Origin of the sequence: Nocardioides nanhaiensis (assembly GCF_039542785.1) — a bacterium.
In the GTDB taxonomy this organism is placed as follows: Bacteria; Actinomycetota; Actinomycetes; order Propionibacteriales; family Nocardioidaceae; genus Nocardioides; species Nocardioides nanhaiensis.
In genome coordinates, this window is the sequence record NZ_BAABIM010000001.1 from 1085694 (window position 1) to 1142651 (window position 56958).

At 73.3% G+C, this 56958-nt stretch carries 49 protein-coding genes (1 of these 49 cut by a window edge); 20 read left to right on the forward strand and 29 right to left on the reverse strand.

Annotation, left to right across the window (positions count from 1 at the left end; translation table 11 throughout):
* A protein-coding gene (locus ABD948_RS05250) for a GMC oxidoreductase (RefSeq protein WP_345263355.1) crosses the window boundary here: on the forward strand, window positions 1-1004 show its 3' portion. Its footprint begins 748 nt before the window's first position; 1004 of the gene's 1752 nt are visible here — the last part of the coding sequence; its start codon lies off the left edge, out of view; it ends in the stop codon at window positions 1002-1004.
* Window positions 1005-1466: 462 nt separating this feature from the next.
* The gene (gene guaA, locus ABD948_RS05255; protein WP_345263357.1) at window positions 1467-3032 is read left to right on the forward strand and encodes a glutamine-hydrolyzing GMP synthase; all 1566 of its coding nucleotides are present in this window, start codon (window positions 1467-1469) and stop codon (window positions 3030-3032) included.
* Window positions 3033-3038: 6 nt separating this feature from the next.
* Here the strand turns inward: guaA and ABD948_RS05260 are convergent, their stop codons facing one another.
* The gene (locus tag ABD948_RS05260) at window positions 3039-3374 is read right to left on the reverse strand and encodes a VOC family protein (protein WP_345263359.1); all 336 of its coding nucleotides are present in this window, start codon (window positions 3372-3374) and stop codon (window positions 3039-3041) included.
* A 78-nt stretch (window positions 3375-3452) separates the two neighbouring features.
* On the opposite strand from ABD948_RS05260, the gene ABD948_RS05265 reads away from it, so the two are divergent.
* A complete protein-coding gene (locus ABD948_RS05265; RefSeq protein WP_345263361.1) occupies window positions 3453-4040 on the forward strand; it encodes a 1-acyl-sn-glycerol-3-phosphate acyltransferase in 588 nt (195 codons plus the stop codon).
* Window positions 4041-4043: 3 nt separating this feature from the next.
* Here the strand turns inward: ABD948_RS05265 and ABD948_RS05270 are convergent, their stop codons facing one another.
* The gene (locus tag ABD948_RS05270) at window positions 4044-4433 is read right to left on the reverse strand and encodes a hypothetical protein (RefSeq protein ID WP_345263363.1); all 390 of its coding nucleotides are present in this window, start codon (window positions 4431-4433) and stop codon (window positions 4044-4046) included.
* Between the two features lie 88 nt (window positions 4434-4521).
* Here ABD948_RS05270 and ABD948_RS05275 point away from each other — a divergent pair, with 88 nt between their 5' ends.
* Window positions 4522-5475, forward strand: a complete 954-nt coding sequence (locus ABD948_RS05275; protein WP_345263365.1) for a calcium-binding protein — start codon at window positions 4522-4524, stop codon at window positions 5473-5475.
* Window positions 5476-5499: 24 nt separating this feature from the next.
* Here the strand turns inward: ABD948_RS05275 and ABD948_RS05280 are convergent, their stop codons facing one another.
* Window positions 5500-6360 carry a TIGR03619 family F420-dependent LLM class oxidoreductase gene (locus ABD948_RS05280; protein WP_345263367.1) on the reverse strand — a complete coding sequence of 287 codons (861 nt, stop codon included), beginning with the start codon at window positions 6358-6360 and terminating at the stop codon, window positions 5500-5502.
* A gap of 155 nt (window positions 6361-6515) precedes the next feature.
* Here ABD948_RS05280 and ABD948_RS05285 point away from each other — a divergent pair, with 155 nt between their 5' ends.
* Together ABD948_RS05285 and ABD948_RS05290 are read left to right on the forward strand one after the other, a co-directional pair.
* Window positions 6516-7808, forward strand: a complete 1293-nt coding sequence (locus tag ABD948_RS05285; RefSeq protein ID WP_345263368.1) for an endonuclease/exonuclease/phosphatase family protein — start codon at window positions 6516-6518, stop codon at window positions 7806-7808.
* Between the two features lie 13 nt (window positions 7809-7821).
* Window positions 7822-8325, forward strand: coding sequence for a GNAT family N-acetyltransferase (locus ABD948_RS05290; protein WP_345263370.1), 504 nt, complete (start codon window positions 7822-7824; stop codon window positions 8323-8325).
* A 6-nt stretch (window positions 8326-8331) separates the two neighbouring features.
* Here ABD948_RS05290 and ABD948_RS05295 read toward each other — a convergent pair whose 3' ends face one another.
* The 9 genes from ABD948_RS05295 to ABD948_RS05335 form a co-directional block, all read right to left on the reverse strand.
* Entirely contained in the window at window positions 8332-8805 is a 474-nt protein-coding gene (locus ABD948_RS05295) for a DUF5709 domain-containing protein (protein ID WP_345263372.1), read from the reverse strand.
* 49 nt (window positions 8806-8854) lie between these two features.
* Window positions 8855-11416, reverse strand: a complete 2562-nt coding sequence (locus ABD948_RS05300) for a bifunctional FO biosynthesis protein CofGH (protein WP_345263375.1) — start codon at window positions 11414-11416, stop codon at window positions 8855-8857.
* A 67-nt stretch (window positions 11417-11483) separates the two neighbouring features.
* Window positions 11484-12317, reverse strand: coding sequence for an ABC transporter ATP-binding protein (locus ABD948_RS05305; RefSeq protein WP_345263377.1), 834 nt, complete (start codon window positions 12315-12317; stop codon window positions 11484-11486).
* Window positions 12314-13387 (reverse strand): taurine ABC transporter substrate-binding protein, encoded by a 1074-nt coding sequence (locus ABD948_RS05310; protein WP_345263379.1) that lies wholly within the window; start codon window positions 13385-13387, stop codon window positions 12314-12316. The genes ABD948_RS05305 and ABD948_RS05310 overlap by 4 nt, the downstream gene beginning before the upstream one ends.
* Window positions 13388-13419: 32 nt before the next feature.
* Window positions 13420-14241: an ABC transporter permease gene (locus ABD948_RS05315; protein WP_345263381.1), complete on the reverse strand. Its 822-nt coding sequence runs from the start codon at window positions 14239-14241 to the stop codon at window positions 13420-13422.
* Between the two features lie 76 nt (window positions 14242-14317).
* Complete coding sequence (locus ABD948_RS05320; protein WP_345263383.1) at window positions 14318-16186, reverse strand: AMP-dependent synthetase/ligase; 1869 nt, start codon at window positions 16184-16186, stop codon at window positions 14318-14320.
* A gap of 190 nt (window positions 16187-16376) precedes the next feature.
* Window positions 16377-17525, reverse strand: coding sequence for an acyl-CoA dehydrogenase family protein (locus ABD948_RS05325; RefSeq protein ID WP_345263386.1), 1149 nt, complete (start codon window positions 17523-17525; stop codon window positions 16377-16379).
* 102 nt (window positions 17526-17627) lie between these two features.
* Window positions 17628-19697: an acyltransferase family protein gene (locus ABD948_RS05330; RefSeq protein WP_345263388.1), complete on the reverse strand. Its 2070-nt coding sequence runs from the start codon at window positions 19695-19697 to the stop codon at window positions 17628-17630.
* Window positions 19698-19912: 215 nt separating this feature from the next.
* On the reverse strand, window positions 19913-22057 hold the full coding sequence (locus ABD948_RS05335; protein ID WP_345263389.1) for an acyltransferase family protein: 2145 nt from the start codon (window positions 22055-22057) through the stop codon (window positions 19913-19915).
* Between the two features lie 129 nt (window positions 22058-22186).
* Here ABD948_RS05335 and npdG point away from each other — a divergent pair, with 129 nt between their 5' ends.
* On the forward strand, window positions 22187-22882 hold the full coding sequence (npdG, locus tag ABD948_RS05340) for an NADPH-dependent F420 reductase (protein WP_345263390.1): 696 nt from the start codon (window positions 22187-22189) through the stop codon (window positions 22880-22882).
* A 13-nt stretch (window positions 22883-22895) separates the two neighbouring features.
* Here the strand turns inward: npdG and ABD948_RS05345 are convergent, their stop codons facing one another.
* From ABD948_RS05345 to ABD948_RS05395, 11 genes are all read right to left on the reverse strand, one after another.
* Window positions 22896-24686 carry an ABC transporter ATP-binding protein gene (locus ABD948_RS05345; protein WP_345263392.1) on the reverse strand — a complete coding sequence of 597 codons (1791 nt, stop codon included), beginning with the start codon at window positions 24684-24686 and terminating at the stop codon, window positions 22896-22898.
* Entirely contained in the window at window positions 24683-26410 is a 1728-nt protein-coding gene (locus ABD948_RS05350) for an ABC transporter ATP-binding protein (protein WP_345263394.1), read from the reverse strand. Before ABD948_RS05350 ends, ABD948_RS05345 begins: the two co-directional genes overlap by 4 nt.
* A 299-nt stretch (window positions 26411-26709) precedes the next feature.
* Window positions 26710-28179, reverse strand: coding sequence for an HNH endonuclease signature motif containing protein (locus ABD948_RS05355; RefSeq protein WP_345263396.1), 1470 nt, complete (start codon window positions 28177-28179; stop codon window positions 26710-26712).
* Window positions 28180-28718: 539 nt separating this feature from the next.
* Window positions 28719-29606 (reverse strand): hypothetical protein, encoded by an 888-nt coding sequence (locus tag ABD948_RS05360; protein WP_345263398.1) that lies wholly within the window; start codon window positions 29604-29606, stop codon window positions 28719-28721.
* Entirely contained in the window at window positions 29603-30145 is a 543-nt protein-coding gene (locus ABD948_RS05365; RefSeq protein WP_345263400.1) for a YbaK/EbsC family protein, read from the reverse strand. The genes ABD948_RS05360 and ABD948_RS05365 overlap by 4 nt, the downstream gene beginning before the upstream one ends.
* Window positions 30142-30594 carry a type 1 glutamine amidotransferase family protein gene (locus ABD948_RS05370; protein ID WP_345263402.1) on the reverse strand — a complete coding sequence of 151 codons (453 nt, stop codon included), beginning with the start codon at window positions 30592-30594 and terminating at the stop codon, window positions 30142-30144. The genes ABD948_RS05365 and ABD948_RS05370 overlap by 4 nt, the downstream gene beginning before the upstream one ends.
* Complete coding sequence (locus ABD948_RS05375; protein WP_345263404.1) at window positions 30591-31310, reverse strand: hypothetical protein; 720 nt, start codon at window positions 31308-31310, stop codon at window positions 30591-30593. Before ABD948_RS05375 ends, ABD948_RS05370 begins: the two co-directional genes overlap by 4 nt.
* A gap of 90 nt (window positions 31311-31400) precedes the next feature.
* Window positions 31401-31721, reverse strand: a complete 321-nt coding sequence (locus ABD948_RS05380) for a hypothetical protein (RefSeq protein WP_345263406.1) — start codon at window positions 31719-31721, stop codon at window positions 31401-31403.
* Between the two features lie 42 nt (window positions 31722-31763).
* Complete coding sequence (locus tag ABD948_RS05385) at window positions 31764-32495, reverse strand: hypothetical protein (protein ID WP_345263408.1); 732 nt, start codon at window positions 32493-32495, stop codon at window positions 31764-31766.
* 122 nt (window positions 32496-32617) lie between these two features.
* Window positions 32618-32833, reverse strand: a complete 216-nt coding sequence (locus ABD948_RS05390; RefSeq protein WP_345263410.1) for a hypothetical protein — start codon at window positions 32831-32833, stop codon at window positions 32618-32620.
* Window positions 32830-34050 carry a PspC domain-containing protein gene (locus ABD948_RS05395; RefSeq protein WP_345263412.1) on the reverse strand — a complete coding sequence of 407 codons (1221 nt, stop codon included), beginning with the start codon at window positions 34048-34050 and terminating at the stop codon, window positions 32830-32832. Before ABD948_RS05395 ends, ABD948_RS05390 begins: the two co-directional genes overlap by 4 nt.
* A 143-nt stretch (window positions 34051-34193) precedes the next feature.
* On the opposite strand from ABD948_RS05395, the gene ABD948_RS05400 reads away from it, so the two are divergent.
* The 7 genes from ABD948_RS05400 to ABD948_RS05430 all read left to right on the forward strand — a co-directional run bounded on the left by ABD948_RS05400 (window position 34194) and on the right by ABD948_RS05430 (window position 43353).
* Window positions 34194-35477, forward strand: a complete 1284-nt coding sequence (locus ABD948_RS05400) for an ATP-binding protein (protein ID WP_345263414.1) — start codon at window positions 34194-34196, stop codon at window positions 35475-35477.
* Between the two features lie 59 nt (window positions 35478-35536).
* A complete protein-coding gene (locus ABD948_RS05405) occupies window positions 35537-36145 on the forward strand; it encodes a LuxR C-terminal-related transcriptional regulator (protein WP_345264469.1) in 609 nt (202 codons plus the stop codon).
* Window positions 36146-36244: 99 nt separating this feature from the next.
* Entirely contained in the window at window positions 36245-37240 is a 996-nt protein-coding gene (locus tag ABD948_RS05410; RefSeq protein ID WP_345263416.1) for an SMP-30/gluconolactonase/LRE family protein, read from the forward strand.
* 128 nt (window positions 37241-37368) lie between these two features.
* Entirely contained in the window at window positions 37369-38901 is a 1533-nt protein-coding gene (locus tag ABD948_RS05415; protein ID WP_345263418.1) for an aldehyde dehydrogenase family protein, read from the forward strand.
* Window positions 38898-40667 (forward strand): choline dehydrogenase, encoded by a 1770-nt coding sequence (betA, locus tag ABD948_RS05420; protein ID WP_345263420.1) that lies wholly within the window; start codon window positions 38898-38900, stop codon window positions 40665-40667. The genes ABD948_RS05415 and betA overlap by 4 nt, the downstream gene beginning before the upstream one ends.
* On the forward strand, window positions 40664-42727 hold the full coding sequence (betT, locus tag ABD948_RS05425) for a choline BCCT transporter BetT (RefSeq protein WP_345263422.1): 2064 nt from the start codon (window positions 40664-40666) through the stop codon (window positions 42725-42727). The genes betA and betT overlap by 4 nt, the downstream gene beginning before the upstream one ends.
* Window positions 42728-42939: 212 nt before the next feature.
* Complete coding sequence (locus ABD948_RS05430; protein ID WP_345263424.1) at window positions 42940-43353, forward strand: hypothetical protein; 414 nt, start codon at window positions 42940-42942, stop codon at window positions 43351-43353.
* Here the strand turns inward: ABD948_RS05430 and ABD948_RS05435 are convergent.
* Window positions 43343-44281 carry a TauD/TfdA dioxygenase family protein gene (locus ABD948_RS05435; RefSeq protein WP_345263426.1) on the reverse strand — a complete coding sequence of 313 codons (939 nt, stop codon included), beginning with the start codon at window positions 44279-44281 and terminating at the stop codon, window positions 43343-43345. The two genes, ABD948_RS05430 and ABD948_RS05435, sit on opposite strands and share 11 nt — an antisense overlap.
* Window positions 44282-44344: 63 nt before the next feature.
* Here ABD948_RS05435 and ABD948_RS05440 point away from each other — a divergent pair, with 63 nt between their 5' ends.
* The 3 genes from ABD948_RS05440 (at window position 44345) to pcrA (ending at window position 48252) form a co-directional block, all read left to right on the forward strand.
* A complete protein-coding gene (locus tag ABD948_RS05440) occupies window positions 44345-45256 on the forward strand; it encodes a M15 family metallopeptidase (protein WP_345263429.1) in 912 nt (303 codons plus the stop codon).
* Between the two features lie 66 nt (window positions 45257-45322).
* Entirely contained in the window at window positions 45323-45679 is a 357-nt protein-coding gene (locus tag ABD948_RS05445; RefSeq protein WP_345263431.1) for a hypothetical protein, read from the forward strand.
* Window positions 45680-45876: 197 nt separating this feature from the next.
* Window positions 45877-48252: a DNA helicase PcrA gene (pcrA, locus tag ABD948_RS05450; RefSeq protein WP_345264471.1), complete on the forward strand. Its 2376-nt coding sequence runs from the start codon at window positions 45877-45879 to the stop codon at window positions 48250-48252.
* Between the two features lie 309 nt (window positions 48253-48561).
* On the opposite strand, the gene ABD948_RS05455 is transcribed toward pcrA, so the two are convergent.
* Entirely contained in the window at window positions 48562-48948 is a 387-nt protein-coding gene (locus tag ABD948_RS05455) for a hypothetical protein (RefSeq protein WP_345263433.1), read from the reverse strand.
* Window positions 48949-49019: 71 nt separating this feature from the next.
* Complete coding sequence (locus ABD948_RS05460; RefSeq protein ID WP_345263435.1) at window positions 49020-50024, reverse strand: M23 family metallopeptidase; 1005 nt, start codon at window positions 50022-50024, stop codon at window positions 49020-49022.
* A 253-nt stretch (window positions 50025-50277) separates the two neighbouring features.
* Between ABD948_RS05460 and ABD948_RS05465 the strand changes: the two genes are divergently transcribed.
* The 3 genes from ABD948_RS05465 to sucD all read left to right on the forward strand — a co-directional run bounded on the left by ABD948_RS05465 (window position 50278) and on the right by sucD (window position 52834).
* Window positions 50278-50568 carry a hypothetical protein gene (locus ABD948_RS05465; RefSeq protein WP_345263437.1) on the forward strand — a complete coding sequence of 97 codons (291 nt, stop codon included), beginning with the start codon at window positions 50278-50280 and terminating at the stop codon, window positions 50566-50568.
* 180 nt (window positions 50569-50748) lie between these two features.
* Window positions 50749-51909, forward strand: a complete 1161-nt coding sequence (sucC, locus tag ABD948_RS05470) for an ADP-forming succinate--CoA ligase subunit beta (RefSeq protein ID WP_345263439.1) — start codon at window positions 50749-50751, stop codon at window positions 51907-51909.
* 31 nt (window positions 51910-51940) lie between these two features.
* Entirely contained in the window at window positions 51941-52834 is an 894-nt protein-coding gene (gene sucD, locus ABD948_RS05475; RefSeq protein ID WP_345263441.1) for a succinate--CoA ligase subunit alpha, read from the forward strand.
* A gap of 73 nt (window positions 52835-52907) precedes the next feature.
* Here the strand turns inward: sucD and ABD948_RS05480 are convergent, their stop codons facing one another.
* The 3 genes from ABD948_RS05480 to ABD948_RS05490 all read right to left on the reverse strand — a co-directional run bounded on the left by ABD948_RS05480 (window position 52908) and on the right by ABD948_RS05490 (window position 56882).
* A complete protein-coding gene (locus ABD948_RS05480; protein WP_345263443.1) occupies window positions 52908-54404 on the reverse strand; it encodes a hypothetical protein in 1497 nt (498 codons plus the stop codon).
* Window positions 54397-54909: an RNA polymerase sigma factor gene (locus tag ABD948_RS05485; protein WP_345263445.1), complete on the reverse strand. Its 513-nt coding sequence runs from the start codon at window positions 54907-54909 to the stop codon at window positions 54397-54399. Before ABD948_RS05485 ends, ABD948_RS05480 begins: the two co-directional genes overlap by 8 nt.
* Before the next feature lie 98 nt (window positions 54910-55007).
* Complete coding sequence (locus ABD948_RS05490; protein ID WP_345263447.1) at window positions 55008-56882, reverse strand: hypothetical protein; 1875 nt, start codon at window positions 56880-56882, stop codon at window positions 55008-55010.
* Window positions 56883-56958 lie beyond the last annotated feature (76 nt).

Genomic DNA, 56958 nt, shown 5'->3' on the forward strand with positions numbered 1-56958 from the left:
GCGGCTACGACCTCCACGTGCGCTGGACCAAGGCCAAGCGCCCCGGCAAGGGCAACACCCGGGTGCTCACCGCCCAGCAGGTGGTCTTCGCCGCCGCCTCGCTGGGCACCCAGAAGCTGCTGCACCAGATGAAGGGCGAGGGCCACCTGCCCCGCCTCTCCGACCGGCTGGGCTACCTCTCGCGCACCAACAGCGAGTCGATCCTGGGCGCCATCGCACCGGCCTCGGACCCCACGGACTACAGCCAGGGCGTGGCGATCACCTCCAGCTTCCACCCTGACGAGCACACCCACATCGAGCCCTGCCGCTACGGCAAGGGCTTCAACACCATGGCGATGCTCCAGACGGTGCTCACCGACGGCGACGGTGACGAGCCGCGCCCGCTCACGTGGGCCAAGGAGATGTGGAAGCAGCGCCGCAGCCTGCTCGACCTCTACGACCTCAAGCACTGGTCCGAGCGCACCGTGATCGCGCTGGTGATGCAGAGCCTCGACAACTCCATCACCACCTACAGCAAGCGCAACAAGCTCACCGGCCGTTGGCGGATGACGTCGCGGCAGGGCCACGGCGCCCCCAACCCGACCTGGATCCCCGTGGCCAACGAGGCGGTGCGGCGCATCGCCGGGATCCTCGGCGGCACGGCCGGCGGCAACATCGGCGAGCCCTTCAACATGCCGCTGACGGCGCACTTCATCGGCGGCTGCGCCATCGGCGAGTCGCCCGAGACGGGCGTCGTCGACCCCTACCAGCGCCTGTACGGCCACCCCGGCCTGCACGTGGCCGACGGGTCGGCGATCACCGCCAACCTCGGCGTCAACCCCTCGCTCACGATCACCGCGCAGGCCGAGCGGGCGATGGCACTGTGGCCCAACAAGGGCCAGGCCGACCCGCGCCCCGCGCTGGGCGAAGGCTACGAGCGCGTCGCGCCCGTGCCACCGGCGCGTCCCGCCGTCCCGGAGTCCGCCTTCGGCGCCCTGCGACTGCCGATCGTGGGGGTCTCCTGACGTCGACCCGGGCTGGTCTAGGCCGCGACGACTTCGTGCGGCCGATGCGTAACCCGGCCCACCACCCCTCGTTGAGAGGTTCGGATCCGGCACCATCATGCTCCCTCCCGAAGAGCCGGATCCGATAGTCCAAGCGCTGTCCTAGACAGAGGTGTGGACGATCAGGGCCCGGCCACCCTCCCTCCCCGGCCGGGCCCTGGTGCTTTTTTCGGGGTCCGTCGTCCGAGCCTGCGAGGACGACCACGCAGACCCCGAGGTTGAGGAGCGTCGGCCCGAGGCGGAGCGCAGCGACGCACCGGGCGACGCGTCTCGAAACCCGGTGAGCGACGCAGAGCACCAGCCGGACGCTGGTCGAGGTGCCGCGAGCGTCAGCGAGTGGCCACGAGACCCGGTGGGCGACGCAGAGCGGTGTGGACCGCCCTCCGGCGACCACGACGCGCCACCCCCGCTAGCATCACCGCCATGACGCAGGCGCCCGACCACGACCTCGTGCTCGTCGTCGACTTCGGCGCCCAGTACGCCCAGCTCATCGCCCGGAGGGTGCGCGAGGCGCGCGTCTACTCCGAGATCGTGCCGCACAGCATGCCCGTGGCCGAGATGCTGGCGCGGCAGCCGAAGGCGATCATCCTCTCGGGCGGGCCGTCGTCGGTCTACGCCGAGGGCGCCCCCGGCATCGACGCCGACATCTTCGACGCACAGGTGCCGGTGTTCGGCATGTGTTACGGCTTCCAGCTGATGGCGCAGCGACTCGGTGGCGAGGTAGCGCACACGGGCGCGCGCGAGTACGGCCGCACCGCCGTCAGCGTCACCGCGCCGGGCACGCTGCTGCACGACCTGCCGACTGCGCACACGGTGTGGATGTCGCACGGCGACTCGGTGGCGCAGGCGCCGGCCGGCTTCGACGTCCTGGCCTCCACCACCGTGACGCCGGTGGCGGCCTTCGAGTCGCTGGAGCGCCGGATGGCCGGCGTCCAGTGGCACCCCGAGGTGCTGCACACCGAGCACGGCCAGACCGTGCTGGAGCACTTCCTGCACGACATCGCCGGTTGCCGCCAGACCTGGACGATGCTCAACATCGTCGAGGAGCAGGTCGAGTCCATCCGCGAGCAGGTGGGGGAGGGGCGCGCCATCTGCGCGCTCTCCGGCGGCGTCGACTCGGCGGTGGCCGCCGCGATCGTGCAGCGCGCGATCGGCGACCGGCTCACCTGTGTCTACGTCGACCACGGGATGATGCGGCAGGGCGAGACCGAGCAGGTGCGGCGTGACTTCGAGGAGGTCTTCGACACCCTCGACGTCGTCGACGCCGCCGACCAGTTCCTCGACGCGCTCGCCGGGGTCACCGACCCCGAGCAGAAGCGCAAGATCATCGGCCGCGAGTTCATCCGCACCTTCGAGGCCGCCCAGGTGCGCGTCTTCGGGGATGCCCAGGAGGGCGAGACGGCGTTCCTGGTGCAGGGCACGCTCTACCCCGACGTCGTCGAGTCCGGTGGCGGGGCCGGCACCAGCAACATCAAGAGCCACCACAACGTGGGCGGCCTGCCCGAGGACCTCGACTTCGAGCTCATCGAGCCGCTGCGCACGCTGTTCAAGGACGAGGTGCGCGCCGTCGGCGAGCAGCTGGGTCTGCCCTCCACGATGGTCTGGCGCCAGCCGTTCCCCGGCCCGGGCCTCGGCATCCGGATCATCGGCGAGGTCACCCGCGACCGCCTCGACATCCTGCGCGCCGCCGACGCCATCGCCCGCGAGGAGATGACGACGGCGGGCTTGGACCGTGACATCTGGCAGATGCCGGTGGTGCTGCTGGCCGACGTGCGCTCGGTGGGCGTCCAGGGCGACGGCCGCACCTACGGCCACCCGGTCGTGCTGCGGCCGGTCACGAGCGAGGACGCGATGACCGCCGACTGGGCGCGGCTGCCCTACGAGGTGATGGAGAAGATCTCCACGCGCATCACCAACGAGGTGCCCGAGGTCAACCGGGTCGCCCTCGACATCACCAGCAAGCCGCCGGGCACCATCGAGTGGGAGTGAGCCGGGTCAGAGGCCCGTCAGCACCACACGGTTGCCGTCGGGGTCGGTGAGCTGCAGCGCGCGCCCGCTGGTGATGGGCGCGACACCCGGGTGCTCGAGTCCTGCCTCGGTGAGGCGTGCCGCGACGGCGTCGAGGTCGCTCTCCTGCAGCACCACCGACGAGCGGCCGGCGCGATCGGGCTCGAGCCAGACCTGGAGCCCGTAGCCCGACCCGAGGTGCCACTCGTGCAGCCCGGGCATCGGCTCGGCGTCCGGCCCTCGGCCGAGCAGGGCGGTGTACCAGGGCAGCGCCTGCTCGAGGTCGCTGACCGTCGACTGGGCGAGGACTCCGTGGATGCTCATGCGGGTGCCGACCTGCCGAGTGCCGCGGACTCATCGCTGGGTGCGGCTCGGATGCGGGCGGGCCACTAGGGTCGCCTCGTGCCCGGTCCCCGCCCGTTCCTCGTCCGCAAGAACCTCGCCCGCGTGCTGCTCAGGGCGGCGCGGTGGCGGACCGTGGGGGAGGTGCCGCCCTCGGCCGTCCTGGTCGGCGCGCCGCACACCTCCAACTGGGACTGGGTGCTCACGCTCCTGCTGGCCTGGGACAACGGCGTCACCATCCGGCTCCTGGTCAAGGAGTCGCTGTTCAAGGGCCCGCTGGGGTGGATCCTGCGCTCCACCGGCGCCGTCGCGCTCGACCGCGCGAACCCCGGCGCCACCATGCGCTCGCTGCTCGCCGAGGCCGACGGCAACGAGACCTTCCTGCTCGGGCTGGCCGCCGAGGGCACCCGCTCGAAGGGTGAGTACTGGAAGTCCGGCTTCTACCGGATCTCCCAGCAGACCGGCCTGCCGATCACCCTGGCCTTCCTCGACGCGCCCTCGCGCACCGTCGGCTGGGGGCCGACTTTCCACCCCAGCGGCGACGTGCGCGCCGACATGGACCGCGTCCGCGCCTTCTACGTCGGCGTCACCGGCATCAGGCCCGAGGGCACCACCGTGCCGCGGCTCAAGGAGGAGGGCACCGCCTAGGGCTCAGGCAGGTGCGCCCGACTCGCGCGAGCGCCGCGCCAGGTCGAGCGCCACGATGACCGCCGAGGCGCCAGCGGCGGCCACCGCCGTGCCACGGGGCACCGCGCGGGTGGCGAAGGCGTGCCAGAACACCACCTGGTCGAGCGCCTGGAGCGGCGCATAGGCCGCCAGGCCGTCCGGGTGGCCGCGCAGCGCCCGTGCGGTCAGGTACAGGTTGCGGGCAGCGAAGAGTCGCCACCCCATCCGTGCCGCGCCGGTGACCTCCTCGGCGGGAACGCCGAAGCCGCGCAGCAGCAGCGTGGGGGCCACGGCGGCCGCGACGCCGACCCCGCCCCCGATGGCGAGCATGGCGCGCGCGGTGGGGTCCTCGGGCAGCTGCAGGGAGGCGGTCACAGGCCGAGTCTGCCCCAGCCACCGTGCGGGACGTCCGGATCCGGGCGAACGCGTCGCGGTTGTCGGCGGGAGGGCGCACACTGAGGCCATGACCTCTCGTTCTCGGGCCGCGCAGCGCGCCCGTCTGCTCGTCGTCGCGCTCGCGACCCTGCTGGTGCTCGCTCCGCTGGCCGCCCACGCGGCCACCATCAACGGCACCAACGGCAACAACAAGCTCAACGGCACCGGTCGGGCCGACACGATCGACGGCAAGGGCGGCAACGACCGGCTGGCCGGCAAGGGCGGCAACGACAAGCTCTACGGTCGCGCCGGCAACGACACGCTGCTCGGTGCCACGGGCCTCGACGTCCTCGACGGCGGGCCGGGCAACGACACCCTCGACGGCGGCACCGACGCCGACGACCTGCGGGCCGGCGAGGGCAACGACGTCGCACGCGGCGACACCGGCAACGACAAGGTCGGGCTCGGCGGCGGCGACGACCGCGGCTACGGCGAGGCCGGCAACGACCGCGTCGACGGCCAGACCGGTGACGACCGCGTCGAGGGCGGGGCCGGCAACGACCACCTCTCCGGCGGCGACGGCGCCGACACCCTCTTCGGCAGCACCGGGGACGACGAGATGGACGGCGGCCCGGGCAACGACGTCATCTACCCCGGCTCCTCGGACCTCACCTGCAACCCCGCCACCACCAAGCAGAAGTGGGGCTGCGGCAACCAGGTCACCGGCGACCCCGGTGACGACCGGATCTTCCTCGAGCGGGGCAGCCTCAACAAGGTCTACGGCGAGGAGGGGTTCAACACCATCTACAACTACCCCGACGCCGACAAGGACGACCTGTGGTGCGGATGGACCCGCGACCAGAACTACGGGAAGCTCGTCTACTACGCGCCGCTCGACACCCCCGTGCCGCCGGCTGGGTCGAACTACTTCGGCGACAACGTGCGCTGCTGCTCGATCTGGCTCAAGGACCCCGACACCGGCGAGGAGCGCGAGTGGATCAACGACCCGCAGCGCATCATCTGCCGGCCCGCGCGGCCCTGACGACCCTGCGGGACACGACCGTCCTCACGCGCGGATGACGTCGGCGGCGAAGCGCCGCATGCCGTCCAGCTTCTGCTCCAGCGCGACGTCCTCGGTGCCGTGGTAGTAGGCCCACGGCATCGTCCACACGTCGGTGACACCGGCCGCCTCGGCGGCGGCGAAGTGCTCGGGCAGGAACGCGTCCGAGAGCGCGGTGACGACGTCGAAGGGGCCCTGCGCGCCCACCTCGGCGCGCAGCGCGTGCAGCCGGCGGGCGTGCGCCGCGGCCTCCTCGGTGGTGTAGATGTCGCCGAGCCAGCCGTCGTGGCGCACGGCCCGTCGGAAGGCCACCTCCGAGAGGCCGCCGACGTAGACCGGGACCCGCTCGGTCGGGCTCGGGTTCATGGTCAGCCTCGGCACGGAGTGGAACTCGCCCTCGAAGGTGGTCCACCCCGGCTCCCACAGGGCGCGCATCAGCGCCAAGCCCTCGTCGGTGCGGCGCCCGCGGGTGCCGAAGCTCTGACCCATCAGCTCGAACTCCTCGCGGCACCAGCCGACCCCGACGCCGAGCGTGACCCGGTTGCCCGAGAGCACGGCGGCGGTCCCGACGGTCTTGGCCACCTGCATCGGGTGCCGCAGGGCCGCCACGTAGACGCTGGTGAAGAAGCGCAGCCGGGTGGTGACCGCCGCCATCGCGCCGATCAGCACCCACGGGTCGGGCCAGTCCGCCTCGAGGTCCCAGCGCCGCGAGCCGTCCTCGGTGTAGGGGTAGGGCGTCTCCAGCTCCTCGAGGTCCACCACGTGGTCGGGCACCGAGACGGCGTGGAAGCCCAGCTCGTCGGCGGCCATCGCCAGCGGCAGCAGCTGGTCGACAGGGGTGAACGCGGTGACGATCGAGTAGCGCACGCGCCGAGCGTAGCGGTCGACTAGAACGTGTTCTCGCCGTCGGTGACGGCTGGGTGACGTCTCGGTGACCAGGCCGCCCCCGCCCTTCCGGCTGCCCGACGGGTGTGCCAGCGTGGGCCTGACCGCTCACTCGCACCTCGTCTCGGGAGGCCCTCGTGCGACGTCCCCGTCGTCCTGCCCGCTCCGCTGCTGCCGCGCTCGGCGCCCTCGCCGTCGGGGCGTCCCTGCTCGCCGCCGGCCCCGCGCTCGCCGACCCGCCGGGCCTCGACCGGCCCGGCCACCAGCACCCGGGCAAGCCCGGCAAGCCCACGCCGGGCAAGCCCGACGAGGTCCGGTTCGCCACCTTCAACGCCTCGCTCAACCGCACCGCGGCCGGCGAGCTGCGCGAGGACCTCAGCACCCGCGACGACGCGCAGGCGCGCAACGTGGCTGAGACGCTCCAGCGGGTGCGGCCCGACGTCGTGCTGCTCAACGAGTTCGACTACGACCCGCGGGCGCTGGAGCTGTTCCGCGAGAACTACCTCGAGGTGGGTCAGCGCGGGGCGAAGCCGCTGCGCTACCGCCACGCCTTCGTCGCACCCAGCAACACCGGTGTGCCGAGCGGGTTCGACCTCGACAACAGCGGGTCGGTCGGCGGCGGCAACGACGCCTTCGGCTTCGGCGAGTTCGAGGGGCAGTACGGCATGGTCGTGCTCTCCCAGCACGCCATCGACACCCGCGGTGCGCGCACCTTCCAGCGCTTCCGCTGGGCCGACATGCCGGGCGCGCTGCTGCCCGACGACCCGGCCACCGCGCAGCCGGCGGACTGGTACTCGCCCGAGGAGCTCGAGGTCGTGCGGCTCTCCTCCAAGTCGCACTGGGACGTGCCGATCCGCCTGGGGCGCCGCACCGTGCACCTGCTGGCCTCGCACCCGACCCCGCCCACCTTCGACGGTCCCGAGGACCGCAACGGCCTGCGCAACCACGACGAGATCCGGTTCTGGGCCGACTACGTGCGTGGCGGCCGCCAGGCCGGTTACGTCTACGACGACCGCGGCCGGCGCGGCGGACTCGCCCGCGGCGAGGAGTTCGTGATCGCCGGCGACCAGAACGCCGACCCGCTCGACGGCGACTCCGTGGCCGCGGCCATCGACCAGCTGCTGCGCCACCCGCACGTGCGCGACCCGCGGCCGCGCTCGCGCGGCGCCGTCGAGGCCGCCGCCACCCAGGGCGGCGCCAACGCCGCCCACCGCGGCGACCCGGCGCTCGACACCGCGGACTTCGCCGACAGCCCGGCTCCGGGCAACCTGCGCGCCGACTACGTGCTGCCCTCCCGCGGCCTGCGGGTGCGCGACGCCGGCGTGTTCTGGCCGGTCAGCACCGACCCGCTCGCCCGCCTCACCGGCACCTTCCCGTTCCCGACCTCGGACCACCGCTTGGTCTGGGTCGACGTGGCAGGTCGTCGCTGACGGCGACCCGGCCGTGCTGGAGACCGAGAGACTGCTGCTCCGGCCGCGCCGGGCCGCGGACGCACGCGTGGTGCACCGGCTGTGGCGGGAGCGGGACCCACGCGTGCCGGCCCACCGCCGGATCGGACCCGACGGTCGCCCCACCGTCGCGGAGCTCGAGGCCGCGATCGGCGCCGAGCGGTCGTCGTCACTCGGACTGCTGACGGTCGAGCTGCGGCCGACCGGCGACGTCATCGGCTACTGCGGGCTGGTCGACAGCTCACGAGGAGCCGACGGCGAGCCCGAGCTGGCCTTCGAGCTGCTCCGCGAGGTGTGGGGCCGCGGGTACGCGACCGAGGCAGGGTTGGTTGTCCTCGGCTGGGCGCGGTCGGCCGGCCACGAGCGGCTCTGGGCCGGGGTGTGGGACTGGAACCTCGCCTCGCGCCGGGTGCTCGCCAAGCTCGGGTTCACCGAGACCGGCCTGGAGGAGGCCGACCCGGTCCACGGCACGACCCTTCTGACGTCGCTGCGGCTCTGACGCGCTCTAGCCGAGCGGGCCGTCGTCCTCGATGACGTGCACGGCGGCCTCCTCGGCCGAGGCCGCGGCGTCGTCGATGCCGACGTCGGTGCCCACCAGGTCCTTCTCGAGGTCGGTGTGCGCGCCCTCGTCGGGGTCGACCAGACGGCCGGCCCGCACCTCGCCCACCTCGGGGTCGGGGTCGGCCTCGTCGGCCTGCTGCTCGGCCTCGGTCTCGGCCTGCTCGTAGGGGTCCGGCTCGGGCTCCTCCTGGGCCACGCGCTGCTCGAGCGTCTCGCCGACGGCCTCCTCGTACGGCGTGTTGCCGAAGCCCTGGCCGGCCGAGTAGCGCTCGGGCGGGGAGTAGCCGCGGTCCATGGCGTTCTCGACGTCGTCGTCGCTGCCGAGCAGCGAGTCGTCGCTGTTGACCTGGTCCTCGTCGTCGACGCTGTAGTCGCCGTAGGTCTCGCCGTCCTGGCCGTCGTGCCCCGTCGTCGTCATGTCTGCTCGGTACCCGTGGGAGCGAGGCCGAAGCCGTCGGGCGCTGTGGTCAGGCTCTCGGCGCCGGCACGCCGTAGGTGGTGAGCCGCTCGCGGACCGGCCGGTCGATGCCGGCGCCGATCGCCTCGAGCTCCGCGACGGTCTTGGCCGAGCCGTGCTCGGAGCCGGCCATGCGGCTGATGGTCTCCTCCATCAGGGTGCCGCCGAGGTCGTCGGCGCCCGCCTGCAGCATGGCGCGGGTGCCCTCGACGCCGAGCTTGACCCAGCTGGTCTGGATGTGGGGGATCCGCCCGTGCAGCATGATCCGGGCCATCGCGTGCACGGCCAGGTTGTCGCGCATCGTGGGGCCCGGACGCGCGACGCCGGCGAGGTAGATGGGGGCGCTGGTGTGCACGAAGGGCAGCGGAACGAACTCGGTGAAGCCGGCGTTGCCGTGCTCCAGGGCGGCGTCCTGGATGCCGGCGAGCACCCGCAGGTGGCCGACCCAGTGACGGGGGTGGTCGACGTGGCCGTACATCATCGTGGAGGTGGTGGGCAGCCCCACGCGGTGAGCAGTGCTCACGATCTCGACCCAGGTGCGGGTGGGCAGCTTGCCCTTGGTCAGCACCCAGCGCACCTCGTCGTCGAGGATCTCGGCGGCCGTGCCGGGCAGCGAGCCGAGGCCGGACTCGCGGGCCTTGATGAGGAAGTCCTCGATCGAGAGGCCGGTGCGGGCGGTGCCGTTGACGACCTCCATGGGCGAGAAGGCGTGCACGTGCATGTCGGGCACACGCTGCTTGACGGCGGTCGCGAGGTCGAAGTAGGCCGAGGCGGGCAGCTCGGGGTCGATGCCCCCCTGCATGCACACCTCGGTGGCGCCGAGGCCCCAGGCCTCCTCGGCGCGGTCGGCGACCTGCTCGAGCGAGAGGGAGAACGCGTCGGCGTCGGTGCGTCGCTGGGCGAACGCGCAGAACCGGCAGCCGACGTAGCAGACGTTGGTGAAGTTGATGTTGCGGTTGACCACGTAGGTCACGTCGTCGCCGACGGTCTCGCGGCGCAGGTGGTCGGCCAACCGGATGACCTGGGCGAGCAGGTCGCCCTCGGCGGTCATCAGCGTGAGGGCGTGCTCCTCGGAGAGCTCGCCGGGCGCGGACTCCGCGGCGGCCAGCGCCTCACGGCCGTGGGCGTGCAGCACCGCCGGGGTGCCCGTCGCGGCAGCGGCCGCGCCGACCGACTCCCAGTCGCCGTAGACGTCGGAGAAGTCGCTGCGGCGGTCCTCGGTGCGGCCGCCCCCGGGTCCGGCGTCGTCGATCGCGGTGTGCAGGTCCACGCGGCCCGCCGACTCGAAGCCGCCGTCGGGCTCCTGCCACGGCATCCCGACGGGCCGGACGCCGGGGCGGGCCAGGCCGTCGGGGGTCGCGAGGGCGTCCACGTGGGCACGCACCCGCGGGTCGAGCCACGGCTCGCCCTGCCGCACGTACCCGGGGTGCACGGTCAGTCGCGCCGCCAGCTCGAAGCCGCACGCTGCGGTGATCTCGCGCAGCCGCTCCAGCGAGGGCCAGGGGCGCTCGGGGTTGACGTGGTCCGGTGTCAGCGGCGAGACGCCGCCCCAGTCGTCGACACCGGCCTCGAGCAGGGCGCGGCACTCGGCCAGGTCGACCAGGTTCGGCGGGGCCTGCACGCGCATCTTCGGACCGAGCACGAGGCGGGTGACGGCGATCGCGGCGCGGTACTCCTCCAGCCCGAGGTCGTCGGTGTGGCGCATCGCGGTGTCGGGCTTGGCGCGGAAGTTCTGGACGATGACCTCCTGCACCGCGCCGTAGGCGCGGGCGTTCTCGCGCAGCGCGAAGATCGTCTCGGCGCGCTCGGTGAGCGTCTCGCCGATGCCGACCAGCAGGCCGGTGGTGAAGGGGATCGAGAGGCGCCCGGCGTCCTCGAGCACCTGCAGGCGCACCGCGGGGTCCTTGTCGGGCGAGCCGTAGTGGGCCTCACCCCGGGTCTCGAACAGGCGCCGGCTGGTGGTCTCGAGCATCATCCCCATCGACGGCGAGACCGGCTTGAGGCGGTTCATCTCCTCCCAGCTCATCACGCCGGGGTTGAGGTGGGGCAGCAGCCCGGTCTCCTCCAGCACCCGCACCGCCATCGCCCGCACGTAGGCCAGCGTGGAGTCGTAGCCCTGCTCGTCGAGCCACTCACGGGCCTCGGGCCACCGGTCCTCGGGCCGGTCGCCGAGCGTGAAGAGCGCCTCCAGGCACCCCAGCTCGGCACCCTGGCGGGCGATCTCGAGGATCTCGTCGGGGGAGAGGTACATCGCGTGCCCCGCGCGGCGCAGCTGCCCGGGTGACTCCACGAACGTGCAGTAGTGGCAGCGGTCGCGACAGAGCTTGGTGACCGGGATGAACACCTTGGGGGAGTAGGTGACGACGCCGCGCCCCTGCGGCCCACCGGTGTGCAGCCCCGCGGCCACCAGGCCGGCGTCGCGCACCCGCGCGGCGGCCGTCGTCAACCGGTCCAGGTCCGCGCCGGTGGCGGCCAGCAGCACGGTGGCCTCGCCGACGTCGAGCGCCGCCCCCCGCTCGGCCCGGGCCAGCGCGCGGCGGACCTGCTGCGGGGTCGGTGTCGTCTCGCTCATCCCTGTCAGGCTATCCCCGGCCCCTGGCCCCCGGACGCCTGCCCGACGCCTGGACCTCCGACGCGGGTCAGGTGGGGTCGGGGGCCTGCTGGTGGATGGCCTCGCGGACCCGGTCGGTGAGGGCGACGAACGCGGGGAGGGCCCGGATCTCCTCGGGCGGCACCCGCTGGCCGGGCTCGCCGAAGACGGCGCTCTCGTCGAGCACCACCCGGCCGGGCCGCGGGCTCATCACGAGCACCCGGGAGCCGAGGAAGACCGCCTCGTCGACGCTGTGGGTGATGAACAGGATGGTCTTGCCGGTGGCGCGCCAGATCTGCAGCAGCTCCTCCTGCAACCGCTCGCGGGTCAGGGCGTCGAGGGCGCCGAAGGGCTCGTCCATCAGCACGACCGCGGGGTCGCCGGCCAGCACCCGGGCGATCTGGCAGCGCTGCTGCATGCCGCCGGAGAGCTCGTAGGGGCGGTGCTCGGCGACGTCGGAGAGGCCGACGAGCTCGAGGTGGCGCTCGGCGGTGGCCCGCCGCTCCTCGGAGCCGACGCCGCGCAGCTTGGGGCCGAGCTCCACGTTGCGGCGCACGGTCAGCCAGGGGAAGAGCGTGGGCTGCTGGAAGACCACACCCCGTTCGGGGCCGGGTCCCGCCACGGGGCTGCCGCCCACGCGCACCTCCCCGGCCGTGGGGCGCATGAAGCCCGCGACCAGGCGCAGCAGCGTGGTCTTGCCGCACCCCGAGGGCCCGGCGAGAGTGACGAACTCGCCGGGCTCGATGGTCAGGTCGACGTGGTCGATCGCCGGCACGTCGCGCCCGGCCACCCGGAAGCGGTGCTCGACACCCGCCACCTCGACCCGGTGGTCGTGCCGGGTCGAGGTGGCGGTGCCGGACGAGCCGGAGGCGGGAGAGGTCACTCGACGGCCCGCTCGGCGGGGCCCGCGTCGACGTGCTCGGCGTACTGCGCTTCGTCGCCCACGGCCTCGATGCCGCCCTGCTCGAGCAGGAAGCCGGCCGTGTTCAGCATGTCCTGCGCGAAGCCGCCGCCGAGGTAGTCGGCCCCGGCCTGCTCCTCGGCGGTGAGGTACTGCAGCCCCGCGAACTGGGCCTCGGCGGCGTCGGGCTCGATGCCCAGCACCACGGCCACGGACTCCGCGGCCGCGCCCGGGTCGTCCTGGATCATCCGCACGGCCCAGTCCTCGGCCTTGGCCCACTGGGTCATGAAGGCCTCGTTCTCGGCGGCGAAGGTGCGGTCCGCCGTGCCGACGTCGAAGGTGGGCTTGCCGGCCTCGGCGGTGTCGGCGCTGGAGAGGATCCGGGTGCCGCCGTCCTCGAGCAGCTGGCTCTGCACCGGGTCCCAGACCCAGGCGGCGTCGATCTGGTCGCCCTGCCAGGCGCCGGGCATCTTCTCGGGGTCGAGGTTGATCACCTCGACGTCGTTGCTCGGGTCCAGGCCGGCGTCGGCCAGTGCCTGCAGCAGCGAGTAGTGCGCGGTGCTGCTGAAGGGGACCGCGATCGTGCCGCCCTCGAGCCCGGTGATGTCGGTGACGGCGGGGTCCTTGACCACGAGCGACTCCGCCTCGCCGATCACGTCGTGGATCCACACCACGGAGATGTCGATGTCGTTCACCACCGGCGCCGACGAGGCGATCGTGGCGGGCGAGGAGCCCATCAGGCCCAGGTCGACGTCGCCCGAGCCGTAGTACTTGATGACGTCGCCACCCGAGGCCGCCTGCACCCACGAGATGTCGGCGTTGGGCATGCACGCCTCCAGGACGCCGAGGTCCTTGACGACGACGTCGGCGTTGGGGATGGCCTGCCAGGCGATGCGCGCGGTGGTCTCGACCGAGGTGTCCGGCTCCCACGGGCACTCCGTGTCGGGGGCCGAGGTGGACTGCTCGCGACCGCCCTCGACGCAGCCGGCGAGCGGCAGGACGAGCAGCGCGGCGCCGAGGGTGACGGCGGTGCGGGTGAGTCGTGGCTGCATGGGTGCAACTCCTTCGTGGCGCGGGCGCGCCGTCATGCCCGGCCCCGCCAGGGGACCAGGCGCTTCTCCAGGGACTTCAACCCGAGATCGAGGACGATCGCCGCCAGGCCGATGACGACGATGCAGGCGATGACCAGCGCGGACTGCAGCTGCTCACCGGCCAGGTAGGCCAGGCCGCCGATGCCGGGGATGCCGTTGGCGATCTCGGCGGCGACGACGGTGGTCCAGGCGAAGCCGACGGCCACGCGGATGCCGGTGAGCACCTCGGGCAGCGTGGCGGGCAGCATCACGGTGGTGAGCACCTGGCGGCGCGAGGCGCCCAGCGTGAGCACCGCGTTGACCTGGTCCTCGCGCACGCCGCGCACGCCGCTGATGGTGGCCATCGTGATCGGCGGGAAGGCGGCCAGGAAGAGCAGCCAGATCTTCGAGGTGTCGCCGATGCCGAACCACACGATCAGCAGGCCGATGTAGGCCAGCGGCGGCAGCGAGCGCAGGAAGTTGAGGTAGGGCTCCAGCACGGTGCCCAGCCAGGTGGTGGCCATGACCAGGCCGAGCGGGACGCCGAGCGCGATGCCCGCACCGACGCCGATGCCGATGCGCTGCAGGCTGGCGACCAGGTGCTCCCACAGGTAGTAGTTCTGCTCGCCGCGCACGATCCGGTCCGACCCCGCGCTGACGGGGTGGTCGGTGTTGGCGCGCACGAACGCGTCCCAGACCGCGCCGGGGCTGGGCAGGAAGAGCGGGCGCACCAGCTCCAGGCGCGTGACCAGCCACCACAGCGCCACGAACCCCACGAGCGAGGCGACGTGGATCAGCAGACGCCGGCGCGCAGGAGTGGCGGTCGTGGTGGGCACGACCGGTATCTAACCAGACTGGATTACTAGAAGTTGTGCAGATGGCCGACGGTCCGCGTGGTGGACCGTCACCACGTCATGTGTAGAGCCGGTCCACCACGTCGGCGTACTTGGAGTTGACGACGCGCCGCTTCAGCTTGAGCGTGGGCGTGAGTTCGTCGGACTCCGCGGTCCACTCCATCGGCAGCAGCTCGAAGGCCTTGACCTGCTCGGGGCGCGAGAGGCGCTCGTTGGCGGCGTCGACGGCGGCCTGGGCCATCGCGAGGATCTCGGGCTTCTGCGCCAGGTCGGCCAGGTCGGTGAACTCGATGCCGCGCTGCTGCGCGAGCACCGGGGCCACCTCGCCGTCGAGGGTCAGGATCGCCACCACGTAGGGGCGGCTGTCGCCGATGGCCATCGCGTGGCCGATGATCGGCGACTCCTTGAGGTAGTTCTCGATGTTCGAGGGCGCCACGTTCTTGCCCGCCGAGGTGATGATCAGCTCCTTCTTGCGGTCCACGATCGCGAAGAAGCCGTCGTCGTCGAGCGTGCCGATGTCACCGGTGTGCACCCACCCGTCGGCGTCGACGAGCGCGGCCGTGGCCTCCTCGTTGCGGTGGTAGCCGGGTGTGACGACGGGCCCGCGCACCAGCACCTCGCCGTCCTCGCCGAGCTTGACCTCCATGCCGTCGTTCGCCCGGCCCACGGTGCCCAGCTTGAAGCCGTGCGGTCCGTTGGCGGTGACGGCGCCGCAGGTCTCGGTCATGCCGTAGACGTCGAAGACCTTCAGCCCCAGGCCGGCCATGAACCGCGCGACCTCGACCGGCATCGGCGCGGCCGCCGAGCCCGCCCAGGTCACCTGGTCGAGGCCGAGGAGCAGCTTGAGGAACCCCAGGATGGCCGCGTCGGCCTGCTGGTAGGCCTCCTCGATCTCGGGGGTCATCGTGCCGCCGACCTCCTGCGCCTCCACCCAGGCCAGCGCGGCGGCCATGGAGTCCTGCACGAGCTTGACGTTGTCGGGGTTCTCCTCGGCGGCCAGCTTGGCCGAGAGCCCGGTCTTGATCTTCTCCCAGACCCGCGGCACCCCGAAGAACGCCGTGGGGTGCACGTCGCCGAGCGTGGCCAGCAGCTGGGCGGGGTCGCCGATGGCGTAGCTGTGGGTGGCCATCATCTGCGGGCCGTAGAGCCCCAGCACGCGCTCGGCGATGTGGGCCAGCGGGAGGTAGCTGACCTGGCGCTGGGGGCCCTCCAGCCCGGCGGCGCGCAGGGTGCTGACGGCCTCGTAGAGCACGTTGTGGTGGGTGAGCACCACGCCCTTGGGGTTGCCGGTGGTGCCGGAGGTGTAGAGGATCGTCGCCGGTGCGTCCGGGTCGAGCTCGGCGTGGCGCTGCTCGAGCTTGTCGGTGCCCGCCGCGCGGCGGGCGCGGCCGCGCTCCACGAGCTGGGCCCAGGAGAGGAAGCGGTCGGCGTCGTCGGGGCGCGCGGCGTCGTCGAGCACGACGACGGCGGCCGTGGCCGGCGTCTCCTGCAGGGCGCGCTCCCACCGGGCGAGGTGGTCGGCGTTCTCGAGCACCGCGACCCGCGGCTGCGCGTGGTCGGCCACGTAGGCCACCTGCTCGACCGAGAGCGTGTTGTAGATCGACATCGGCGTGGCTGCGGCGTGCACGCCGGCCATGTCGGCCACGAAGTGCTCGGTGCGGTTGGAGGCCATGATCGCCACCGTGTCGCCGGGCGCGACGCCGAGGTCCACCAGCCCCGCGGCGGCGTCGAGCACCTGCTCGTGCAGCTGCGCCCAGGTGGTGGTGCGCCACGACTCGCCCTCCGTCACGTGGTGCTTGTCGGAGTAGGCGGGCAGGTCGCCGTGCGCGGCGACGGTGTCGGCCAGCACGTCGATCAGGGTGCGACCGGCGACCCGGCCCTCGATGTCGGCACGCGCGGCGGAGATGTCGGCGGCGGGGTCGGTCATGCGGGGTCTCCTGGAGGTGCGGGCTCGGACAGGCGGGTTGGGATGCGCCGAGCGGGGGCGTGCCGTGGCTCGCCCCCGCTCGGGTGGTGGTGCAGAGTCTGGCGTGACGCGGGTCACGCGACAAGGGGATCTGGTCCCCATCCGGGATCCAGGTCGGATCCGGTCGGACCGCTCAGGCCGGTCAGGTCGGTCAGATGCCGAGCATCCGGCCGATGATCTCCTTCTGGATCTCGGTGGTGCCGCCGTAGATCGTCTGGATCCGGCTGTCCACGTAGGCCTTCGCGATCGGGTACTCCATCATGTAGCCGTACCCGCCGTGCAGCTGCACGCCCTGGTCGACCATCCTCTTCTGCAGCTCGGTGGTCCACCACTTGGCCATCGAGGCCAGCGAGGTGTCGACCTCGCCCTTGTTGAGCTTGAGGATGCAGTCGTTGACGAACAGCCGCGCGATGTGGGCCTCGGTGGCCATCTCGGCCAGCATGAAGCGGTTGTGCTGGAACTTGCCGATCGGCTTGCCGAAGGCCTCGCGGGTCTTGGCGTAGTCCAGGCAGAGGTCGAGCACGTGCTCGATGGCGGCCACGGCGATGGCGGCGATGGAGACCCGCTCCTGGGGCAGGTTCTGCATCAGGTAGATGAAGCCCTGGCCCTCCTCGCCGAGCAGGTTCTCCTTGGGCACCATCACGTTGTCGAAGAACAGCTCGGCGGTGTCCTGCGCCTTGAGGCCCATCTTGTCGAGGTTGCGGCCGCGCTCGAAGCCCTCCATGCCCTCCTCGACCACGAGCAGGCTGATGCCCTGGTGGCCCGCGTCGGGGTCGGTGCGCGCCACCACGATCACCAGGTCGGCCATGATGCCGTTGCTGATGAAGGTCTTGGAGCCGTTGACGACGTAGTGGTCGCCCTTGTCGACGGCGCTGGTGCGCACGCCCTGCAGGTCGCTGCCGGCGCCGGGCTCGGTCATGGCGATGGCCGAGATCAGCTCGCCGGAGACCAGGCCGGGCAGCCAGCGCTGCTTCTGCTCCTCGGTGCCGAGCTCGCTGATGTAGGGGACGATGATGTCGGTGTGGACCGGGAAGCCGAGCCCGCCGCCGCCGACCTTGGTGATCTCCTCGGCGATGACCGCGTTGTAGCGGAAGTCGCGGATGCCGGCGCCGCCGTAGGCCTCGTCGACGTCGAAGCAGAGCAGACCGGTCTCACCGGCCTTGCGCCACACCTCGCGGCTGACGTGGCCGTCCTTCTCCCACTGCTCCACGTGGGGCGCGACCTCCTTGTCCATGAAGGCGCGGACGCTCCTGCGGAAGTCCTCGTGCTCCTGCTCGTAGATCGAGGGGCGCTCGGGCATGGGTCTCCTCCGTGTGCTGCTGGGTGGCTGACGAGCCTGAACAGGCCGACCGTGACAGTGGCACTGTCACCATGCTCATCGTGACACCAGCACTGTCACGATTCAAGACCTGCGGCCATCGAGCTGCGGACGGCCCAGCATCCCGAGCGCGCGACCGAGCGGCCGGGCCAGCTCGCGGGCGTAGGCGGTGGTCACGTGCCCGGTGTCGCGCATGGTCACGAACTCCCCGACGACGGCAGGGCAGCGCCCGTCGGCGCAGAACCACTGCTCGGTCTCGGCGTAGGGCACCCGGGCCTCGGCGGCGGCCTCGCGGGCCAGCTCGCCGATCTCGGCCGCCCGCTCCACCGGCCGGTCCAGGCAGGCGCGCAGCGTCGCGTCCGGTCGGCCCAGGCAGACGCCGGGCTCGGTGCGGCGCCGCGGCACGTCGGCCAGCACCGCCGTCCGGCCGGCGAGCGGCGTCATCTCCGCGAGCAGGTCCGCCCAGCCGCGCCGCATCTCGGCGGTGATGACCTCGCGGTCGTTGGTGGCCCCGCCGTCGACCATCACCTGCGGGGGAGCGGACCCGGAGACGACCACCAGGTCGGGCGAGAGGCGCGCGACCTGCTCGGCGGCCCACGCGTTGAACTCGCTGCACTCCTCCCAGACGCGGTCGGTGCCGGCGCGCACGGTCTCGACGCGTGCGGGGGTGCAGGCGGACTTCACGAGGTAGTAGGTCCGCCAGCCGGCCTGCTCGGCGACCTCCTCGAGGGCGGGGATCCAGTGCCGCCCGTGCGAGTTGCCCAGCAGCACCAGCGTGCGGCTGCCGTCGAGGTCGCCACGCGGGCACAGCCGCCACGGGGCGGCGCGGTAGTCGCACTCGCCGAGATCGGCCCGGTCGGCCTTGAGGTCGCGCAGGTCCGGCGTCAGGTCCGCGGGCACCGCGGCACCCTGCTGGGCGGCGCGGGTCGAGGCCTCCACGAGGGCCACGGCGGGGTCCTCGCTCAGCTCGCCGCCGTCGGGCGCGCGCGTGAAGTCGTCGGTGCTGATGGCGGGGGTGTCGCCGCCACCCAGCCGGGCGTCGACGACGCCCACGGCCACGACGCTGCTGGCCACCACGAGTGCCACCGACGCCGGGTAGAGCGTCAGCACGCGGCGCGCCGAGCGGCGGCTCGGGGTGCGGAACGGGGTCTCGACGAAGCGGTAGGTGGCCCAGGAGAGCGCGAAGGTCACCGCGACGACGAACAGCGTCTCGGGGCCGGTGAGGTCGCGGCCCAGGTGCTGGGAGGCCACCACCAGCACCGGCCAGTGCCACAGGTAGAGCGAGTAGGAGGCGTCGCCCACCCAGCGCAGCGGGGCGCACGCCAGCGCACGTTGCGTGAGGCCGGGCGTCTGGTGGGCCTCGGCGCCGGCGATCATCACCGCACCGGTGCCGAGCACGGGCAGCAGCGCCGCCCAGCCCGGGAAGGGCGTGCTCTCGGTGACGGTGAAGCAGGCGACGACGATCGCGCCCAGCCCCAGCAGCGCCAGCGCGCCGCGCGGGCGTCGTCCGACCCCGCGCATGACCGGCGCCGCGAGCGCCAGCAGCGCCCCGACGCCGAACTCCCAGGTGCGGGTGAAGGTGGAGAAGTAGGCGGTCTCGGGGCTCGCCACCGAGGCGTGCACCGACCAGGCGAAGCTGACGACGGTGACGGCGGCGAGCGCCACCGTGATCGCCCGTCGGTGCGAGCCGCCCCGACGTACCGCCCACAGCACGCACGCGACGACCACCAGCGGCAGCACCAGGTAGAACTGCTCCTCGACCGCCAGGGACCAGTAGTGCTGCAGCGGCGAGGGGCTGGCCTCGGCGGCGAAGTAGTCGGTGCCCTCGAGCGCGAAGCGCACGTTGCCGGCGAAGAGCGCCACCCACAACGCGTCGACCGCGACGTCCTGCGCGTCGACGAGGCTGATCCACAGCACGCTGGCCGCCACGGTCGCGATGGTCACGAGGGTCGCCGCGGGCAGGATCCGCCGTGCGCGCCGCACGTAGAAGCGGGTCAGCGAGATCGTGCCGTCGCGCGCCACCTCCTTGAGCAGCAGCGAGGTGATCAGGAACCCCGAGACGACGAAGAAGACGTCGAGCGTGACGAAGCCGCCGGGGTAGGGGCTGTAACCGGCGTGGAACAGCATGATGGCCAGCACGGCCAGAGCGCGCATGCCTTGGATGTCGCCACGGAAGCCGGGTCCCGGGGCTGCGCGGCGGTCACCGCCGGCGGCTCGTCCGGGGTCGCGCGGCGGCGTGGGCGGGTGGGGGCCGAGTCGGTCCGGCACGCGGCGGCCTCTCGTGGTCGACGACGGGGGCGGCACTCGACCGTACCAACGCGTGCCGGGATCGACGGATCGGCGAGGCGGAGGCCGCGCGCCTGCCCGGATCAGTCGCCGATGAGGCCCATCGCACGCCCGAGCGGTCCGGCCAGCGAGGCGGCGTACTCGGCGGTGATGTGGTCGGTGTCGCGGTAGGAGAGCGTCCCGCCGATCACCACGGGGCACACGCCCTCGTAGCAGAGCCACGGGGTGGGGTCGACGACCTCGGCGCCCGAGCCGCGGGCGGCGGCCACGGCGACGTCGCCGAGGTAGCGGGAGCGCTCCTGGGGCTCGAACATGCAGCGCGAGAGGGACCGGTCGGACTCCGAGAGGCAGGTGCCGGGGTCGTCGGGGTTCTTCGGCACGTCGCGCAGCAGCACCACCCGGTCGGCGTCGGCCTGCAGGTCGGCGAAGAGGTCGCGGTAGCCCTCGTCGAGCAGCGTGGCGACCTCCTCGATGCCCTCGTAGTGCTCCTCGCCGTCGAAGACGCCGTTGACCGGCGGCGAGGAGGCGACGACGGCGACGTCGGGCTGCAGCTCGGCCACCTGCTCCTGCACCCACTCCTGGAAGTCGTCGCAGGCGGTGAAGGGGCGATCCTCGTCGAGCGGCGCGACCGTGACGTGCGCGGCGGTGCACTGGGACTTGACCAGGTAGAAGGTCCGCCAGCCGGCGGTGGCGGCGATCTCGTCGAACGCGGGGATCCAGGCACGGGCGTGGGAGTCGCCGATCAGCACCAGGGTGCGGGGCGCCTCGGTGTCGCCGCGGGGGCACAGCTGGCGCACGCCCTCGCTGTAGTCGCAGGCACCGACGTCGGCGACGCTCTCGCGCAGCTCCACCAGGTCGGGGGTCAGGTCGCTGGGGATCTCGACGTCCTGGCGGGCGGCGTCGACCGAGGCGCGCACCAGGGCGACGGTGTCGTCGTGGTCGCCGGCGACGGCGATGGGCGGGTTGTCGCCCTGCTCCTGCAGCTGCCCGCCGCTGACCTGCCAGGCGGTCACGCAGGTGGCCGCCACCAGACCGAGGGAGGCCGGGTAGAGCACCAGCGCCCACCGGGGTCGGCGCAGCGCACGGGCGGTGCGACCGGCGCGGAACGGCTCCTCGACCAGCCGGTAGGAGAGCCCGCTGAGCACCAGCACGGCCAGCACCGCGAAGACGGTCTCGAGCACCGTGAGCGAGCGCCCGAGCGAGCGCTCGGCCAGGATCAGCACGGGCCAGTGCCACAGGTAGATCGAGAACGACCAGTCGCCCAGGGTGCGCATCAGCGGGTTGTCGAGCAGCACGCCGACGCGCGGCGGTCGAGCCGCCGCGCCGCCCAGCAGCACCAGCGCGGTGCCCAGCACCGGCAGGGCCGCGGCGTAGCCGGGGAACGGGGTCTGCGGGGTGATGACGACCATCGCGAGCGCCACCGCCCCCAGGCCCACCAGCACCATCGCGCCGGCGCCGCGACGGGTCAGCCGGTGCACCGCGCTGGGCGCGAGCAGTGCCAGCAGGGCGCCGACGCCGAGCTCCCAGGCGCGGGTGAGCGTGGAGAAGTAGGCGGCCTCGGGCGTGCCGAGCGTGTGCACCACCGACCAGGTGAAGGAGGTCAGGGTCAGGACGCCGAGCACGGCGCCGAGGGTGCGACGCGGCAGGGCGGGGACGTCGTCGGCGGTGCCGGTGGTGCCGGTGGTGCTGGCGGTGCTGGTCGCGGTGGCCGCGCGGCGGCGCGCGAGGGCACGGGCCAGGGCCAGGCAGGCCAGCACGAGCACCGGCCAGAGCACGTAGAACTGCTCCTCGACGGCGAGCGACCAGTAGTGCTGCATCGGCGACTCGGCGCTGCCGACGGCGAAGTAGTCGACGTCCTGGCGGGCGAAGTTGACGTTTGCGGCGAAGGCGGCCGCCCAGGCGGCGTCGACCACGACCTGCCGGGCGTCGATCGCGCTGAGCAGGAGCAGCGAGGCCACCACGGTGGCGACGGTGACCAGGGTGGCTGCGGGCAGGATGCGCCGGGCGCGTCGCGACCAGAACGTCGTCAGCGAGACCCGGCCGCGGCGGGCCGCCTCGCCGAACAGCAGGGTGGAGATCAGGAAGCCCGAGATCACGAAGAACACGTCGACCCCGACGAACCCGCCGGGCAGGAACGGCACGCCGGCGTGGGCAGCGACCACCGTCAGGACGGCGACGGCGCGCAATCCCTGGATGTCGCCGCGCAGACCGCGCGTCCTGGTTGACATGGTCCCCCCCTGACAGGCAGGCGAACGATATCAACAGGCGGGTCGGCGACCCCGGTCCTCGCGTCGGTTGGCATCATGCCGGGAGCCGCCGTGGCGGCCCGCCCGCCGTCGATCCCTGTAGGAGAACCCGTGACCGAGCCCGTGACCAGCTACCGCATCGCCGTCATGGGCGGCACCGGCCCCCAGGGCAAGGGCCTGGGCTACCGCTTCGCGCGTCAGGGTCACACGGTGGTGCTGGGCTCCCGCTCGGCGGAGAAGGCGGTGCCGGTGGCCGAGGAGGTCACCGCGCGCCTGGCCGGCGTCGAGGGTGCAGGCACGGTCAGCGGCGCGTCGAACGCGGAGGCGTGCGCCGAGGCCGACGTCGTCGTGCTGGCCGTGCCGTGGGACGGCCACGACGACCTGGTCGCCTCACTGCCCCTGGAGGGCAAGACCGTCGTCAGCTGCGTCAACCCGCTGGCCTTCGACAAGCGCGGCGCGCACGGCCAGGTGATCAACGGCGGCGAGGGGTCGGCCGCCGAGTCGGCGCAGGCGCTCGCGCCCGAGGCCACCGTGGTCGGCGCCTTCCACAACGTCTCGGCCGTGCTGCTCTGGGGCGAGGAGGAGTACCTCGACGAGGACGTGCTGGTGGTGGGTGACTCGGTCGACGCCAAGGGCGTGGCCATCGAGCTGGCCCGCAGCGTCTCGGGCCGCCCCGGCATCGACGCCGGCAAGCTGCGCCTGGCCCGTCAGCTCGAGCCCTTCACGGCGGTGCTGATCTCGATCAACCGCAAGTACAAGACCCACGCCGGCATCCGGATCTCCGGCGTCGACCTCGGCGGGGAGTGACGGCCCTCCGCCGTCAGGCGTCCTCGCCGCCACCGTTCCAGCTCGCCCACAGCGCGGCGTAGGAGCCACCGGCGGCGACCAGCTCGTCGTGCGTGCCGAGCTCGCTGATCCGCCCGTCCTCGACGACGGCGACGCGGTCGGCGTCGTGGGCCGAGAACAGCCGGTGGGCGATGGCGACGACGGTGCGGCCCTCCAGCACGGCCGCCATCGAGCGCTCGAGGTGGCGCGCGGCGCGCGGGTCGATCAGTGAGGTCGCCTCGTCGAGCACCAGGGTGTGCGGGTCGGCGAGCACCAGCCGGGCCAGCGCGACCTGCTGGGCCTGCGCTGCCGTCAGCTCGCGGGCCCCGGAGCCGACCAGCGTGTCGAGCCCGTCGGGCAGCGCGCGCACCCAGTCGAGGGCGTCGACGGCGTCGAGCGCGGACTCGATGGCATCCTCGCCGGCACCCGGGGGAGCGGCGAGCGCGAGGTTCTCGCGCAGGGTGCCCACGAACACGTGGTGCTCCTGGGTCACCAGCGCCACGTGGCCGCGCAGCTCGTCGAGCGGCAGGTCCACCAGTGGCACCCCGCCCACGGTCACCGACCCGGTGCGCGGCGGGTGGATGCCGGCCAGCAGCCGCCCGAGCGTGGACTTGCCCGCGCCGGAGGGTCCGACGACGGCCAGCCGCTCGCCCACCCCGAGGTCGAGGTCCATCCCGTGCAGCACGTCGCGGCCCTCGGTGTAGCCGAAGCGCAGGTCGCTGACCACCAGGTGCTCGTCGCGGGGCTCGGCGCCGGTGGCCGTGCGGTCGTCGGGCACCTCGGCCACCCCGAGCAGGCGGGCCAGGGAGGCGGCGCCCATCTGCAGCTCGTCGAGGATGTTGACGATGCGCGAGACCGGGTCGATGAGCATCTGCACGTAGAGGGTGGCGGCGGTGACGTCGCCCAGCGAGACCTGGCCCTGCGTGTGCAGGTAGCCGCCGACCACCAGCGTGCCGACCGTCGGCAGCAGGTAGCCGAGCTCGACGTTGGGGAAGAACACGGTGCGCAGCCACAGCGTGTAGCGCTCGGCGGCGTAGGACTCGCGGATGTCGTCGTCGATGCGTGCCACCCGCTCGGTGCCGAGGCCCAGCGCCTCCACGGTGCGGGCACCCTCGACGGTCTCGGCGAGGCTGGCGTTGATGGTGGAGTAGCTGGCGCTCTCGCGCAGGTAGCCGTCCTTGGCGCGGGCCAGGTACCAGCGCAGCCCGATCCACAGCGGCGGTACGCCGAGCAGGCACGGCAGCAGCACCCACCAGCCGACGCTGACGGCGGCCGCGAGCGTGACGACGGCGGTGACGACGGCGATCGCCCACTCCGGCAGTGCCCAGCGCACCGACCAGCCCAGCTGCTCGACGTCGCGGTTGGTGCGGGTCAGCAGGTCGCCGGAGCCGGCCGACTCCACCGTGCCCACGGGCAGGGAGAGCGTGTGGCCCACGAAGTCCTCGCGCAGCTGGGCCAGCACGGCCTCACCCAGCACCTGGCTCTGGTAGCGGGCGTAGCGGGTGAAGACGGTCTGCAGCACCAGGAAGAGCGCGAGCAGCCCCACCACGCGGTCGACGTACCCGGTGGTGGTGCCGTTCTCGACGCCCTCCACCAGGTCGCCCAGCAGCCGTGGCGCGGCCAGCGCGCTGAGAGCTGCCAGCGCGTGCAGCGTGACGGCGACCGTGAGCAGGCGACGGTGCCCGCGGGCGATCTCGCGCACGGCGGCGCGCAGGGTGCCCGGACCCGCCACGGGCAGCGCCGTGCCGGTGCTCGCCTCGGTGCCCGCCTCGGTGCTCGTGCTCATCGGCCGCCCACCGCCTCGGCCTCCTCGCGCGTGACGACGGCCCGGTAGTCCGGCCGGGTGCGCAGCAGGTCGCGGTGGCGGCCGGTGGCCACCACCCGGCCCTCCACGAGGAACGCCACCTCGTCGACGGCGTCGAGCACCAGCGGGCTGGAGGTGGTGACGACCGTCGTGAGACCGCGCCGGTGCTCGCGCAGCCGCTCGGCGATCCGGGCCTCGGTGTGGGCGTCGACGGCGGAGGTGGGCTCCACCAGCACGAGCACCTCCGGCTCCCGCGCCAGCGCACGGGCCAGCACCAGCCGCTGCCGCTGACCGCCGGAGAAGCTGCGGCCGCGCTCCGCGACGTGGGAGTCCAGGCCCGCCGGCAGCGCCTCGAGCACGTCGTGGGCCGAGGCGGCGTCGAGAGCCCGCACCACGCGGTCGCGGTCGGCGTCGTCACCGGCGAGCGCGTCGGCGAGGCGACCGGAGAAGAGCGCGGCGCCGGTGTCGGAGACGACGACGCGTCGTCGCACCTCCTCGCCCGCCAGACGGGTCAGCGGGACGCCGCCGAGGCGGACGTCGTCGTCGACCTCCGGGGCGCACAGGCCCAGCCGGTCGGCCAGCACCGCGGCCTCCTCGGGCTGCTCGCAGACCAGGGCGACGTGGCGCCCGGCCGGCACGCGCAGGCCGCTGCGGGCGTCGTCGAGGTCGGCGGGGGCGGGGGGACCGGGCACCGGGTCGGCCGGGCCCTCCCAGTCGGGCTGGATGGCGAGCACGCGGCACACGCGCTTGGCGGAGGCACGACCGCGGATCAGCTTGTTGGCGTACTCGGTGGCGGTGCGCAGCGGGATCATCAGGAAGGCGGAGTACCCGTAGAACGCGACGAGCTCGCCCGAGGTGATCTCGCCGGCGACGGCCGACCGCGCGCCCAGCCACACCACCACGACCACGAAGACGCCGGGCAGCAGCACCTGCAGCGCGTCCAGCACCGACTGCACCTTGGCCACCTCGACGCCGGCGCGCCGCGCGGCCTGCGACTCGCGGCGGTAGCGCTCGTGGAAGACCTGCTCGCCACCGACACCGCGCAGCACCCGCAGGCCGGCGACGATGTCGGACGCGGTGGCCGAGAGCTCGCCGGTGAGCGCGCGCTGGCGGTCGGAGCGCCGCTGCAGCGGTGCCAGGATCGGGCCGATCAGCAGCATCAGGGCCGGGACGCCCAGCAGCACCACCAGTCCGAGGGTCACCGAGGTCTGGAGCAGGATCACCGCCACGAGCACGAACGAGACGACTGCACCCGCGAAGCGTGCCGAGACGTCCATGACCTGTCCGAGGTGGGAGATGTCGCTGCTGCCGATCGTGACGACCTCGCCGGTGGAGACCCGACGGGGGAGCGTCGCTCCCAGCCGCACGGTCTGCCGGGTGACCAGCTGCACGGTCCGGTAGGCGGTGATCAGCCAGTTCGTGACGGCGAACCGGTGCCGCATGATCCCCGACGCCGCCTGCACCAGCCCGACGCCGAGCATCAACGCCGCGTAGCCGGCGAGCGCGGAGAGGTCCTGGTCGGCGACGCCCCGGTCGATGGCCCGCCCGATGACCGCCGGCATCACGGCCTGGCTGCTCATCCACACGATCCCGAACGCCATGCCCCCCGCCAGCGTCACCCACTGCTGGCGCGCCAGCCACCACAGGTAGGCGTTCGCGGACCGGTGGTCGGCCACACCGGGGTGGTCATGGGGGAGCACGTGCACTGGCCCGATGCTACGAAGCCGCACCCCCGGGGCGCACCTGGGTTTCCCGAGGGCCCGTCGCGACGCTGGTCGAGGTGCGAGGCCGGCCACGGCCGTGTCGCGAGATTCCTGCGCCCGGGCGCTCACCGACTGCTGGTCGAGGTGCGAGGCCGGTCACGGCCGAGCCTCGAGACCCCTGCACCACAGCCGCCTTCGGCGACCACGGGGGTGGTGGCGGAAGGAAGGTCGGCTCACCGGGTCTCGAGGCTCGTCGCTGGCGCTCCTCGCACCTCGACCAGCGGGGTGGTCGAGGTGCGTCGTCAGTCGAGGACGGGGTCCTCGGGTGGCTCGATGTCGAAGTCGTCGGGCGGTGGTGGCTTGGGCCACTGTGGTTCGTGGGTGCCGAGGTGGTCGCGGACGATGGTCATCCCGGTCTTGAATTCCCACTCGTACGCGGCTGGTCCGATGCGTCGGTAGGTGACGGCGCCGTGGGTCTTGAACCGGTGGTGCCGCCTGCAGAGTGGAGCGAGGTTGCAGGTGCAGGTCGCGCCGCCCTGCTGGTAGGGCTTGGTGTGGTCGCAGTCGCAGCGGTCGGCGGGCCTGGTGCAGTGCGGGTAGACGCAGCGGGGGTCGGTCCAGCGCACCTGCTGCTTGATCCGGTCGGGGACCTCGTATTGCTCCACGTGCACGGCACCGTTGAGGTCGATCACGGGGCGGATGGTGATGCGGGCGGCGGTGGCGCACCACTGGCGGATCACGTCGGCGCTGACCGGGGTCTGGGTGTTCTCCAGGCGGCCGACCATGAACCCCGCGGCGGTCAGGGCCTCCTCGGAGAGGTGCACGACCAGCTCGACGCCACGGCCGTGGTGCGCCGACGTCTGCTGGTCGATCTCGCCGGTCTCGAGGTCCAGGGCGAGCTGGTTGCGGGCCAGCTCACCGACCGCAGCAGCACGCCGGACGTCGAGGGAGTCATCGCAGCCTGCCTTGCCGAGCGCGCGGGCGGTGTGGCGGATCGCTGCTTCGAGGTCGGCGGCGTCCGCGGCGTCCAGGCACCCGGAGACGGGCACGGTGCCGGCCAGCGACTCCAGGCTCCCGGACTCGGTCTCGGTGCGGCGCGTCTCGCCGATGTCGAAGAACCGCCGCTCACGCTTCTTCTCCGCGGCCTCGGCTGCCGCAGCGGGGTCGAACCGCGCCTGGGTCTCGGCGACGAGACGCTCCATCGCGCGCTTGCCGACCTTGCCGGCGACCACCTCGACCTGCCGGTCCACGTGCTCGGCCGCCTCAGCCGTCAACGGCTGGGTGAGGTCGGCGAGGTCGAACGCCTTCCAGACGGGCACCTGCAGCTCCTCCACGCGGCGGTACAGCCGCGGCAGGCGGTACTTCAGCTCCAGCACCCTGCCCACCAGGGCGAGGCCGGCGTCCGTGCTCATGCCCAGGGTCGAGGCGAGCTCCATGGCCGCGAACTCCGACACCACCGGTGCGCCCGGACCCGCGATCGAGAGCCAGCGGTCGCAGAACCCCTGGTCACCCAACTGGTCACCCAGCGCGGCCTCGAGCTCCTCGACCTGCTCGTCGGTCATGACGGCGTCGGGGTCGGGCTCACCGTCCAGGTGGTCGGCGTCGAGGCGATTGACCTTGGCCCACTCCACGATCATCCGCAGCTTCGCGACCTCGGCGCTCATCAGGTTCGTTTGCGCGGACCGCACCATCTGCAGCGCGTGCTCGCGCTCGGCACGCTCGCGCTCTTCGCGCGCGAGGACCTCGGCGAGGTCTGGAGCGGTGCTGGTCATGGGTCTACTCAAGCACTCGCCACCGACACTCATAACCTGGTTTCGGGGGTTATCCACCGGTTGGTGAGGAACAAACTGGTAACAGTTTTTCTGTTTTGCGGATGGGGTGGTCGCGGTTGGCGGATTGGTGCGGGGGTCTCGGTACGTCTGGTGTCTCGCAAGCTCGCCACCCGGCTACTCGACCACCGGGAGACGGGCAGCCACCGTGACCGAGCGCGGCGCCCTCGCCGTCGCAGCTTGTCGGTCCGGACCACCGACGGCCGTCACCCGCGATGCCGGTCCCGAGGTGGGCGGTCGGGTGCGGGGGTCTCGGTACGCCGGGTGTCTCGCAAGCTCGCCACCCGGCTACTCGACCACCGGGAGACGGGCAGCCACCGTGACCCATCGCGGCACCCTCGCCGTCGTCGCTGTCGGTCCGCACCACCGAACTCCTGTCACCGACGATGCCGGTCCCGAGGTGGGCGGTCGGGTGCGGGGGTCTCGGTACGCCGACCACCGGTGGACGGCGCTCTCGTCGTCGCTGCTCGACCACCGCAAGCTCACTCCAGCCCGCACACCCCGGCAGCCCAGTCGAGCACGGAGGCGGCGCCGGCGGGGGTCATCCGCAGGAGGATGCGGCCGGGGGTGTCGTCGAGCGTGTAGGAGACGCGGAAGGCGGTGGCACCGCCGCCCTCGGCGAAGGCGTGCCCGTCGCAGCGCGTGGGCGTCAGGGGGAGGGGGAGGGTGGTCGGCGGGTCGTCGCCGCGCACCACCAGCGCCGGCTCCCAGGCAGCTGGGTCGTCGCCGTAGCCCAGCAGGTGCGAGCCGGCGACGGCGTCGATCACCAGGGTGGCGTCGGGGCGTCGGCCCGTGGGGCGGACCTGCAGCGTCAGGGTGCCCTCGGCGTCGTCGGCCCAGCGCAGCTGTGCCACCTCGGCGACGGCGAGCTCTTGGCAGCGCTGGGCCAGGTAGCGGCCGACGACGTCGGTGGGGTCGGTCACCGGCACGCGCCGGGTGCCTTGCGCCGAGCGCACGAGCAGCACGCCGCTCTCGGCCGCGGCCGAGGAGTCGCAGACCGGTCGGGCGGGCAGGGTGAGCGGGTACCCCAGCTCGGTGTCGGCCGGCAGCGGTCGGAGGCGCTGCCCGCCCACCGGGCGCGGCAGCCGCGGGTCGCGGTAGGTCACGGCGCTGGGGTCCAGCCCTGCGACGCGGTCGTTGTCGAGCCACACCTGCATCTGGCCGAGCGCGGCGTCGATGCTCGACTGCCGCATGTCGGCGTGCAACCGGCCGCTGGGCGGCTCCTCCGGTGGTGCCGGCAGCGGCACCAGGGTGCGCACCTGCGTGGGGCCCGCGTCGGGGGTCGACGCCGAGCGGGTCGGCTCGTCGGAGCCCCCGCCGCACCCACCCAGCAGCACCGCTGCCAGGCCGAGTGCGAGGGCCCGCCTCATCGCGCCAGGTCCTCCACGACCTCGGCGCCCGGCAGCTCAGCGAGCAACCGACCGGGCAGCAGCACCTTGGAGCGGCGCACCCCGGACCCGATCAGCGCCACCGGCACGTCCACGACGCGGGCGTCGACGAGCAGCCGCCACCCTGCGGGCAGCCCGATCGGGGTGATGCCGCCGTACTCCATGCCGCTCTGCTCCACGGCCTGCTCCATCGACAGGAACGACGCCTTGCGCACGTCGAGCAGCTCCTTGACCCGGCTGTTGACGTCGGCGCGGGTGTCGGCGCGCACCAGGCATGCGGCCACGCGCTCCTCACCGTCGCGCCGCCCGCCGACGACGACGCAGTTGACGCCGGCGTCCTCGGGGATGTCGTAGGCCGCGTTGCAGGCGGCGGTGTCGGCCGCCTCGGGGTCGATCGGGGCCACGGCCACCTCACCGGCGTGCGCCCAGGCGGCGAGTGTGGCGTGGACCGGGTCGGCCAGCAGGTCCGGGTGGTCCAGGGCGGGCGCGGGCTCGAGGGTGCCGAGGGTCAGCGAGGTCACCCGCCCATGGTGCCCGACTCCCGCCGGGTCGTGGCGTCGTCGAGGTGTGTGGTGACGACGCCGAGGATCACCGCGGCCACGCAGAGCGAGAGCACCACGGGTGCCAGCGGCAGGGCCACCGCGCGGACCTCGGGGGTGACGACGAACGCCGCGACGGCGAGGTACCCCACCATGGTGGTGATCGCCCACCACGTCCCGCTGCGCGCCAGGGCCCGCATGCGAGGCAGACGGCTGGGGCCGAGGAGGTTTCCGGCTGCCACGATGAGCATGGCCAGGACGCCGCTGAGCAGGCCCGCCTGGACGACGCGCAGACCACCGATCGGGTCACCGGTCGTGATCAGGCCCGGCGAGAGGTACAGCGCCACGAGCCCTCCGCAGGCCGCGACGACGCAGCCCCCGGCGCGCAGGTGTGCGCGCACACCGGGACTGCCGACCAGCGGTCCGCTCACGCGGTGAGCACTGCTCCCGGCGGCCAGCTGCCGCCGGGGTAGCCGGTCTTGTCGTCCATCGAGGCGCCGAGGTCGCCCTGGATGGAGTTGCAGTCGTTCTTCAGGGAGTCGCCGGCCCAGTAGAACGCACCCGCTGCGGCGGCGATCGCGACGATGGCGATGACGATGCCGGCCGGGATGCCGAAGATGGTCCCGCTGGCGACGGCCGCGCCGACCATGGCGCCGATGAAGGTGGCCAGGGTGGCGGAGAGCGTCGTGTAGAACGTGGTCAGCGCACTGCGCAGGTCGCTCATCGCGCTCGTGGCAGCGGTCACGAAGTTGGCCTGGACCCGCTCCATCGCGGTCTTGTGCAGCTGGGCCTTCGGGAAGTACGTGTCCGCGGCCTCGCCGGTCCACTGGTCGTCGGCCTGCAGCAGCGCCCGGTCGACCTCGCCCGAGCTGCTCGTGACCGGTGAGCCCACGTCCGCGGTCCAGTTGTCCGACACGTCCTGCAACCGCCCTCGATCACCGAAGTTGGTCCAGAAGAGCTCTTGCGCGGCCCAGAACTCGTCCCACTTGGCGACGAACTCGTTCCACTTGTCGACGATCTTGTCGCCGAGCCACCCGAGGAACCGGGAGAGCCCGCTGAGAGCGCCGTCGACGATGCCGCGCAGCCTCTCGAACTTCTCGAAGATGTCGTCGATGAGGTCGAAGACCTCCTGTGCCAGCTCGTCCATGTCAGTTCTCCCGTCCGGTGGTGCGGGTGGCGTCGTGCAGCCGCGCGTGGGCGGTCGCGAGGGTCGGTGCGGTGACCGCGGCCGGAGTGCTCACTTGGCGTCCCAGAGGCCCACGTAGTCGTCACGCACGCTGGCGTCGGTGCTCTCGTAGGACCGCTTGACGGCCCGCAGGCCCTCGGCGATCTCGCCGGTGTTGGTCGCCCCCTCGCCCAGCAGACCGCTGACGTGGGTGCGGAAGTCGGAGTAGGTGTCGAGCAGCCCCGTGACCTCGGCGGCCCAGGACATGTCGCTGACGGTCAGGGTGAGGAACAGAGCGTCGAGCGAGGCCTGGTTCAGGGCGGTGGAGGTGTCGTCCCACGTCGCTGCGTCGGCGGCGAGCGCGTCGAGATCGGACTGCAGTACTTCTCCCATGTCGTTCTCCTGTCGTCTGGTGGTGGGGTGGCGGTGCTGGCCTCAGCGCAGCCCGAGCTCGGCGGCCAAGGCGGACGGGTCGGCGGCCAGACGGCGCATCCGGCCCAGGTTGCTGTCGGCGATGACGTTCTCGACCGTGCGACCGCCGAGCGAGCGTCGGGCCCGGTCGTAGGCGGAGAGGACGTGGCGTGCCAGGTTGGCGGGAGCGGTGGACTCCGCCCAGGCGGGATCGACCTGCACACCCACCAGTCCGCCGGCGCCGTCGAGGACGACGGTCGCCTGCTGCGAGTGCCCCTCGATCCGTCGGGCGACCATGGCGCTCACCTCGGCGTCCACCTGGCGCGCGTCGTCGCGCACCGTGCGCAGCACCCGTGCCATCTCGCGCAGCGCCGGCTCCCCCATGCGGGCGAGAGTCTGCTTGTCCACCACGTCGCGCAGTGACGGGCGAGGGCCGGTGGGCATCGGTCGGGTCGCGGGCTCCTCCTGCTCGGCGAGCGACTCCGCCCAGGGGATGAGTGTCCGGGCGCCCGCCTCGGCATAGGCCTGCAGCACGGCTGCGCCGAACTGCTCGCCGTCGAGCTCCGCGAGCCAGGAGGAACCGACGACGACGTCCTCGACGACGCCCGCGGCGGACACCCGGACGGTGACCTGCCCGGTCTCGTCCGACCCGGCGGCAGGCTGCTGCTGCTCACGGGCCTTCTCGAACTGCTGCACCAGCCGGTCGAGGCTGTCACGCACGTCGCCGATGGCTCCGGTGGGGTCCGTCGCGGTCATGTGGCTGCTCCTGGTCCGAGGTGGCGGTCTGCTCGACGGTCTGCCCGTCGAGCGGCGGCTCGAAACCCCGTGCCCCGGTGTCGTTGTCCGTCACCGCGACGTGAGACGGGTGTCGGCGCGACCTACCGGGGGCCGCGCAGCACGGTGGCCACGACGCCGACCAGGCCGCCTGCCAGCCACGGCAGGGGCAGCAGCCACCGCACCTCGTCACCCTGGACGACGTCGCCGGCCACCAGCGCCCAGACCCCGGCGAGCCCCAGCAGCGCCACGCCCATGACCAGGTGCCCCACCTCGACCGGGTGCCGCCCACCCCCGCGGTTGCCCAGCGAGTCGCTCATGCCGCCTCCTCCACCACGATCTCGCCGACGCGCAGGTCGATCTCCAGGCGCAGCGCCTCCTCGTCGTCGGCGGTGACGCCTCCCACCGGGGTGGTGCCCTCGCCGACCTCCTCACCCATGACCTCGACCGTGGCGAGGCGCACGTCGCTGACGACGACGGTCTTGAGCCCCGGCGGCAGCACCACCGAGATGCGGCCCAGCGTGGCGTCCAGCTGCACCGTCCGACCGGCCAGCTCGTCAGGGTCGGTCACCTCGGAGAGGTCGAGCACGATCTCGCCGACCGTCTGGCGGTAGCTGTCTTCGACGTCGCTCGCCGAGCCCGGCGTCGACACGAGACCCCGGAACCCGAGCTCGTCACCGGCGGTGCTGCCGGCCGTGGCGAGGGCGGCCACGAGCCCCAGGGCGATCAGTCCGCCGCCACGGCCCCAGAACGCACCGACGAGCAGTCCGAGCCCCGACACCACCAGCACCGCCGCCGGGTAGGCGGAGTCGGCGATGCCGGCGCCCAGGCCGTCGAGCAGCGCGAGCACGCCGAGGGTCAGGCCGGCCACGGCCAGGACGGGCCAGAAGAGCACCGGCCCACGGCGCCGGGGCCGGACCGGACGCACCGTTGGCGGAGCGGGCGCCCACGGCGGGGGTGCGGCACCCACGGGGGCGCCCGGCACGATGCCGTGCCGAGCCAGCGGCTCGGTGGCCGCGGAGGGCGCCGGCGCCCCGGTCGCCGGGGCGGGCGGGGGAGCCACGCCCTCGCGGTTGCGCGAGACCAGGTAGACCACGCCGGCCGCGAGCAGCAGCGGCCACGGGAACCACCAGCCGCCACCGGTGCCGAGCGTGTCGCCCAGCAGGGCGAGCGCGGCCAGCGCGCCCACCAGCACGAGGGCCACCGTGCGGTTGCGGTCGTCGAGCCGCACGGTGGCCTCCTCGGTGCCCTGCTCGGGCACCAGCAGCCAGCCGGCGCCGTAGAGCAGCACCCCGGCGCCGCCGAAGAAGGCGAGGACGACGAACGCGACGCGGAGCACGAGCGGATCGAGGTCGAGGTGCTGGGCGAGCCCCCCGGCCACACCGGCGACCTTGCGGTCGGTGCGGCTGCGGCGCAGCCGTGCCAGGTCGCGCATCTCCGACGCCGCCACCCGCGGGCCCTCGTAGGTCTCGTAGGTGGCGCCGGGCTCGAGGCGCGGCCGCGACTCGTGGCCGGGCTCGGGCGGGGAGGTGGTCATGGCTCCACTGTGGTCGGGGCGGGGCCTCCGCACCATCGGGGAGAACCCTGGTCCTCGCCGCACGGACCTGGGGTCGGCTCGGGGTCGGACCGGGGTCGAGCCCCCTGGGAGCCGCCCTGCTGCTGTGTGACGATGAGGGTGCCATGAGCAGCCCTCCGTTCCCGCTCGCACCACCGGTGCCGCGCCGCGCCGAGCGCGACCTCGACGAGGCCGTCGTGGGGGGCGTGGCCGCAGGACTGGCGCGGCACCTCGGGCTCGGCGTGCTGTGGGTGCGGCTGTTCTTCGCCGCCACCGCCGTGCTCAGCGGCCTCGGCGTCGCGCTCTACGCGGCGTACTGGATCTTCCTGCCCGCTGCCTCGCCCTTCGAGCAGGCAGCGCCGGGGCTGGAGAGCGCCCGGCGGGGCGGGCGTCGACCCGGTCGCCGCCAGCGGCTCTCCGACGTCGGCCCGCTGGTGCTGCTCGCGGTGTTCGCCATCGCTGCCGTGCTCGGCGTCGAGGCGGTCTTCGGCCGCAACGCCGTGGTGTGGCCGGTGGTGATCGCGGTCGCGGGCGTCGCGCTGCTGTGGCGCCAGGCCGACGAGTCGCAGCGCGAGCGGTGGGTCGACACCTCGGGGCGGGTCGACCCGCTGCGCATCGTCTTCGGCGGCGGCGGGTGGGCGGCCTACGCCCGCGTCGTGGCCGGCATCGTCCTGCTGCTGACCGCGATCATCGTCATCGGCTTCGACGAGGGCTCGCTGGCCAGTGCGCGCACCGCGCTGTGGGCCGGGCTGCTGGGCATCCTCGGCATCGCGATCGTGGTCGGGCCGTGGGTGTTCCGGCTGGTGCGCGAGCTGGGTGCCGAGCGCGAGGAGCGCGTGCGCTCGCAGGAGCGCGCCGACGTGGCCGCCCACCTGCACGACTCCGTGCTGCAGACCCTGGCCCTGATCCAGAAGAACAGCGCCGACGCCGCCGCGGTCGCCCGGCTGGCCCGCGCCCAGGAGCGCGACCTGCGTGCCTGGCTGTACTCCGGCGACGCCGCCGACGAGACCACCGTGGCCAGCGCGCTGCGCGCCGCCGCCGCGGAGGTGGAGGACGCCCACGGCATCTCGGTCGACGTCGTCGCCGTCGGCGACTGCGACCTCCTCGAGCCGCTGCGCCCGGTGGTCGCCGCCGCGCGCGAGGCGGTCACCAACGCCGCCAAGCACGCCGAGGTCTCGCGCGTCGACGTCTATGCCGAGGTGACCGAGGGTGCGGTCGAGGTGTTCGTGCGTGACCGCGGCCGCGGCTTCGACCCCGAGCGCACCCCCGAGGACCGCCACGGCGTGCGGCACAGCATCGTGGACCGCATGCAGCGCCACGGCGGCTCCGCCGAGGTGCGCAGCGCGCCCGGCGAGGGCACCGAGGTGCGCCTGCGCCTGCCCCGCCCCCAGCCCGAGGAGACTCCGTGACCACCACCCCCACGCCCGACGGCGCCCCCGTGCGCGTCGTCGTCGTCGACGACCACGCCATGTTCCGCAGCGGCGTGCGTGCCGAGCTCACCTCGGTCGGAGCCGGGCAGGTGGAGGTGGTGGCCGAGGCCGCCGACGTCGACGAGGCCGTCGCCGCGGTGGCCACGCACGAGCCCGAGGTGGTGCTGCTCGACGTGCACCTGCCCGGCGGCGGTGGCGTGGAGGTCATGCGCCGCTCGCCCGGCACGCCGGCGCGCTTCCTGGCGCTCTCGGTCAGCGACGCGGCCGAGGATGTCATCGGCACCATCCGCGGCGGCGCCCGCGGCTACGTGACCAAGACGATCACCGGGCCCGAGCTGGTCGCGGCGATCCGTCGGGTGTCCGAGGGCGACGCCGTCTTCTCGCCCCGCCTGGCCGGCTTCGTGCTCGACGCGTTCGCCGGCTCCATCGACGTGGCCGCCGTCGACGAGGACCTCGACCGCCTCACCGAGCGCGAGCGGGAGGTGATGCGCCTCATCGCCCGCGGCTACGCCTACAAGGAGGTGGCCAAGGAGCTCTTCATCTCGATCAAGACCGTCGAGACCCACATGAGCTCGGTGCTGCGCAAGCTGCAGCTGAGCTCGCGCCACGAGCTGACCCGATGGGCGAACGACCGGCGGCTGCTGTAGCGCGAGCCCCGACAGCTTGGCCGCGCCTGTACTTTCGGGTTCAACCAACCTGACGACTCGGCGTCGCTGGTCTGGCGCCGACCACCTCTTGGAGGTCAGATGTCCGCTCGCCGCAGCATCCCGTCCACCCGCCACTCCCGCCGGGCCGGCCGCCTCACCGCGCTCGCCGCCTCCCTCACCGCCGCGCTCGGTGCCGGCGTCCTGGCCGCCGGACTGCTGAGCCCGGCGGCAGCCGGGCCGCAGCGTGCCTTCCCCGAGACCTTCGACCTGCCCGACGGGTTCCAGCCGGAGGGCATCACGATCCAGGGCCGGTCGGCCTGGTTCGGCTCGCGGGCCGACGGCGACGTCTACCGCGCGGACCTGCGCACCGGTGAGGGTGAGCGGATCAGCGAGGGCCCGGGAACGCCCTCGGTCGGGCTCAAGGTCGACGACCGCCAGCGACTCTTCATCGCCGGCGGCACGGCGGGCACGGCACGCGTCGTCGACGGCGCCACCGGCGACCTGCTCGCGGACTACACGCTCTCGACCGGAGCGACCTTCGTCAACGACGTCGTGCTCACGAAGGACGCCGCGTACCTCACCGACTCCCAGGCGCCGGTGCTCCACGTGCTGCCGCTGGGCAAGGGCGGCGCGCTCCCCGGCCAGGCCGCGGTGCGCCAGCTGCCGCTGACCGGCGACTGGCGGCAGGTGGAGGGCTTCAACGCCAACGGCATCACGCGCACCCCGGACGGTCGGGCCCTGCTGGTGGTCAACTCCACCAGCGGGCTCCTCTACCGCGTCGACCCCGCCACCGGCGTCGCCACCGAGGTGGACCTGGGTGGGGACCTCCTGACCAACGGCGACGGCATGCTGCTGCAGGGCCGCACGCTGTACGTCGTGCAGAACCGCGACAACGTCGTGACCGTCCTGCGGATCGCACCCGACGGGCTCTCCGGCGAGCGGGTCGGCGGCATCACCGACGACGACTTCGACGTGCCGACCACGGTGGCCCGCCAGGGCCGGTCGCTGTACCTGCCGAATGCGCGGTTCAACACCCCGCCGACCCCGGAGACGCCGTACGACGTCGTGAGGGTGTCGGCCACGGACGTGCGCTGACCGGGCGCTGACCGTGCGCTGGGCGGTCGGTGCCCCACGCCCCGGGCCAGACCTCGGCTTGACGCAGCGCCGCGAACCCGGTTCGTTGGACGGGCCCGAGATCCGGGCCCAGCGACGAACGGGGAGACGTGGCAGACACCGGCCGGATGTACATCGACGGGGAGTGGCGCGACGCCGCGGACGGCGCGACGCGGGAGGTCCGCTGCCCGGCGGACGGATCGTTGGTGGCGACCGTCGCGGAGGGGAGCGAGAGCGATGCTCTCGACGCTGTCCGTGCCGCCCGACGGGCCTTCGACGACGGCCCGTGGCCGCACACCCCGTCACCCGAGCGGGCAGCGCTGCTGCACCGACTGGCCGACCGGCTGGTCGCCGAGAAGGAGCAGGTGGCCCGGCTGGAGTCGCTCGACACCGGCAAGCGGCTCGTGGAGTCGCGCATCGACGTCGACGACGTCGTCGGCGTCTTCCGCCACTACGCCGGGCTCGCGCAGGCCGACGCCGGCCGGATGGTCGACACCGGCATGCCCGACGTCGTCAGCCGGGTGGTGCACGAGCCGGTGGGCGTGTGCTCGCTGATCACGCCGTGGAACTTCCCGCTGCTGCAGACCTCCTGGAAGGTCGCGCCGGCCCTGGCCGCGGGGTGCACCTTCGTGCTCAAGCCCAGCGAGCTCACGCCCTCGACCGCGGTGTGGCTGGTCGAGGCGCTGACGGCCGAGGGGCTGCCGGCGGGGGTCGCCAACCTGGTGCTCGGCGCCGGTGACCGGGTCGGGCCCGCGCTGACCGAGGCGCCCGAGGTCGACCTGGTCAGCTTCACCGGGGGACTGGTGACCGGGCGGCGGATCATGGCGGCCGCAGCGCCGACGGTGAAGCGGGTGGCGCTCGAGCTGGGCGGCAAGAACCCGAACGTCGTCTTCGCCGACGCCGACCTCGAGGCCGCGATCGACAACGCGCTGACCGCGATCTTCCTCGACTCAGGTCAGGTGTGCTCCGCGGGTGCCCGGCTGATCGTGGAGGACTCCGTGCACGACGAGGTGGTCGACGAGCTGGTGCGCCGCGCCGGCCGCATCCGCCTCGGCGGCCCCTTCGACGAGCGCGCTGAGACCGGTCCGCTGATCAGCGCCCGGCACCGCGAGAAGGTGGAGGCCTACGTGGCCGCCGGGATCGCGGAGGGAGCAGTGCTCCGCGCCGGAGGTGAGCGTCCCACGGGTGAGGGATGGGACGACGGCTTCTACTACCCGCCGACGATCCTCGACGACTGCAGCGCCGACATGAGCTGCGTGCAGGACGAGTCGTTCGGGCCCGTGCTCACGGTCGAGACCTTCACCGGGGAGGACGCCGAGGCCCTCGAGCAGGCCGCGGTCTCGCTGGCCAACGACACCATCTACGGCCTCGCCGGCGCGGTGTGGACCCGCGACGCCGGGCGCGCCGAGCGGGTGGCCGCGCGGCTGCGCCACGGCACGGTGTGGATCAACGACTACCACCCCTACGTGCCACAGGCCGAGTGGGGCGGCTACAAGCAGAGCGGCGTCGGGCGCGAGCTCGGCCTGGCCGGGCTCGCGGAGTACCGCGAGACCAAGCACGTGTGGCACAACACCCGGCCCGCCCCGGCGGGCTGGTTCCGCGACGGCGCGGCGGAGGCCGAGGCCGGGGGGCAGGGCGCGTGACCGAGCGGTTCGACTACGTGGTCGTGGGCGGCGGCTCGGCCGGGAGCGTGCTGGCCAACCGCCTCTCCGCCGACCCCGGCACCTCGGTGCTGGTGCTCGAGGCGGGTCGGTCCGACACCCGGCTCGACCCCTTCATCCACATGCCGGCGGCGCTGCCCTACCCGATCGGCAACCCGCTCTACGACTGGCGCTACGAGTCCGAGCCCGAGCCGCACATGGGCGGCCGCCGGGTCTACCACGCACGCGGCAAGGTGCTCGGCGGCTCGTCGTCGATCAACGGGATGATCTTCCAGCGCGGCAACCCGCTGGACTACGAGCGCTGGGCCGCCGAGCCGGGGCTGGAGGAGTGGAGCTGGGCGCACTGCCTGCCCTACTTCAAGCGGATGGAGACCTCCACCGCGGGCGCCGACGCCTGGCGCGGGGGCTCGGGGCCGCTGGTGCTCGAGCGCGGTCCGGCCTCCTCGCCGCTCTTCGCGGCCTTCCTGGAGGCGGTGCAGCAGGCCGGGCACCCGCTCACCGACGACGTCAACGGCTACCGCCAGGAGGGCTTCGCGCCCTTCGACCGCAACGTGCACCGCGGACGCCGGCTCAGCGCCAGCCGCGCCTACCTGCACCCGGTGCGCTCGCGCCCCAACCTGACCGTGCGCACGCTGGCCCACGTGACCGGCCTGGTCACCCGCGGCACCCGCGTCACGGGTGTCACCTATGCACGGGGCACCCGCCGCGCCCACGCGGCCACCACCACGGTGGAGGCCGGCGAGGTGGTGCTCTGCGGGGGCGCGATCAACACCCCGCAGCTGCTGCAGCTGGCGGGCATCGGCGACCCGGCGCTCCTGCGCGGGCTGGGCATCGAGGTGGTGGCCGACCTGCCCGGCGTCGGCGCCAACCTGCAGGACCACCTCGAGGTCTACCTGCAGCACGCCGCCACCCAACCCGTCTCGATCGCACCGTGGCTCAAGCACCGCCACAAGCCACGGATCGGTGCCGAGTGGCTCTTCCGGCGCGCCGGTGTCGGCGCATCCAACCACTTCGAGGCCGGCGGCTTCATCCGCAGCAACGACCGGGTCGAGTACCCGAACCTGATGTTCCACTTCCTGCCGATCGCCATCCGCTACGACGGCTCGCGGCCGGCCTCGGAGCACGGCTACCAGGTGCACCTGGGGCCGATGTACTCCGACGTGCGCGGCCACCTGCGGATCCGGAGCACCGATCCGTTCGAGCACCCGGCCCTGCAGTTCAACTACCTCTCGACCGAGAACGACCGGCGGGAGTGGATCGAGATGGTGCGCGCGGCGCGGCACATCCTGGGCCAGCCCGCGTTCGCTCCGTTCTCGGGCGGTGAGATCTCGCCCGGTCCCTCGGTCGAGACCGACCAGGAGATCCTCGACTGGGTGGCGCGCGACGCCGAGACGGCACTGCACCCCTCGTGCACCGCCGCGATGGGCACCGGAGCCGCTAGTGTCGTGGACCCAGCCACCATGGGGGTGCACGGGATGCAGGGACTCCGCGTCGTCGACGCCTCGGTCATGCCCTTCGTGACCAACGGCAACATCTACGCCCCCGTGATGATGCTGGCCGAGCGGGCCGCCGACCTGATCGCCGGACACACCCCGCTGGCACCCGAGGACGTGCCGTTCTACCGGCACGGTCACGACATGCCGCTGTGGCCCGAGGGAGACCCCCGCAACGCCGCCGACCCCCGCACCGTTCCCGTCGGCCGTCGCGGCCGCGCCACCGAGGACCACCCCGAGGAGCACCGCCGATGACCGACCTGGACACCACGCCCCCTGCCCCGCCCGCGCTGCCGCCCGATCCCGAGCAGCGCGCCACGCTGAACCGGCCCGTCTTCGCCGCGGCGACGGCGGTGACGCTCGCCGTCACGCTGTGGTGCGTGCTCGCGCCGGTGCACGCCTTCACCACGTTCGAGAGCGTCGTCGGCTGGGTCTCCACCTGGTTCGGCTGGTACTACATCGCACTCGCGACGGCGGTGCTGGTCTTCGTGGTCTACCTCGCCTGCTCGCGGCACGGCCGGGTCAAGCTGGGCCCCGAGCACAGCCAGCCCGAGTTCAGCACCGGGGCCTGGGCGGCGATGCTCTTCGCCGCGGGCATCGGCACCGACCTGATGTTCTTCGCCGTCTACGAGCCCGTCACCCAGTACCTCACGCCGCCCTCCATCGAGGGCGAGACCGTGGAGGCCGCCCGGGAGGCCACCGTGTGGACGCTCTTCCACTACGGCATCTCCGGGTGGGGCATGTACGCGCTGATGGGCATGGCGCTGGCGTACTTCGCCTACCGGATGAACCTCCCGCTGGCCGTGCGCTCTGCGCTCTACCCGCTGATCGGCAAGCGCGTCGACGGCGTCGCCGGCCACGCCACCGACACCGCGGCCATGCTCGGCACCATCTTCGGCGTGGCCACCTCGCTGGGCATCGGCGTCGTCAGCCTCAACGTGGGCCTCGAGGTGGTCTTCGGGATCCCGCTCGGGCTGCCCGCGCAGGCGGCCATGATCGTGCTGGCCGTCGCGATCGCTACCGCCTCCGCGGTGAGCGGGGTGGAGAAGGGCATCAAGCGCATCTCGCAGCTCAACGTGCTGCTCGCCATCGCGCTGGCGCTCTTCGTGCTCGTCACCGGGCGCACCGCCCACTTGCTCAACACGCTGGTGCTCAACGTGGGCGACTACGTGCGGCTCTTCCCCGACATGACGCTGCAGACCTTCGCCTGGGAGGACACCGGCGACTGGATGAGCTTCTGGACGCTCTTCTTCTGGGCATGGTGGATCGCCTGGGCCGCCTTCGTGGGGCTCTTCCTCGCGCGCATCTCGCGCGGGCGCACGATCCGCCAGTTCGTGGTCGGCACGCTGGTCATCCCCTTCACCTACATCGTCATGTGGATCTCGATCTTCGGCAACGCCGCGCTCGACGAGATACGCCGCGGCAACGCCTCCTTCACCGCGGTCGCTTCGGAGGCGGTCGACCCCTCCGACGGTCTGTGGGCGCTGCTGCAGGAGTACCCGGCCTTCCCGGTGGTGGCCAGCCTCGCGATCCTGGTGGGCCTGCTGTTCTACGTCACCTCGGCAGACTCCGGCGCGCTGGTGATGGCCAACCTCTCCTCACGGCTGCCCACCACCGCGCACGACGGCGCCCCCTGGCTGCGCATCTTCTGGGCCACGGCCACCGGCGCGCTGACCCTCGCGATCCTGGCGGCGGGCGACATCTTCGCGCTGCAGTACGCCACCGTGATCGTCGGGCTGCCCTTCGCGTTCGTGATGCTCGCGGTCATGTGGGGCCTGTACAAGGCGCTGAGCCTCGAGGCGTACCTGGAGGACAGCCGCGGCAGCAGCCTGCCGGGAGCGCTCTCCAGCCGCAGCGGCACCGAGCCGGGACGTCGCCACGTGCCCTGGCAGGCCCGGGTGCGGCGCGTGATGAGCTTCCCGGACCGGCGCCAGGCCGACGACTTCCTGGCCGAGGTCGTGACGCCGGCGCTGGAGGAGGTGGCCGCCGAGCTCGTGGCGCAGCGGGTGGGCGCCGAGGTGGCGAGCGTCGTCGACGAGCACGGGCACCCGGGCATCAAGCTCTCCGCCGAGGTGGGGGGCGACGACCGCGGCTTCTGCTACTTGGTGCAGCACCGGTCGGTGCCGATCCCCGCCTACGGAGGTTGGGCGCCGCGCGGCGACGAGGTGTACAGCCGGCTCGAGGTGCACCTGCGCGACGGTGGCCAGGGCTACGACGTGCTGGGCTACTCCCACACCCAGCTGATCGACGACGTGCTCGACCAGTACGAGCGGCACCTGGAGTTCCTGCGCCTGGCCGACGGCACCGGCGTCTGAGCCTGGATCCACCGGTTGTCGACGTTCGCTGCGGGTCACCAGGAGGGTGCGATGGCAAGGCGCCGTCGCGCTCGGCAGACTGGGCGTCTTTCAAGCGGTGGCAACGCAGCCAGCGCCCCTCATGGTGGCGCGCAGCAGGCGAGAATCGGTGGATCCAGGCTGAGTACCCGGGCGGATCCGTGCCGGGAGGCGCGCGGGGCAGGGTGGGGGCCATGACGGCTCCCTCCCGCCACCGCTCCCTGCCCGCGCGAGCACTGCTCTGCGGCCTGGTCGGGCTCGCGGCCTGTGCCGGCTACGCCTGGGTGTGGATCGCCTCCAGCGACTACGAGTGCGGGGACACCGGCGTTCTGGCCTGCATGGAGTACTGGGTCGTGGCGATGGTGGTGGCCACGCCGACCACCTACGTGCTGTGGTCGCTGGCGTTCAGGGCCCTGGGGACGCGCTGGCCGTGGCTGGCCCCGATCGGGGTGTTCGCCGGGCTCTTCGCCCTGGCGGCACCCCTCGGCTCGCTCGACCCGCCGCTGGCCGTCTGGCTCGCCGTGTGCGGCGTGCTCTCCGCGCTGTGGGCCCTGCTGCCCGCGCGCGCCGGGGCAGGGCCCCGGCGCGGCGTCGAGGTCAGCGGATGAGCCGGTCGAGGTCCTGGTAGACGGCGGCGTCGCCGCGCACCATCCGCGAGCGGCGCCCCTCGGGAGAGACGGGCACGTCGCCGGCGACCGTCACCCGGCGCACCTCGCGCGGCTGGTCGTCGAAGTCGGCCACGGCGTAGTGCTGCGTGGCGCGGTTGTCCCAGATCGCCACGTCGCCGGGGCTCCAGGTGTGGCGCACGGTGTTCTCGAGCCGGGTGATCCGGCTCTGCAGCAGCTCGTAGAGCACGGCTGACTCGTGGTCGTTGAGGCCCACGAACTTCTTGACGAAGTGGCCGAGCACCAGGCTGCGCTCCCCGGTCTCCGGGTGCACCCGCACCACCGGGTGCTCGCTCTCGTAGACCGTGGAGCGGAAGTCGCTGCGCGAGAACTGGTCGTCGGCCTCCTCCTGCTCGCTGCCGTCCTCGCTGTGGGTGGCGTAGTCGTAGTCGTTGGTGTGCACCGCCCAGGAGGCGTCGGCCAGGCCGCGCAGCGCGGCGGGCAGCGCCTGGTAGGCGCTCACCGTGTTGGCCCACACGGTGCTGCCGCCGTAGGCAGGGATGGTGACGCCGCGCAGCACCGAGAACGCCGGGGGAGCGTCGACGAAGGTGACGTCGGTGTGCCACGAGTTGGCCGCCATGCCGCGGCTTGCCTTGAACGAGAGCACCCGGGCGTTGCCGGTGTTGACCGTGGGGTGCGCGGTGGTGAGGGGGCCCAGCAGGGCGGCGAACGCGGCGTGCTGCTCGTCGTCGAGGTGGTGCTGGCCGGGCAGGAAGACGACCTTGTGCTCGAGGATGGCGGCACGCAGCTCGGCGACGGTGGCGGTGTCGAGGTCACCGGAGAGGTGGACTCCCTCCACGCGGGCGCCGATGCGGGCCCCGAGCCGGTGCACCTGCAGTCGCTGGGTCTCGCGGGCGGGGGCGAGGGTCATGACCACTCCTTCGTCGTAATCTTGATTGACTCACTCTAGATTAGACCAGCCTAGGGTGACCGGGTGCCCACCGCGCGACGACGACGTGCCGCGGTCGCGCTCGCGCTCGCCGCGGCCGGTGGCGCGTGCGCAGCGCCCGGGGCGGGCTCGCCCCCGGCGTCGCCACCGCCCTCCTCCGCGGGCTCCTCTGCGGGCCCCTCCGCGGGCCCCTCCGCGGGCCCCTCCGCGTCCGCAGCACCGTCGACGCCTGAACGCGCGCCCGGGCCCGCGTACTCGACCTATCCCCTCGGCACCCGCCCCCTGCCGCTGCGCGACGACGGCTTCGGCCAGGTGCTGCCGACGCCGCGCACCCTGCGCGAGCGCCGCTACCCCACGCGCGACCTGCTGCCGCCGCCCGCCGACGGGCGGTTCGCCGCCACCGTGGGTCCGGTGACACCCGCGACCGCCGAGCGGATGGGCGCGACCTGGAGCCCCGGGTGTCCGGTGGCCCTGGCCGACCTGCGGTACCTGACGCTCACCTTCCGCGGGTTCGACGGCGCCGCCCACACCGGTGAGCTGGTGGTGGCGGCCGGGGAGGCGCGCGACGTCGTCGGCGTCTTCCGCACGCTGTTCCGCGCCGACTTCCCGATCGAGGAGATGCGGCTGCCGGGCACGGCCGACCTGGAGGCGGCGCCCACCGGGGACGGCAACAACACCGCCGGCCTGGTCTGTCGCGCAGCGCGTGGGCAGACCCGGTGGTCGGCGCACGCCTACGGGCTGGCCATCGACCTCAACCCGTTCCAGAACCCGTACACGAGCGGCGACCTGGTCCTCCCCGAGCTGGCCTCGGCCTACCTCGACCGCGACCGGGTGCGGCCCGGCATGGTGCAGCCCGGCGACGTCGCCGTCCGGGCGTTCGCACGGATCGGCTGGTCGTGGGGCGGGGCCTGGCAGAGCCTGCAGGACTACCAGCACTTCAGCGCCCTGGACCGCTGAGCCGGCGCTGACCCGGCGCTGACCCAGGTGGCCCCGTGAGGGCCCGCGACGCACTAACCTCCTGGCATGGAGCTCCTGCGGCACATCCTGCTGATCGTCCACATCCTCGGCTTCGCCGCCCTCATCGGCGGGCTCCTGGTGCAGGCCGGGCCGGGGGTCAAGTCGGTCAACGGCGCGATGCGCGACGGCGTCGGCACCGCGTTCCTGACCGGCATCGCGCTCGTGGGCGTGCTCGAGGCGGGCGACGGCGACGTCGACCACGCCAAGATCGCCGTCAAGGGCCTGATCGGGCTGGTGCTGCTGGTGCTGGTGATGGCCAACACCCGCAAGGAGCGCATCCCGAACGGCCTGTGGGCCGGTCTGCTGGTGCTGAGCGTCGTCAACGTCTGCGTCGCCGTGCTGTGGTCCTCGTTGCACGTCTGAGCCCTCTCCACAGGCGGGCTCCGGCCGCCGGCGCCGGGGGTGGCGGCGCGTAGGGTGGCCGCAGCATGAGCACCCTCCCGATCCCCGGCTTCGACGACCGCCGAGACCCCCGCGACCACCCCCGCAGCGACCGCCGCGACGGGCGCCACGACGACGAGGACGACGCACCGCGGAGCCCTGCCCGGCTCACCGCCGAGATGCTGCTCGAGGGGCTCAACGAGCCACAGCGCGCCGCCGTCCAGCACGCCGGCGCGCCGCTGCTGGTGGTGGCCGGCGCGGGGTCGGGCAAGACCCGGGTGCTCACCCGGCGGATCGCGTGGCTGATCTCCGAGCGTGGGGCGCACCCCGGCTCGATCCTCGCCATCACCTTCACCAACAAGGCCGCCGCCGAGATGAAGGAGCGCGTCGAGGAGCTCGTGGGCCGCCGGGCGCGGCTGATGTGGGTGAGCACCTTCCACTCCGCCTGCGTGCGCATCCTGCGCAAGGAGATCGACAAGCTCGGCTACAAGTCCTCCTTCTCCATCTACGACGCCGCCGACCAGAAGCGGCTGATGACCCTGGTGCTCAAGGACCTCGACCTCGACCCGCGGCGCTTCCAGCCCGGGGCGGTGCTGCACTGGGTGAGCAACCACAAGAACGAGCTGCGCGACCACGAGGCGGCTGCCGCCGAGGCGTCCTCGGAGTCCGGCAACGGCGTCGACGAGGCCTACGCCCGGGCGTACACGCTCTACCAGCAGCGGCTGCGCGAGGCGAGCGCGCTCGACTTCGACGACCTGATCATGACCACCGTGCACCTGATGCAGGCCTTCCCTGAGGTGCGCGAGACCTACCGGCGCCGCTTCCGCCACGTGCTGGTCGACGAGTACCAGGACACCAACCACGCCCAGTACGCGCTGGTGCACCAGCTGTGCGCCGACTCCTTCGAGGAGCGGCCCGGGCACGAGGGGCAGGAGCGCGTCGACCCCGCCGAGCTGATGGTGGTGGGCGACGCCGACCAGTCGATCTACGCCTTCCGCGGCGCCAACATCCGCAACATCCTCGACTTCGAGCAGGACTTCCCGCAGGCCAGCTCGATCCTGCTCGAGCAGAACTACCGCAGCACCCAGACCATCCTCACCGCCGCCAACGCCGTGATCGGTCACAACCGCGGGCGCAAGGAGAAGCGGCTGTGGTCCGACGCCGGCGACGGCGACCGGATCGTCGGGTACGTGGCCGACGACGAGCACGACGAGGCGCGCTTCGTCAGCGAGGAGATCGACCGGCTCACCGACGCCGGCCAGCGCGCCGGCGACGTCGCGGTCTTCTACCGCACCAACGCCCAGTCGCGCGTCTTCGAGGAGGTGTTCATCCGCACCGGTCAGCCCTACAAGGTGGTCGGCGGGGTGCGCTTCTACGAGCGGCGCGAGGTGCGCGACGCCCTCGCCTACCTGCGGATGCTCGCCAACGCCGACGACCAGGTCTCGGTGCGACGCATCCTCAACGTGCCCAAGCGGGGGATCGGCGACCGGGCCGTGGCCTGCGTGAGCGCGCTCGCCGACCAGGAGCGGATCACCTTCTGGGAGGCGCTGCGCCGCGCCGAGCAGGCGCCCGGCATCGCCACCCGCTCGCTCACCCAGATCCGCGGCTTCGTGGCGATGGTCGAGGAGCTGCAGTCGATGGTGGCGGCCGGTGAGCGCGCCGACGTCATCCTCGAGTCGGTGCTGGCCCGCTCGGGCTACCTGGAGGAGCTCGAGGCCTCCGACGACCCGCAGGACGCCACCCGCGTCGACAACCTCGGCGAGCTGGTGGCCGTGGCGCGGGAGTTCTCCGACGACCCGGTGGCCGGGCCCTCGGCCGACCCCGCCGACGTCGACGCCGGCCTCGTGGCGCCCGGGCTGGGCGACTTCCTGGAACGGGTGGCGCTGGTGGCCGACACCGACCAGATCCCCGCCGAGCCCGACCCCGACCGACCCGAGGACAGCGGCGTCGTCACCCTCATGACGCTGCACACCGCCAAGGGCCTGGAGTTCCCCACGGTCTTCCTCACCGGTCTTGAGGACGGGATCTTCCCGCACTCACGGTCGCTGGGTGACCAGCCCGAGCTCGAGGAGGAGCGCCGGCTGGCCTACGTGGGTCTCACCCGCGCCCGCGAGCGGCTCTACGTCTCGCGCGCCGTCGTCCGCTCGGCGTGGGGAGCGCCCTCGCACAACCCGGCCTCGCGGTTCCTCGACGAGCTGCCGGTCGACCTCGTGGACTGGCGGCGCACCGAGGCCGCCCAGACGCAGTGGGGCCGCCCCGACTGGGCGAGCCGCTCCCCGGCCGCGGACTCCTCCTACGGCGGTGGTCAGCCCACGGCGGCGGGTCGTCGCAACTTCAGCGCCGCGGCCGCCCGCGCGGACGCCGCCGCCAAGGCCAAGCCCTCCCGCTCCATCCCCAGCCTGCACCCCGGTGACCGGGTGCTGCACGACTCCTTCGGCATGGGCACCGTGGTGACGCTGCAGGGGGAGGGCGACAAGCAGGTGGCCTCCATCGACTTCGGCTCCGAGGGCGTCAAGCGCCTGCTGCTCCGCTACGCCCCCGTGGAGAAGCTGTGACTCCGGCGGAGCCGCCAGCGCCCCCGCGAGGAACGAGCGGGGTCGCGTGGGCGGCGAAGGTCGAGTAAGCACCGCGGGTGAGGGACGAACCCGCGACGTGCGCATCGAGACCCCCTGACTCACCGGTGCGAGCACCGAGGCGACGATGAGCGGTCGGCTCACGGGATCTCGGAACGAACCCGCGCCGAGCGGAGCGGGGGGAGGGCCGTGGTGGAGGTCAGCAGTCGCCTCACCGGATCTCGGTACGCGCCGTCCCTCGTCCCTCGGGACAGCGCTACTCGATCACCGGAGGGCTGCTCGATCACCGGCTCACAACGCCACCCCGCAGTAGTCCACGCTGCGGTCCAGGCAGTAGGAGCGCGGCGCCACCCAGGCGGTCCCGGCGAACAGCACCCCGGCCAGCACGGGCACCAGCAGCGTCGCGGTCAACAGCCGTGCGGGCGGCAGAGCCCGCGCCGACCGCGGCAGGCACAGCGCGACGGCCGCCACCAGCAGCGCCCCCTGGGCGATCCACCCACCCACCAGCACGGCCTGGGTGACCCCGCAGGCGGCGGTGGTGCTCGTGCAGGCCGTCATGACGCCGAACCCCAGGCCCCAGGAGCCGACCGTGGCGAGCGCGAGCGCGACGACGAGGCCCAGCGCGCGGGCAAGGAGCAGCGGGACGGCGAGGGGTGCCCGGAGGGCGGTGACGGTCATGCGGCGAGCCTGCGTCCTGGCAGCGCCCGAGCGCATGAGCCCGTGGGCTCAGCCGCGTCGAGGAGGCAGCGTCAGGGGGTGACGCCGTGCACGACGAACGCCGCGTACGGGTCGACCGGGTCGCCGCCGCCGGGGCGGACCTCGACGTGCAGGTGCGAGCCGGTCACGTTGCCGGTGGTGCCGACGGTCCCGATCACCTCGCCGGCCGGGACGGTGTCGCCGACGGAGACCATGATCTCGGTCTGGTGGGCGTACCAGATCTCGGTGCCGTCCTCGAGGGTGACGACGGTCTTGTTGCCGTAGGAGCCGTCGTACCCCGTGAAGGTGACGGTGCCGGTGGCGATGTTCATGATCGGGTCGCCGGTCTCGCCGTTGAAGTCGAGGCCGGTGTGGTAGGTGGCCCACAGGCCGACCTGGCCGAAGACGGCGGTGGTGACCGACGGGTTGAGCGGCAGCACCCAGGTGTTCTCGGCGAGCTTGGCAGCCTGGTTCTCGGCGGCGGCGGCGAGCTCGCCCAGGGCGGCGTTGCGCTGGCGGGCCTGGCGCTCGGCAGCAGCCACGAGCTCGGCGTCGGCGGTCTCGGCGAGGGCCTGCCGGCTGGAGTCGCGCGAGGTGGTGCTGCGGGGCGCGAGCTCGGCGACGCGGCCGATGCCCGCGGAGCCCGAGAGGGCGCTGGCGGGGGAGTAGGAGCGCACGTCGTCGGAGCTGGCCAGCTGCGGGGCCTGCTGGGCGGAGATCACGGCGCCGCCGACGGAGATCGCGAGCACGGTCGCGCCCACGAGCACCGGGGGCGAGGGCAGGCCCTTGAAGAGGGGGCCGCGACGGCCGGCGTGCTTGACCGCGCGGCGCTTGCCCGGCACCGCGGGGCGCAGGGGCAGCGCGGCGGTGGCCTGGGTGTCCTCGAAGACGTGGGTCGCATCGACCTCGAAGACCACGGCCGCATCCTCGGTGACGACGCCCTGCTCGAGCGCGGCGGACTCGACTGCCGGCGGGGTGGGTACCGGTACGGCGTCGGTCGAGGAGCGGCCGGCGACGCGTCGTCCGACGTAGTTCTCCGAGGAGGGTCGAAGGGTCATCGAGTCCGCACGGCGAGGGCCGCGTCGGGAACCGCGATGATCAGCCACGAGGTGTCTCTCAGGTTGCCGGACAGTCGGGGTCGTGCGACCAGGTGATGGACCGGTTGCGCGACGCCGTAGGAGGCTAGCCGATACCTCCTGTCACCCGAAATCGGGTCCACGGAACCTGTGGACATCCGCCGCCGGGGCCACGACGTGACGCGCACCGCCTCGCACGGGGCCCCGCGCGCCCGGGGCTCCTAGGCTGGCTCGCATGACCGAGCCCCGCGACGCCGATGCCGACGAGGCCGCCACCCACGGCCGGCGTCGGGTCCTGCTGGCGGCGGGCGGCGAGGCCGCCGGGTCGCTGGCCCGCGAGCTGCGCGACGCCGGCCACGAGGTGGTGTGGGTCGACGTGTCCCTCGGGGCCGAGGCGCTCGTGCGGATCGCCCTGCAGGAGGACGTCGACGAGGTGCGCGTGGGGGCGCAGGCGCCCTCCGCGCTGCTGGCGGCGGTGCGGACGCGTCTGGAGACCGACGGCGCCGCCGACGTGGAGGTCCGCTAGCCGCGGAGGGCGCACGACCGGCTGCGTGACCGGCTGTCGGCCGGGTGTCGAGCCGGTATGCCGTGCATCACGTCGCGAAGGCCGCGCTCGTACTACCAGCCGGTCGCCACTAGTGTGCGCCGGGTACCCGACCCTGGCGGCCGACCGTTCGGCGCGCCCCTGCAAGGACATGGTGGACCAGTGGACCTGATGGAGTTTCAGGCGAAGGAGCTCTTCGCCAAGCACGACGTGGCGGTGACGCTCGGCATCGTGGCCAACACCCCCGCCGAGGCGCGGGCGGCGGCCGAGCAGCTCGGCGTCGTCGTGGTGAAGGCCCAGGTCAAGGCGGGCGGTCGCGGCAAGGCCGGCGGCGTCAAGCTGGCCAAGACGCCGGACGAGGCCGAGCAGCACGCCGAGGCGATCCTCGGCATGCAGATCAAGGGCCTCACCGTGAACCGCGTGCTGATCGCGCCGGCCGCGAGCATCCAGGAGGAGTACTACTTCTCCTTCCTGCTCGACCGCGCCGACCGCCAGTACCTGTGCATCGCCTCGGTCGAGGGTGGCGTGGAGATCGAGGAGGTCGCCAAGACCAACCCCGACGCCGTCAAGAAGATCGCGATCGACCCCGGCACCGGCGTCGACGAGGCCAAGGCCCGCGCGATCGTCGAGGAGGCCGCCTTCCCGGCCGAGCTCACCGAGCAGGCCGTCACCCTGGTGCAGAAGCTGTGGAAGGTCTTCGTCGAGGAGGACGCCACGCTCGTCGAGATCAACCCGCTCGCGCGCCTCGAGGGCGACGTGCTCGAGGCCCTCGACGGCAAGGTCTCGCTCGACGGCAACGCCGAGTTCCGCCACGAGGACCACCAGGCGTTCGTCATCACCGACGAGACCGACCCGCTGGAGCTCAAGGCCACCGAGAAGGGCCTGAACTACGTCAAGCTCGACGGCCAGGTGGGCATCATCGGCAACGGCGCGGGGCTCGTGATGAGCACCCTCGACGTCGTCGCCTACGCCGGCGAGGAGCACGGCGGCGTCAAGCCCGCCAACTTCCTCGACATCGGCGGGGGCGCCAACGCCCAGGTGATGGCCGACGGCCTCGACGTGATCCTCGGCGACGACCAGGTCAAGAGCGTGTTCGTCAACGTCTTCGGCGGCATCACCGCGTGCGACGAGGTGGCCAACGGCATCAAGGGCGCGCTCGAGATCCTGGGCGACCAGGCCACCAAGCCCCTCGTCGTCCGGCTGGACGGCAACAACGTCGACAAGGGCCGCGCGATCCTCGACGAGCTGAACCACCCGCTCGTCACGCAGGTCGACACCATGGACGGCGCCGCGGCCAAGGCCGCCGAGCTGGCCAACGCCTGAGTCCGGACCGGAAGAGAGAACGAGAACACCAATGTCGATCTACCTGAACAAGGACTCCAAGATCATCGTGCAGGGCATGACGGGTGGGATGGGCTCCAAGCACACCACCCTCATGCTCGAGGCCGGCTCGCAGATCGTGGGCGGCGTCAACGCCCGCAAGGCCGGCACCACCGTCGAGCTCGCCGGTCGCGAGCTGCCCGTCTTCGGCGGCGTCAAGGACGCGATGGCCGAGACCGGCGCCGACGTCTCGGTGGTCTTCGTGCCGCCGGCGTTCACCAAGGACGCCTGCATCGAGGCCATCGACGCCGGCATCGGCCTGCTCGTGGTCATCACCGAGGGCGTGCCCGTGCAGGACACCGCCGAGGTGTGGAGCTACCTGCAGAGCTCGGCCAACCACGCCGGCACCCGGATGATCGGGCCCAACTGCCCCGGCATCATCACGCCCGGCGAGTCGCTGGCCGGCATCACCCCGCACACCATCGCGGGCACCGGCCCGGTGGGCCTGGTCTCCAAGTCCGGCACGCTGACCTACCAGATGATGTACGAGCTGCGGGACTTCGGCTTCTCGACCGCCATCGGCATCGGCGGCGACCCGATCGTGGGCACCACCCACATCGACGCGCTCGCCGCGTTCGAGGCCGACCCGGACACCAAGGCGATCGTGATGATCGGCGAGATCGGCGGCGACGCCGAGGAGCGTGCCGCGGCCTACATCAAGGACAACGTCACCAAGCCGGTCGTCGGCTACGTGGCCGGCTTCACCGCCCCCGAGGGCAAGACCATGGGCCACGCCGGCGCCATCGTCTCCGGCTCGGCCGGCACCGCGCAGGCCAAGAAGGAGGCCCTCGAGGCCGTCGGCGTCAAGGTCGGCAAGACGCCGTCCGAGACCGCGGCCCTGATGCGGGAGATCCTGCAGGCCCTCTGAGCCCCGGCTCGACCACGACGCCCCGCCCGGCAGCTGCCGGGCGGGGCGTCGTCGTGCTGGCTGGTGGAGCGTGTCAGCAGCCGTCCTCGGTGAAGGCGCACATCGCCTCGACCACCTCCCCGAGCGCGGCCTGCTGGTCGCGGTAGGTGCGCCGCACCTGGTCCTCGAAGCCGGACGCCTCGGTCATCATCTGGTCGACGACGACCGCGCGGCCCAGCCGCACCACCGAGATGCTCTGCAGCCCGAGCGGGCCGGGCGCGCCCTCGGGGGTGGCCGGCAGACCCATGATCTGCAGCGCCTGGCCGCCGAGCAGGTTGGGGCGGAACTCCCAGTAGGTGAAGCCCTCCGCGGTGGGCGGGGTCTGCGGGCAGGCGGTGTAGAAGGCCTCGATGTCGGTCACGTGGTCGATGGCCCGCTGGGCGTCCTCGAACACCAGCAGCTGGCGGCTGCGGTAGTCCTCCGGGGCGTCGAGGCGTGCGGTCAGCACGGCCGTGGTGGACGGCTGCCCCAGCTGCTCGCCGCACGCGGCGACGGGGAACGCCTCGACGTCCGGCCCCGGGCCCTGCACGCTGCCGTCGCTGCCCGTGTCGGGCCAGCCCGCCGTCAGCAGGAAGTCCGCGGGCACGGTGTCGCTGCCCCCCGGCTGCTCGCCGTCGCCGTCGAGCGCGTCGCAACCGCCGCCCTGGGCGGAGCAGACGGTCTCGACCACGGGCACCAGGTCGGCGGTGTCCTCGGCGACACCCTGCTCCAGGCCGGGGCCCGGCAGGAACTCCCCGCCGGTGCTGGCGAGCACCAGCGCGCGGCCGACGCGGGTCAGCTGCCACCACTGCGCGCCCGGGGGGGTGGTGCCGTCCTGCTCGTAGGTGCGCACCAGCAGTCGCGAGTCGCCCGGCAGGCCGCCGTCGTCGACCTCCAGCAGCCAGCCGGTGCCGCCGACGTCCTGGCGCGGGCAGGTGCCGGCGTCGGCGACCACGGCGTCGAGCACCGCCGTGGCCTCCTCGACGGTCTCGTAGACCCGCACCTCGCGGGCCTCGGAGTACTCGGGGCCGCTGACCTCGGCCGTGAGTCGCTGCACCGGCTCGGCAGGCGTCTGCTCCTCGGGCTCCGTCGGCCCGGTGCTGCAGGGGGCGAGCGGGCCGACGCCGACGCCGTCGATGCCGATCTGGGCAGGGCTGCCGTCGTCGTTCGTCGACATGCCGGCGGTCAGGTCGAGCCCGTCGAGGTCGATCTGCCCGTTCGGCACCGGGTCGGCCGCGGTGGGCAGCTCGCTGGGGTCGGGGCTCGGCTCCTGGGTGGGGGTCTGGGACGGCGCGGGGGCCGGGCTCGGTGCTCCCTGCCCGCCGCCCACGACCGTCAGCGGCACGGCGATGGCCAGCACGGCGGCCGCGGCGCCGGCGGCCACCAGGCCCTGCGTGCGGCGACGGCGGCGGTCGCCCAGGCGGCGGACCTCGGCGGCGGGCAGCGGGTGCACGGCGTCCTCGTCTCCGGGGGTCTGGTCGAAGTGGGCGAGCCGGTCGATCGGGTCGCCCGGGGCGGTCGGGTCCTGCGAGTCGGGGTCGTGCTCAGGCATGATGGGCTCCTTCCGGGGTCGGACCCTCGGGCTGGTCGGTGAGGAGGGCGGCCAGTGCGGCGCGGCCACGGCTCAGGCGCGCCTTGACGGTGCCCTCGGGGGCGCCGACCTCGGCGGCGACCTCGCGCACCGGCAGGTCGGCGAGGTGGTGCAGCACCAGCGCGCGGCGCTGGTCCTCGGGCAGCTGGCGCAGGGCGGCGACCAGGGCCACGCGCGACTCGTCCGGTGGCGCGGTGGCCGCTGGAGCGGCGAGCGCCCGGTCGGCCGGGCGACGGCCCCGCACGGTGCGGCGCCACCGGCTCACGGCGAGCCGGTAGGCGGTGGTGCGCACCCAGGCCTCGGGGTGCTCGGCGCGGTCGAGCTTGCGGCGGTGGGCCCAGGCGCGCACGAACGCCTCCTGCACGCACTCCTGCGCCTCGTCCCGGTCGCCGATCATCGCGTGGACCTGGTGGGTGATCCGGCGGAACGACCCCGAGTAGAAGTCGTCGAACTCCCGCTCGTCCATGCCGGCCTCCTTCCCCTGCTGGTGGTCCGGGCCGATGCCCGGTGTCTCGTCAGGGTTACGCCTGGCGGCGGTGTCCGGTTGCAGCCGGCTGCGTGGAATTACCCGGCCCGGGCCCCGCCGCGGGCGGACAGCCGGGGCAGCCGCTCGAGAGCGCGGTCGGCGAGTGCGAGGAAGGCCTCGCGGGGCATGGAGACGTCCTGGGCGGGCACGAAGGTCAGCTGGGCGACGGCGGTGCCGCGGCGCAGGATCGCCATCCGGAAGGTCACCGAGCGCTCGTCGGAGACCTGGACGGTGACGTTCCACGCGGAGAGCGAGGTGTCACCCTCGTCGCGGGTGGCCACCTGCTCGACCTCGGTGCCGAGCCCGTCGTCGGTCTCCTCGCAGCCGGCCAGGCGCTCGCGCACCTCGGCCACGAAGGCGTCGGCCTGGCGGGCCGAGAGGATGCCGGCGGTCTCGGTGATGCCGAACTCCGCGGGCAGCCGGGCCTCGGGGACCAGGAAGGTGCGGGTGGCGGCGTCGCGCCAGGTGGCGCCGCGGTAGCGACCGGCGAAGGAGGCCTGCTCGCAGCGGGTGGCGGCCGGGTTGGTGCGGGCCTGCACGGGCTCGGTGCCCACCCAGGGGCGCTCGACGTTGCTCACCGGCGGGAGGTCGATCTCGGACAGCAGGCCGGGGGCGGGTCCCGCGGGCAGGGGCGCGGCCGGCTGCAGGCTGGCACCGGCGACGCAGGAGCCGCCCTCGGGCAGGCCGCACAGGCGGGAGACCGCGGCGCTGAGCAGACGCTGCACCGCCGCCAGGTCAGGTGCCTCGTCACTCTCCAGGCGGGTGGCGGTCGTCGTCACCAGGGCGCCGGTGCGGGCCACGCCGACCACGCTGGTGGTCACCGGTGCCTCCCACGACCGGACGGCGAAGAGCATGGCCTGGTCGCCGAGGCCGGTCACCCGGGTGGTGCTCAGCAGCTGCGTGCGCTCCTCGGCGCACGTGCCGTACCAGTCGCGGGCGGTGGTGAACGCCCGACCGGCCGCCTGCTCGGTGCGGGAGAGCTCGGCGGTCTGGACGGCGTCCAGCACCGGCTGCCCGTCGGTCTGGCTGCGGAAGGTGCGCTCCCAGGTGGCGACGCCGCGCGGGTCGGCGTACCGCTCCTGCTGGCACGGCACCACGAGGCCGTTGCCCTCGTCGTTGATGGTGGTGGAGCGCGTGGCCCAGGTGCGGCGCGCCGTGGCGGAGCGCAGCTGCTGCTGGCCGATCAGCTCGTCGGCGGTCAGGGAGATCTCGCGCGTGGGCGGCGCCTGGGAGGAGGGCGCGGTGGCAGGTGGGACGGCGTCGCGGTCCAGGTCGGCGCGCACGCCCGCGGCGTCGGTGACCAGCGTGCCGCTCACGAGCACCGCGGCCACGGCGGCCGCGGCACCCACCGTGGTGTGCACCCGGCGGCGTCGCGAGCCGGCGCGGCGCACGATCGTGGCGCGCGGCCAGCGCACCCCCTCGACCACGGCGCGCAACGGTGCCAGCCCCTCGGCGCCACCGTCCTCGGCAGCGCGGAGCCCACGCGCCGCGACGAAGGCCTCGAGGGCGCCGGCCAGCTCGCGCTCGGCCTCCTCGCGCGGGAGACCGATCTCGCGGGCGGCCTGCGGCAGCTCGAGTCCGGCCAGCGAGGTGAGCAGCAGGGCCTTGCGCTGGGTGACCGTGAGCCGGCTCAGCGCCTCGAGGGTGGCGGCGGCCGCGGCGGGCACGCCCTTCTCGCGGTGCCAGATGCGCGCGGTGTGACGGCGCTGGGCGTACTGCCAGGCGTGGGGCCGCACGCTGCTCTCGGGGTCGTCGAGGCGCTGCACCTTGCGCCAGTGGTGCCAGGCGACGACGAACGCGTCCCGCACGGCCGCGCGCGAGGCTGTCAGGTCGCCCGTCAGCGCGTAGGTCTGCAGCAGCAGCCCGGTGCGGGCGTCCTTGTAGAAGAGGTCGAAGAGGTCGGCGTCGTTCATCGCGACCGCCCACGGTACGGGAGCCGGCCGGGCCCCGACCAACCTGCGAACGCCCCCGGGAGCGTCCACGCGACCC

What these genes read in the sequence shown, in the direction of transcription:
- ABD948_RS05345 (WP_345263392.1), bottom strand. Translation starts at nt 24,686, where the DNA reads ATGAGCACGAGCACCGAGGCGGGCACCGAGGCGAGCACCGGCACGGCG.
- ABD948_RS05410 (WP_345263416.1), top strand. Translation starts at nt 36,245, where the DNA reads ATGTCCGCTCGCCGCAGCATCCCGTCCACCCGCCACTCCCGCCGGGCC.
- ABD948_RS05395 (WP_345263412.1), bottom strand. Translation starts at nt 34,050, where the DNA reads ATGACCACCTCCCCGCCCGAGCCCGGCCACGAGTCGCGGCCGCGCCTC.
- pcrA (WP_345264471.1), top strand. Translation starts at nt 45,877, where the DNA reads ATGCTGCTCGAGGGGCTCAACGAGCCACAGCGCGCCGCCGTCCAGCAC.
- ABD948_RS05380 (WP_345263406.1), bottom strand. Translation starts at nt 31,721, where the DNA reads ATGGGAGAAGTACTGCAGTCCGATCTCGACGCGCTCGCCGCCGACGCA.
- ABD948_RS05445 (WP_345263431.1), top strand. Translation starts at nt 45,323, where the DNA reads ATGGAGCTCCTGCGGCACATCCTGCTGATCGTCCACATCCTCGGCTTC.
- ABD948_RS05355 (WP_345263396.1), bottom strand. Translation starts at nt 28,179, where the DNA reads ATGACCAGCACCGCTCCAGACCTCGCCGAGGTCCTCGCGCGCGAAGAG.
- ABD948_RS05330 (WP_345263388.1), bottom strand. Translation starts at nt 19,697, where the DNA reads ATGCGCGCTCTGGCCGTGCTGGCCATCATGCTGTTCCACGCCGGTTAC.
- ABD948_RS05310 (WP_345263379.1), bottom strand. Translation starts at nt 13,387, where the DNA reads ATGCAGCCACGACTCACCCGCACCGCCGTCACCCTCGGCGCCGCGCTG.
- ABD948_RS05385 (WP_345263408.1), bottom strand. Translation starts at nt 32,495, where the DNA reads ATGACCGCGACGGACCCCACCGGAGCCATCGGCGACGTGCGTGACAGC.
- ABD948_RS05430 (WP_345263424.1), top strand. Translation starts at nt 42,940, where the DNA reads ATGACGGCTCCCTCCCGCCACCGCTCCCTGCCCGCGCGAGCACTGCTC.
- ABD948_RS05335 (WP_345263389.1), bottom strand. Translation starts at nt 22,057, where the DNA reads ATGTCAACCAGGACGCGCGGTCTGCGCGGCGACATCCAGGGATTGCGC.
- sucD (WP_345263441.1), top strand. Translation starts at nt 51,941, where the DNA reads ATGTCGATCTACCTGAACAAGGACTCCAAGATCATCGTGCAGGGCATG.
- ABD948_RS05480 (WP_345263443.1), bottom strand. Translation starts at nt 54,404, where the DNA reads ATGCCTGAGCACGACCCCGACTCGCAGGACCCGACCGCCCCGGGCGAC.
- ABD948_RS05275 (WP_345263365.1), top strand. Translation starts at nt 4,522, where the DNA reads ATGACCTCTCGTTCTCGGGCCGCGCAGCGCGCCCGTCTGCTCGTCGTC.
- ABD948_RS05390 (WP_345263410.1), bottom strand. Translation starts at nt 32,833, where the DNA reads ATGAGCGACTCGCTGGGCAACCGCGGGGGTGGGCGGCACCCGGTCGAG.
- betT (WP_345263422.1), top strand. Translation starts at nt 40,664, where the DNA reads ATGACCGACCTGGACACCACGCCCCCTGCCCCGCCCGCGCTGCCGCCC.
- ABD948_RS05360 (WP_345263398.1), bottom strand. Translation starts at nt 29,606, where the DNA reads ATGAGGCGGGCCCTCGCACTCGGCCTGGCAGCGGTGCTGCTGGGTGGG.
- ABD948_RS05405 (WP_345264469.1), top strand. Translation starts at nt 35,537, where the DNA reads ATGTTCCGCAGCGGCGTGCGTGCCGAGCTCACCTCGGTCGGAGCCGGG.
- ABD948_RS05485 (WP_345263445.1), bottom strand. Translation starts at nt 54,909, where the DNA reads ATGGACGAGCGGGAGTTCGACGACTTCTACTCGGGGTCGTTCCGCCGG.
- guaA (WP_345263357.1), top strand. Translation starts at nt 1,467, where the DNA reads ATGACGCAGGCGCCCGACCACGACCTCGTGCTCGTCGTCGACTTCGGC.
- ABD948_RS05320 (WP_345263383.1), bottom strand. Translation starts at nt 16,186, where the DNA reads ATGACCGACCCCGCCGCCGACATCTCCGCCGCGCGTGCCGACATCGAG.
- ABD948_RS05260 (WP_345263359.1), bottom strand. Translation starts at nt 3,374, where the DNA reads ATGAGCATCCACGGAGTCCTCGCCCAGTCGACGGTCAGCGACCTCGAG.
- ABD948_RS05460 (WP_345263435.1), bottom strand. Translation starts at nt 50,024, where the DNA reads ATGACCCTTCGACCCTCCTCGGAGAACTACGTCGGACGACGCGTCGCC.
- ABD948_RS05435 (WP_345263426.1), bottom strand. Translation starts at nt 44,281, where the DNA reads ATGACCCTCGCCCCCGCCCGCGAGACCCAGCGACTGCAGGTGCACCGG.
- ABD948_RS05375 (WP_345263404.1), bottom strand. Translation starts at nt 31,310, where the DNA reads ATGGACGAGCTGGCACAGGAGGTCTTCGACCTCATCGACGACATCTTC.
- ABD948_RS05300 (WP_345263375.1), bottom strand. Translation starts at nt 11,416, where the DNA reads ATGAGCGAGACGACACCGACCCCGCAGCAGGTCCGCCGCGCGCTGGCC.
- ABD948_RS05325 (WP_345263386.1), bottom strand. Translation starts at nt 17,525, where the DNA reads ATGCCCGAGCGCCCCTCGATCTACGAGCAGGAGCACGAGGACTTCCGC.
- ABD948_RS05295 (WP_345263372.1), bottom strand. Translation starts at nt 8,805, where the DNA reads ATGACGACGACGGGGCACGACGGCCAGGACGGCGAGACCTACGGCGAC.
- ABD948_RS05490 (WP_345263447.1), bottom strand. Translation starts at nt 56,882, where the DNA reads ATGAACGACGCCGACCTCTTCGACCTCTTCTACAAGGACGCCCGCACC.
- ABD948_RS05465 (WP_345263437.1), top strand. Translation starts at nt 50,278, where the DNA reads ATGACCGAGCCCCGCGACGCCGATGCCGACGAGGCCGCCACCCACGGC.
- ABD948_RS05455 (WP_345263433.1), bottom strand. Translation starts at nt 48,948, where the DNA reads ATGACCGTCACCGCCCTCCGGGCACCCCTCGCCGTCCCGCTGCTCCTT.
- ABD948_RS05400 (WP_345263414.1), top strand. Translation starts at nt 34,194, where the DNA reads ATGAGCAGCCCTCCGTTCCCGCTCGCACCACCGGTGCCGCGCCGCGCC.